At 64.7% G+C, this 57386-nt stretch carries 51 protein-coding genes (2 of these 51 cut by a window edge); 33 read left to right on the top strand and 18 right to left on the bottom strand.

Annotated elements, in window-relative coordinates:
- Both UNPA324_RS13745 and UNPA324_RS13740 read right to left on the bottom strand, forming a co-directional pair.
- Positions 1-375 carry the beginning of an acetyl-CoA acetyltransferase gene (locus tag UNPA324_RS13745; RefSeq protein ID WP_128917020.1) on the bottom strand. Its footprint begins 1134 nt before the window's first position, so 375 of the gene's 1509 nt are visible here — the first part of the coding sequence; it begins with the start codon at positions 373-375; its stop codon lies beyond the left edge, outside the window.
- A gap of 136 nt (positions 376-511) precedes the next feature.
- The gene (locus UNPA324_RS13740) at positions 512-1645 is read right to left on the bottom strand and encodes a nitronate monooxygenase (RefSeq protein ID WP_141934898.1); all 1134 of its coding nucleotides are present in this window, start codon (positions 1643-1645) and stop codon (positions 512-514) included.
- Between the two features lie 336 nt (positions 1646-1981).
- On the opposite strand from UNPA324_RS13740, the gene yghU reads away from it, so the two are divergent.
- Complete coding sequence (gene yghU / locus UNPA324_RS13735; protein WP_128917022.1) at positions 1982-2857, top strand: glutathione-dependent disulfide-bond oxidoreductase; 876 nt, start codon at positions 1982-1984, stop codon at positions 2855-2857.
- Between the two features lie 101 nt (positions 2858-2958).
- Here yghU and UNPA324_RS13730 read toward each other — a convergent pair whose 3' ends face one another.
- From UNPA324_RS13730 to UNPA324_RS13715, 4 genes are all read right to left on the bottom strand, one after another.
- Positions 2959-3576 (bottom strand): flavin reductase family protein, encoded by a 618-nt coding sequence (locus UNPA324_RS13730; RefSeq protein WP_128917023.1) that lies wholly within the window; start codon positions 3574-3576, stop codon positions 2959-2961.
- A gap of 133 nt (positions 3577-3709) precedes the next feature.
- Positions 3710-4987, bottom strand: coding sequence for an acyl-CoA dehydrogenase family protein (locus UNPA324_RS13725; protein ID WP_128917024.1), 1278 nt, complete (start codon positions 4985-4987; stop codon positions 3710-3712).
- A gap of 321 nt (positions 4988-5308) precedes the next feature.
- Positions 5309-5689 carry a VOC family protein gene (locus UNPA324_RS13720; protein WP_128917025.1) on the bottom strand — a complete coding sequence of 127 codons (381 nt, stop codon included), beginning with the start codon at positions 5687-5689 and terminating at the stop codon, positions 5309-5311.
- 132 nt (positions 5690-5821) lie between these two features.
- On the bottom strand, positions 5822-6601 hold the full coding sequence (locus UNPA324_RS13715; protein ID WP_128917026.1) for an SDR family NAD(P)-dependent oxidoreductase: 780 nt from the start codon (positions 6599-6601) through the stop codon (positions 5822-5824).
- A 181-nt stretch (positions 6602-6782) separates the two neighbouring features.
- Between UNPA324_RS13715 and UNPA324_RS13710 the strand changes: the two genes are divergently transcribed.
- The 3 genes from UNPA324_RS13710 to UNPA324_RS13700 are packed head-to-tail and all read left to right on the top strand — an operon-like array spanning position 6783 to position 8935.
- A complete protein-coding gene (locus UNPA324_RS13710) occupies positions 6783-7571 on the top strand; it encodes an enoyl-CoA hydratase/isomerase (protein ID WP_141934897.1) in 789 nt (262 codons plus the stop codon).
- Positions 7568-8554, top strand: coding sequence for a phosphotransferase family protein (locus UNPA324_RS13705; protein WP_128917027.1), 987 nt, complete (start codon positions 7568-7570; stop codon positions 8552-8554). Before UNPA324_RS13710 ends, UNPA324_RS13705 begins: the two co-directional genes overlap by 4 nt.
- 3 nt (positions 8555-8557) lie before the next feature.
- Positions 8558-8935, top strand: coding sequence for a DUF6285 domain-containing protein (locus UNPA324_RS13700; RefSeq protein ID WP_128917028.1), 378 nt, complete (start codon positions 8558-8560; stop codon positions 8933-8935).
- Between the two features lie 166 nt (positions 8936-9101).
- On the opposite strand, the gene UNPA324_RS13695 is transcribed toward UNPA324_RS13700, so the two are convergent.
- Positions 9102-9881, bottom strand: coding sequence for an enoyl-CoA hydratase-related protein (locus UNPA324_RS13695; protein WP_128917187.1), 780 nt, complete (start codon positions 9879-9881; stop codon positions 9102-9104).
- 213 nt (positions 9882-10094) lie between these two features.
- Here UNPA324_RS13695 and UNPA324_RS13690 point away from each other — a divergent pair, with 213 nt between their 5' ends.
- Positions 10095-11369, top strand: a complete 1275-nt coding sequence (locus UNPA324_RS13690; RefSeq protein WP_141934896.1) for an acyl-CoA dehydrogenase family protein — start codon at positions 10095-10097, stop codon at positions 11367-11369.
- 167 nt (positions 11370-11536) lie between these two features.
- Here UNPA324_RS13690 and UNPA324_RS13685 read toward each other — a convergent pair whose 3' ends face one another.
- Together UNPA324_RS13685 and UNPA324_RS13680 are read right to left on the bottom strand one after the other, a co-directional pair.
- A complete protein-coding gene (locus tag UNPA324_RS13685; protein ID WP_141934895.1) occupies positions 11537-13114 on the bottom strand; it encodes a fatty acid--CoA ligase in 1578 nt (525 codons plus the stop codon).
- A gap of 270 nt (positions 13115-13384) precedes the next feature.
- Positions 13385-14257, bottom strand: coding sequence for an SDR family oxidoreductase (locus tag UNPA324_RS13680; protein WP_141934894.1), 873 nt, complete (start codon positions 14255-14257; stop codon positions 13385-13387).
- 106 nt (positions 14258-14363) lie between these two features.
- On the opposite strand from UNPA324_RS13680, the gene UNPA324_RS13675 reads away from it, so the two are divergent.
- The 5 genes from UNPA324_RS13675 to UNPA324_RS13655 all read left to right on the top strand — a co-directional run bounded on the left by UNPA324_RS13675 (position 14364) and on the right by UNPA324_RS13655 (position 19301).
- Positions 14364-15173: a crotonase/enoyl-CoA hydratase family protein gene (locus UNPA324_RS13675; RefSeq protein ID WP_128917032.1), complete on the top strand. Its 810-nt coding sequence runs from the start codon at positions 14364-14366 to the stop codon at positions 15171-15173.
- Positions 15174-15281: 108 nt separating this feature from the next.
- Positions 15282-16826, top strand: coding sequence for an acyl-CoA synthetase (locus UNPA324_RS13670; protein ID WP_128917033.1), 1545 nt, complete (start codon positions 15282-15284; stop codon positions 16824-16826).
- Positions 16827-16901: 75 nt separating this feature from the next.
- The gene (locus UNPA324_RS13665) at positions 16902-17306 is read left to right on the top strand and encodes a YccF domain-containing protein (RefSeq protein ID WP_141934893.1); all 405 of its coding nucleotides are present in this window, start codon (positions 16902-16904) and stop codon (positions 17304-17306) included.
- Positions 17307-17495: 189 nt separating this feature from the next.
- Positions 17496-18548: a medium chain dehydrogenase/reductase family protein gene (locus UNPA324_RS13660; protein WP_141934892.1), complete on the top strand. Its 1053-nt coding sequence runs from the start codon at positions 17496-17498 to the stop codon at positions 18546-18548.
- 189 nt (positions 18549-18737) lie between these two features.
- Positions 18738-19301, top strand: a complete 564-nt coding sequence (locus UNPA324_RS13655; RefSeq protein WP_141934891.1) for a hemerythrin domain-containing protein — start codon at positions 18738-18740, stop codon at positions 19299-19301.
- A 338-nt stretch (positions 19302-19639) separates the two neighbouring features.
- Here the strand turns inward: UNPA324_RS13655 and UNPA324_RS13645 are convergent, their stop codons facing one another.
- Positions 19640-20554 carry a LysR substrate-binding domain-containing protein gene (locus UNPA324_RS13645; RefSeq protein ID WP_128917038.1) on the bottom strand — a complete coding sequence of 305 codons (915 nt, stop codon included), beginning with the start codon at positions 20552-20554 and terminating at the stop codon, positions 19640-19642.
- Positions 20555-20733: 179 nt separating this feature from the next.
- Between UNPA324_RS13645 and UNPA324_RS13640 the strand changes: the two genes are divergently transcribed.
- The 3 genes from UNPA324_RS13640 to ppc all read left to right on the top strand — a co-directional run bounded on the left by UNPA324_RS13640 (position 20734) and on the right by ppc (position 24810).
- The gene (locus UNPA324_RS13640; protein ID WP_181769390.1) at positions 20734-21087 is read left to right on the top strand and encodes a hypothetical protein; all 354 of its coding nucleotides are present in this window, start codon (positions 20734-20736) and stop codon (positions 21085-21087) included.
- A gap of 14 nt (positions 21088-21101) precedes the next feature.
- On the top strand, positions 21102-21626 hold the full coding sequence (locus UNPA324_RS13635; protein ID WP_128917039.1) for a DUF8737 domain-containing protein: 525 nt from the start codon (positions 21102-21104) through the stop codon (positions 21624-21626).
- A gap of 385 nt (positions 21627-22011) precedes the next feature.
- Positions 22012-24810: a phosphoenolpyruvate carboxylase gene (ppc, locus tag UNPA324_RS13630; RefSeq protein WP_141934889.1), complete on the top strand. Its 2799-nt coding sequence runs from the start codon at positions 22012-22014 to the stop codon at positions 24808-24810.
- Between the two features lie 131 nt (positions 24811-24941).
- On the opposite strand, the gene UNPA324_RS13625 is transcribed toward ppc, so the two are convergent.
- The 4 genes from UNPA324_RS13625 to UNPA324_RS13610 all read right to left on the bottom strand — a co-directional run bounded on the left by UNPA324_RS13625 (position 24942) and on the right by UNPA324_RS13610 (position 28769).
- Positions 24942-26054 (bottom strand): SMP-30/gluconolactonase/LRE family protein, encoded by a 1113-nt coding sequence (locus tag UNPA324_RS13625; protein ID WP_128917041.1) that lies wholly within the window; start codon positions 26052-26054, stop codon positions 24942-24944.
- Positions 26055-26170: 116 nt separating this feature from the next.
- Positions 26171-27085 (bottom strand): SDR family oxidoreductase, encoded by a 915-nt coding sequence (locus tag UNPA324_RS13620; protein ID WP_128917042.1) that lies wholly within the window; start codon positions 27083-27085, stop codon positions 26171-26173.
- A 126-nt stretch (positions 27086-27211) separates the two neighbouring features.
- Positions 27212-28351 (bottom strand): thiolase C-terminal domain-containing protein, encoded by a 1140-nt coding sequence (locus tag UNPA324_RS13615; RefSeq protein ID WP_128917043.1) that lies wholly within the window; start codon positions 28349-28351, stop codon positions 27212-27214.
- A 4-nt stretch (positions 28352-28355) separates the two neighbouring features.
- Positions 28356-28769, bottom strand: coding sequence for a Zn-ribbon domain-containing OB-fold protein (locus UNPA324_RS13610; RefSeq protein WP_128917044.1), 414 nt, complete (start codon positions 28767-28769; stop codon positions 28356-28358).
- Between the two features lie 178 nt (positions 28770-28947).
- On the opposite strand from UNPA324_RS13610, the gene UNPA324_RS13605 reads away from it, so the two are divergent.
- From UNPA324_RS13605 to alkB, 4 genes are all read left to right on the top strand, one after another.
- On the top strand, positions 28948-30297 hold the full coding sequence (locus tag UNPA324_RS13605; RefSeq protein WP_141934888.1) for an amidase: 1350 nt from the start codon (positions 28948-28950) through the stop codon (positions 30295-30297).
- The gene (locus tag UNPA324_RS13600) at positions 30290-30976 is read left to right on the top strand and encodes a DUF2848 domain-containing protein (RefSeq protein ID WP_141934887.1); all 687 of its coding nucleotides are present in this window, start codon (positions 30290-30292) and stop codon (positions 30974-30976) included. Before UNPA324_RS13605 ends, UNPA324_RS13600 begins: the two co-directional genes overlap by 8 nt.
- A gap of 157 nt (positions 30977-31133) precedes the next feature.
- Positions 31134-31877, top strand: coding sequence for a 2OG-Fe(II) oxygenase (locus UNPA324_RS13590; protein ID WP_141934885.1), 744 nt, complete (start codon positions 31134-31136; stop codon positions 31875-31877).
- A 9-nt stretch (positions 31878-31886) separates the two neighbouring features.
- On the top strand, positions 31887-32540 hold the full coding sequence (gene alkB, locus UNPA324_RS13585; RefSeq protein ID WP_141934884.1) for a DNA oxidative demethylase AlkB: 654 nt from the start codon (positions 31887-31889) through the stop codon (positions 32538-32540).
- A gap of 122 nt (positions 32541-32662) precedes the next feature.
- On the opposite strand, the gene UNPA324_RS13580 is transcribed toward alkB, so the two are convergent.
- From UNPA324_RS13580 to hpaH, 3 genes are all read right to left on the bottom strand, one after another.
- Positions 32663-34291, bottom strand: a complete 1629-nt coding sequence (locus UNPA324_RS13580; RefSeq protein WP_141934883.1) for a thiamine pyrophosphate-dependent enzyme — start codon at positions 34289-34291, stop codon at positions 32663-32665.
- An 85-nt stretch (positions 34292-34376) separates the two neighbouring features.
- Positions 34377-34775: a 5-carboxymethyl-2-hydroxymuconate Delta-isomerase gene (locus UNPA324_RS13575; RefSeq protein WP_128917051.1), complete on the bottom strand. Its 399-nt coding sequence runs from the start codon at positions 34773-34775 to the stop codon at positions 34377-34379.
- Positions 34776-34807: 32 nt separating this feature from the next.
- Positions 34808-35614 carry a 2-oxo-hept-4-ene-1,7-dioate hydratase gene (hpaH, locus tag UNPA324_RS13570; protein WP_141934882.1) on the bottom strand — a complete coding sequence of 269 codons (807 nt, stop codon included), beginning with the start codon at positions 35612-35614 and terminating at the stop codon, positions 34808-34810.
- 111 nt (positions 35615-35725) lie between these two features.
- Here hpaH and hpaR point away from each other — a divergent pair, with 111 nt between their 5' ends.
- From hpaR to UNPA324_RS13495, 14 genes are all read left to right on the top strand, one after another.
- A complete protein-coding gene (hpaR, locus tag UNPA324_RS13565) occupies positions 35726-36244 on the top strand; it encodes a homoprotocatechuate degradation operon regulator HpaR (RefSeq protein WP_128917053.1) in 519 nt (172 codons plus the stop codon).
- 115 nt (positions 36245-36359) lie between these two features.
- Entirely contained in the window at positions 36360-37136 is a 777-nt protein-coding gene (locus tag UNPA324_RS13560) for an HpcH/HpaI aldolase family protein (RefSeq protein WP_141934881.1), read from the top strand.
- Positions 37137-37308: 172 nt separating this feature from the next.
- Positions 37309-38832 carry a UxaA family hydrolase gene (locus UNPA324_RS13555; protein ID WP_128917055.1) on the top strand — a complete coding sequence of 508 codons (1524 nt, stop codon included), beginning with the start codon at positions 37309-37311 and terminating at the stop codon, positions 38830-38832.
- A 227-nt stretch (positions 38833-39059) separates the two neighbouring features.
- A complete protein-coding gene (locus UNPA324_RS13550; RefSeq protein WP_128917056.1) occupies positions 39060-39578 on the top strand; it encodes a PAS domain-containing protein in 519 nt (172 codons plus the stop codon).
- Entirely contained in the window at positions 39556-40860 is a 1305-nt protein-coding gene (locus tag UNPA324_RS13545) for a methyl-accepting chemotaxis protein (RefSeq protein ID WP_181769389.1), read from the top strand. Before UNPA324_RS13550 ends, UNPA324_RS13545 begins: the two co-directional genes overlap by 23 nt.
- A gap of 288 nt (positions 40861-41148) precedes the next feature.
- Positions 41149-44418, top strand: coding sequence for a transglutaminase family protein (locus UNPA324_RS13535; protein ID WP_141934879.1), 3270 nt, complete (start codon positions 41149-41151; stop codon positions 44416-44418).
- A gap of 27 nt (positions 44419-44445) precedes the next feature.
- Positions 44446-46995: a circularly permuted type 2 ATP-grasp protein gene (locus UNPA324_RS13530; protein ID WP_141934878.1), complete on the top strand. Its 2550-nt coding sequence runs from the start codon at positions 44446-44448 to the stop codon at positions 46993-46995.
- Complete coding sequence (locus UNPA324_RS13525; protein ID WP_141934877.1) at positions 46992-47870, top strand: transglutaminase family protein; 879 nt, start codon at positions 46992-46994, stop codon at positions 47868-47870. Before UNPA324_RS13530 ends, UNPA324_RS13525 begins: the two co-directional genes overlap by 4 nt.
- A 208-nt stretch (positions 47871-48078) precedes the next feature.
- A complete protein-coding gene (locus tag UNPA324_RS13520; RefSeq protein WP_128917061.1) occupies positions 48079-48906 on the top strand; it encodes an HD domain-containing protein in 828 nt (275 codons plus the stop codon).
- A 94-nt stretch (positions 48907-49000) separates the two neighbouring features.
- Complete coding sequence (locus UNPA324_RS13515) at positions 49001-49894, top strand: alpha/beta fold hydrolase (protein ID WP_128917062.1); 894 nt, start codon at positions 49001-49003, stop codon at positions 49892-49894.
- 116 nt (positions 49895-50010) lie between these two features.
- Positions 50011-50637: a GTP cyclohydrolase I FolE gene (gene folE / locus UNPA324_RS13510; protein WP_128917063.1), complete on the top strand. Its 627-nt coding sequence runs from the start codon at positions 50011-50013 to the stop codon at positions 50635-50637.
- A gap of 27 nt (positions 50638-50664) precedes the next feature.
- Complete coding sequence (locus tag UNPA324_RS13505) at positions 50665-52188, top strand: FAD-dependent oxidoreductase (protein ID WP_141934876.1); 1524 nt, start codon at positions 50665-50667, stop codon at positions 52186-52188.
- A 163-nt stretch (positions 52189-52351) separates the two neighbouring features.
- Positions 52352-53563: an ABC transporter substrate-binding protein gene (locus UNPA324_RS13500; RefSeq protein ID WP_128917065.1), complete on the top strand. Its 1212-nt coding sequence runs from the start codon at positions 52352-52354 to the stop codon at positions 53561-53563.
- 316 nt (positions 53564-53879) lie between these two features.
- On the top strand, positions 53880-55094 hold the full coding sequence (locus tag UNPA324_RS13495; RefSeq protein WP_128917066.1) for an acyl-CoA dehydrogenase family protein: 1215 nt from the start codon (positions 53880-53882) through the stop codon (positions 55092-55094).
- A 15-nt stretch (positions 55095-55109) separates the two neighbouring features.
- On the opposite strand, the gene UNPA324_RS13490 is transcribed toward UNPA324_RS13495, so the two are convergent.
- Positions 55110-56024 (bottom strand): LysR family transcriptional regulator, encoded by a 915-nt coding sequence (locus UNPA324_RS13490; RefSeq protein ID WP_141934875.1) that lies wholly within the window; start codon positions 56022-56024, stop codon positions 55110-55112.
- Between the two features lie 134 nt (positions 56025-56158).
- Here UNPA324_RS13490 and UNPA324_RS13485 point away from each other — a divergent pair, with 134 nt between their 5' ends.
- Positions 56159-56572 (top strand): (R)-mandelonitrile lyase, encoded by a 414-nt coding sequence (locus UNPA324_RS13485; RefSeq protein ID WP_128917068.1) that lies wholly within the window; start codon positions 56159-56161, stop codon positions 56570-56572.
- 2 nt (positions 56573-56574) lie between these two features.
- On the top strand, positions 56575-57386 hold the 5' portion of the coding sequence (locus tag UNPA324_RS13480) for a zinc-dependent alcohol dehydrogenase family protein (RefSeq protein ID WP_141934874.1). The gene runs 205 nt beyond the window's last position; only the first 812 of its 1017 coding nucleotides appear in the window; it begins with the start codon at positions 56575-56577; its stop codon lies beyond the right edge, outside the window.

Raw genomic sequence — 57386 nt, 5'->3', positions numbered from 1 at the left:
CGCGGTTGACTGCGCCTCGGCGCCGCAGATTGCTGCCACGGTGCACTCACCGCGCGCGATGCGCTTGGCGGCTTCGTGGATGTAGCGGATCGGGCTCTCGCCGCCGACCGGACCGTAATAGCAATGTGCGGGCGTGATGCCGAGGCGTTGCGCCAGAAGCTGCTCCGGATCGCGATAGCGCCAGCTCAGGAAGTTGACGACATCGAGCGACTGCACCTCGCCGAGCAGCTTTGCGCCGGCATCTTGCTCGGCGCGTCGCAGCGCCTGTTCGAGCAGATCCAGTGGTTCGAGGCCTTCGGCAATCTCCTTCGGGCGGTCGACGATCTCGCCGACGCCGACGATGACGGGGATGCGGTCAGGGGAAACGGTCGTCATTGTTCTTGCTTCTTCACTCTCTCAGATATTTCCGACCTCATCCTGAGGAGCCTGCGAAGCAGGCGTCTCGAAGGATGGGCCGCGGGCTCTCATGGTTCGAGACGGCGCTTGCGCGCCTCCTCACCATGAGGGTCTATCACTCCGCCACCAGCGCGTTCATGTGCTCGACGGCTTCGGCGAACTCTTCCTTGAACTCCTGCACCACGGCGCCGGCGGACTTTACGCTGTCGATCAGGCCTACGCCCTGACCGACGAAGTAGCTGACGAGATCGCGCGCCTTGGCGTTGCCGCCAGCGGCGGCGCGGTCGATCGAGTTGAAGGCATCGCGGCTGATGATGCTTTGCAGCGGCATCGGCAGTGCGCCCGGGCTGTCCGGCGCGCGGTCCCAGGCATCGGTCCAGACCGAGCGGAGCTGCCGCGCCGGCTTGCCGGTGCGGCCCTTGGAGCGCACCGCGTCGCGCGAAGAGGCCGCGATCATCTTCTCGCGGAAGATCTCGCTGGTCTCGGACTCGACGGTGGCGAGCCACACCGAGCCGGTCCAGGCCCCGGCCGCGCCCATCGCCATGCAGGCCGCCATCTGCCGGCCCGTCATGATGCCGCCGGCCGCCAGCACCGGCACGTCGCGGACCTTTTTGATCGCCTTGATCACCTCGGGCACCAGCACCATGGTCGAGACCTCGCCGCAATGGCCGCCGGCTTCGGTGCCTTGCACCACGAGGATGTCGACGCCGGCCGCGACCTGGCGCAGCGCGTGCTCCTTGGCGCCGACGAGCGCCGCGACCGGCACGCCGTACTTCTTGCCCATCTCGATCATCGCCTTGGGCGGCACGCCGAGCGCGTTGGCGATCAGGCGAATCGGATGATTGAAGGAGACCTCGAGCAGCTGCAGCGCGGTTTTTCCGTCGAACGGCTGCGGCTGATTGGCTGGAACCTCCGTAGTCGTCAGCTCGATGTCGTATTTCTTCAGGAGGTCGCGCGTGTAGGTGCGGTGCTGCTGCGGCACCCGCGCTTCGAGGCTCTTCCAGGTGACGTCCTTCTCGCCCGCCGTCGAGATGTTCTCGGGGATCAGCACGTCGATGCCGTAGGGCTTGCCGTCGACGTGATCGTCGATCCATTTCAGCTCGCGTTCGAGCGTATCTGGCGTGTGCACGGTCGCACCCAGCACGCCGAAGCCGCCGGCGCGGCTGACGGCGGCGACGACATCCCGGCAATGGCTGAAGGCCAGCAGCGGGAACTCGATTCCCAGCATGTCGCAGATCGGCGATTTCATGGTGCTCTCTCCCGGCGGCCTTCGCGTTCTCGTTGCTTTAACTGGCGACGCGAGACGATCGATGACATGCCGGATTCGGCAAGGCATCTTGTGTGTAGGCGTCGCGCTCTTCCTACTGCCTACGGCGCCGCCGTCATTCCGGGGCTCGCGTCAGCGAGAGCCGGAATCCATTTCTCTGAGCATTCCTGGCGGCCCGATGCCCCCGGACTGACCGCAGGGGAGCCTGCCACGACAAAACGTGAGGTTGCCCCGCCCAAAAATGCGTTGCGGCGCCCTTGTCATCGGCCGTTCCCGGGCTAATTAATGCAGACGCATCTTTCCGCCGGAGCCCCCCGCATGACCGACACCCCCGCCTACGTGCCGCCCAAAGTCTGGACCTGGAACAAGGAGAATGGCGGGCAGTTCGCCAGCATCAACCGCCCGATCGCCGGCCCCACCCACGACAAGGAGCTGCCCGTCGGCAAGCACCCGCTCCAGCTCTATTCGCTGGCGACCCCCAACGGGGTGAAGGTCACGGTGATGCTGGAGGAGTTGCTGGCGCTCGGCCACAAGGGCGCCGAATACGATGCCTGGCTGATCAGGATCGGCAACGGCGACCAGTTCGGCAGCGGCTTTGTCGACATCAACCCAAACTCGAAAATCCCAGCGCTGATGGACCGCTCGGGCCCGGAGCCGATCCGAGTGTTCGAATCCGGCTCGATCCTGTTCTATCTCGCCGAGAAGTTCGGTGCCTTCCTGCCGAAGGACGTCAAGACCCGCACCGAGGCGATGTCATGGCTGTTCTGGCAGATGGGCAGCGCGCCCTATCTCGGCGGCGGCTTCGGCCATTTTTACGCCTACGCCCCGTTCAAGATCGAGTACGCCATCGATCGCTTTGCAATGGAGACCAAGCGCCAGCTCGACGTGCTCGACCGGCGCCTTGCCGACAACGAATATCTCGCCGGCAAGGATTATACGATCGCTGACATGGCGGTGTGGCCCTGGTACGGCGCGCTCGCCAAGGGGCTGGTCTATGGCGCCGGCGAATTCCTGTCGGTGCAGGACTACAAGAACGTGCAGCGCTGGACCGACCAGATCGCGCAGCGCCCCGCCGTGAAGCGCGGCCGCATGGTCAACCGCGTCTCCGGCGATCCCGCCAGCCAGCTCCACGAGCGCCACGACGCCAGCGATTTCGAGACCAAGACGCAGGACAAGATCGAGGTCGTGACGTAGCGCGTAGGGTGGACTGGCTAGTGGGCTGCGCGATGCGCAGTCCGCTGGCGTAATCCACCATTTGTCCATACATTCGGCGGATTACGCTTCGCTAATCCGCCCTAGGATTTCGTCGCCCCCTCGGCCGCCGGAAACACCACGCGGTCATCGGTGCGGCAGTAGCGGTCGGCGAACATGCGGCCGATCGGGTGGTAGCGGTCCATATGCACCCGCATCGTCTCGTCGTCCCAGAGCTCGTCGCGAATGTGGAAGTGGATGCCTTCGCCCATGATCAGCCGGCGATCGTCGTTGACGTCGATCAGCTTCCAGAGCTTGCATTCCATCGCCCAGGGCGTGTCGGCGAGCCGCGGCACCGCGATCTCAGTCGAGGGCGCAAGCTTCAGCCCGAGATAATCAGGCTCGCCGATCTCGGGCGGAAAGTCGCCGCTGCTCGCGTGCATCGCCCGCGCCAGCGGCTCGTCGGCAAGGTTGACCACGAATTCGCCGGTGCGCTGGATGTTGAGGAAGGTGTCCTTGTCCTGTCCGTTTGGCTTGCGATTGGCCGCGAACATGCAGAGCGGCGGATCCTCGCAGAAGGCGTTGAAGAAGCTGAATGGCGCCGCGTTGACCACGCCCGTCGGCCCGAGCGAGGTCACCCAGGCGATCGGTCGCGGCAGGATGAAGGAGGTCAGCACCTTGTAGCGCTCGCGTGGCGTCAGGTCGCTGGCGGCGTAGTCCATGGTAGCTCCGAGGGAGGGGAGAGCTTCGTAGGGTGGGCAAAGCGAAGCGTGCCCACCACCTCTCGCGTTGGCCGTTATGGTGGGCACGGCGCGCGAAGAGCGCGCCTTTGCCCACCCTACGGCATCTCGTCGATCACGCCATGCTCAGCTCGTGCCGTCCCACCACCATCCAGTGCACCTCGTCCGGACCGTCGGCAAAGCGCAGATGGCGGACGTCCTGGTACATCTCGGCGAGCGGGGTCCAGTGCGAGATGCCGGTGGCGCCGTGCATTTGGATCGCCTGGTCGATGATCTTGCAGGCGCGCTCCGGCACCATGGCCTTGACCATGGAGACCCAGACGCGGGCCTCCTTGTTGCCGAGCACGTCCATCGCCTTGGCGGCCTTCAGCACCATCAGCCGCATCGCCTCGATCTCGCAGCGCGCCTGCGCGATGATCTGCATGTTGCCGCCGAGATGGGCGATCTTCTTGCCGAAGGCCTCACGGGTAAGGCCCCGCTGCACCATCAAATCGAGCGCCTTCTCGGCCTTGCCGATGGTACGCATGCAGTGATGGATGCGGCCCGGGCCGAGACGGAGCTGCGAGATCTCGAAGCCGCGGCCTTCGCCGAGCAGCATGTTCTCCTTCGGCACCCGCACATTGTTGAAGCGCATATGCATGTGGCCGCGCGGAGCGTGGTCCTGACCGAACACATACATGGGCCCGAGCACCTCGACGCCGGGCGTGTCGCGCGGCACCAGGATCTGCGACTGCTGCTTGCTCGGCGCGGCATCCGGATTGGTCTTCACCATCACGATCAGGATCTTGCAGCGGGGATCGCCGAGACCCGAGATGTAATATTTCTCGCCGTTGATGACCCATTCGTCGCCGACCAGCTTTGCGGTGGTCGAAATGTTCTTGGCGTCGGAGGAGGCGACGTTCGGCTCGGTCATGACATAGGCCGAGCGGATCTCGCCGTTGAGTAGCGGCTTCAGCCACTTCTCCTTCTGCTCCTTGGTGCCGACGCGCTCCAGCACCTCCATGTTGCCGGTGTCGGGCGCCGAGCAGTTCATGGTCTCGGAGGCCAGCGGGCTCTTGCCGAGCTCGGCCGCGATATAGGCGTAGTCGAGATTCTTCAGGCCCTGGCCGGTCTCGTCGTCGGGCAGGAAGAAGTTCCAGAGGCCTTCCTGCTTGGCCTTGTTCTTGGCCTTCTCCAGGACTTCGAGCTGCTTCGGCGTGAAGCTCCAGCGATCTTCCTTGGCCTCGCCGGCCTTGGCGAACTCGATCGACATCGGCTCGACGGTGTCGCGGATGAATTTCTTGACATGATCGTATAGCGGCCGGACCTGCTCCGACATTCTGAGATCGTTGAGCTCGTCGCCGGGATTGAGGGTGTAATTGGTGGTGCGGGGAATGTAGCTGTGTTTTGTCATTGTTCCTCCCGGGGACGCTGAGATCGTTCTGGCGGCAGAATAGTGCCAGTGCGGGCAAAGTGCGAGCGCGCATTTTTTCGCGCGAAGCCGTGCCATGCGATGGAATATCGCGAAGACGTTTGAAATGTTGTTTGAATGGGGCTGGGAGAACTCCCCCCAGTGTCGTCCCGGACAAGCGCAGCGAAGCGGAGCGCAGATCCGGGACCCATAACCACGGGAAGAAGTTCGACGACGACTCGAAGTTGCCAGCTCGCCCCACAACCACACTCTGTGGTTATGGGTCCCCGCGTTTGCGGGGACGACACCGGGTCCGAGGCTACGTTAGTTCGGCAGCCGATGCATCGCGCAGATCTTGTTGCCGTCGAGATCGCGCAAATATGCGAGATAGAGCTTGCCGCCGGGGCCCTGGCGAATGCCGGGCGGATCCTCGATCGGCTTCCCGCCGGCCGCGACACCCGCCGCGTGCCATTTGTCGACCTGCTCCGGGGAATTGGCGGCGAACCCGATCGTGCCGCCATTCGCGCAGGTCGCCGGTTCGCCGTTGATCGGCTTCGACACCGAAAACACGCCGGTCTTGGTGATGTAGAAGATGCGGTGGCCGTCGACCCTGGCCGGCCGGACCTCGAGCGTGCTCAGCAAATTGTCATAAAACGTCTTGGCTTTGTCGAGATCGTTGGTGCCGATCATGATGTGCGAGAACATTTGCCCATTCCCTTCTGCGCTGACAAAACGAGAAGCCGTAGGGTGGGCAAAGCGCAGCATGCCCACCACGACATTCGAAAAATGCTTATGGTGGGCGCGGCGCAAGGGCGCCTTTGCCCACCCTGCAAGAGATCAAAACGCCGTATAGCCGCCGTCGATCACGAACGTGTCCGCGGTGTGATAGGACGACGCCTTGCTCATCAGGTACACCGCGATGCCGCCGAAATCGGATGCCTCGCCGAAGCGTCGCTGCGGAATCCGCGGCATCACGTTGGCGACGAATTTGTCGTTGGCCATGATGCCTGCGGTCATGTCGCTCTTGATCCAGCCGGGCAGGATCGCGTTCGCGGTGACGCCGTGCCGCGCCAGCTCGACGCCGAGCGCGCGCACCAGCGCGTTGATCGCGGCCTTGGTCGCGGCATAATGCTCGTTGCGCGCGGTGCCGAAGATCGAGGCGAGGCTCGAGGTCGCAACCAGCCGGCCGAAGGGATCACCGGCATTGGCGCGCTCGGTCATGTGCTTGGCCGCGGCCTGGAAGGCGTGGAACACGCCGTCGAGATTGGTCGCGAACATCGTGCGCCATTCTTCCTCGGTGCGCTCGATGAACGAGCGCCGGCCGCCGCCGCCGATACCGGCGTTGGCGAAGCAGCCGTCGACCCGACCAAACATGTCGAGCGTCGCCTTCATCGCGGCATTGACCGAGGCCGGATCGGTGACGTCGCAGACGCGAGTGTCGACCTTGCCTGATAGCCCGGCCATGCTCGCGGCAGCAGCCTTGTTCTTGTCGGGATTGCGACCCCAGATCGAGACGTTGCAGCCCTGGCCGGCCAGCGCCTGCGCAATGCCGAGGCCAATGCCGCCATTGCCGCCGGTGATCACGGCGACGCGGCCGGTGAGGTCGAAAATGTTCATGGGGCGTTTCCTGTTCTTGGCAAGGCTTCTTCACACGCGGCCCATCAGCCGCTGCGCGCAAGATTGCTTGCTATGCTCTGATCACCATGGACAAGCCCGCGCCAAAAATCAAATATGCGCCCCGGTAAAACGAAATTCCGGTCTGCGAAACTGACTTAAGGCCGCAACTGACGAGGACACCATGCAGTTCAAACACGTCACGCTCGATTTCGATGGCTCAGTCGCAATTCTCAGGCTCGACCATCAGGAGGTGATGAACGCGGTCTCCGTGGACATGCTGGGCGGCCTCGCTGAGGCGCTCGATACGATCGAGGAGAAGAAGGACGAGGTGCGCTGCGTGGTGCTGACCGGCGCGGGCCGGGCCTTCTGCACGGGCGCGAATCTGCAAGGGCGCAACAACCAGTCGAAGAAGACCAAGGCCGGGTTGACGCTGGAGACCGGCTTTCATCCTTTCCTGCGCCGTATCCGCAATCTGCACTGCCCGATCGTCACGGCGGTCAACGGCCCGGCGGCCGGCGCCGGCATGAGCTTCGCGCTGCTCGGCGACATGATTTTGTGCGCGCGCTCCTCCTACTTCCTTCAGGCCTTCAGGCGTATCGGCCTCGTGCCGGATTGCGGCTCGACCTGGCTGTTGCCGCGCCTCGTCGGCCGAGCGCGTTCGATCGAATTGTCGTTGATGGGTGAGCGGCTGCCGGCCGAGAAGGCGCTGGAATGGGGCCTCGTCAACCGCGTCTATGACGACGGCGTGCTGATGGAGGAGGCGATGAAGCTCGCGCGCGACCTCGCCAGCGGCCCGACGGTCGCGCTGTCCCTGATCCGCAAGCTCTATTGGGACAGCCCCGAGAATTCCTTCGAGGATCAGCTCAACCACGAATTCCAGTGCCAGCTCCGCGCCGGCGACACCCAGGATTTCCGCGAGGGCGTCGGCGCGTTCCTGGAAAAGCGCCCCGCGCAGTTCAAAGGCAAATGATCGAGGCCGAGCTTTCACGCAGCGTCCAGCGCTGGTGCAAGGGCGCGACCGGCGTCACCGGCGCGGCCAAATTGTCGGGCGGCGCCAGTCAGGAAACCTGGCGTTTCGACATTACCCATCCCGATGGGCCTATCGGCGCGATCCTGCGGCGCTCGCCGAAGGGCTATGGCGCGGCGCCGACGCGCGCGGCCGGCCTTGCCGCCGAGGCGCAGCTGATGCAACTCGCCTTCGAGGCCGGCCTGCCATCGCCGCGCGTGATGCACGTGCTCGTGCCGGAGGACGACCTCGGCACCGGCTTCATCATGCAAAGGGTCGAGGGTGAGACCATCGCGCGCAAGATTCTTCGCGATGACGAATATGCGGCGGCGCGGCCGCATCTCGCGCGCCAGATCGGCGGCATTCTCGCTGGCCTGCATCGACTGCCAAAGGACAAGCTGCCCGAGTTGCGCAGCCGCGGCGCGAGCCAGGAGATCTCCGAGTTCGAACGCGACTATCGCAGCCTGAACTGGCCCAAGCCCGTGTTCGAGCTGGCGCTACGCTGGCTGCGTGATCACGATCCCGGCCCGTCGGCCGAGACGACCCTGGTGCACGGCGATTTCCGCAACGGCAATCTCATCATCGGTGCCGACGGTGTGCGGGCCGTGCTGGACTGGGAGCTCGCCCATCTCGGCGATCCCATGGAGGATCTCGGCTGGGTCTGTGTGAATTCATGGCGTTTCGGCGAGATCGACAAGCCCGTCGGCGGTTTTGGCACACGCGAGGAATTGTTCGCGGGCTATGAAGCTGCCGGCCGCAAGGTCGACCCCGCGCGCGTCGAATTCTGGGAAGTGATGGGGACGCTGCGCTGGGGCATCATGTGCGGCGGCATGATGCAGCGGTTCCGCGAGGGACCCGACCATTCCATGGAGCGCGCCATGATCGGCCGCCGCGCCAGCGAAACCGAGATCGATCTGTTGCGGCTGCTGGCGCCGCGCGGGAGCTGATACATGCAGGACGAGCCGACCCCGATCGAGCTGACCAAATCGGTCGCCGATTTCCTCCGCAACGACATCACGCCGCTGATCTCCGGCCACCAGGCCTTCAAGCTGCGCGTTGCCATCAACATCCTCGACCTCGTGACGCGGCAGCTGACGCGGGAGGAGGGGAGCGATGCTGCGGAAGTCGAGCGGTTGCGTGCGCTGCTCGGCGAGGACGGATCGGTCAAGGAGCTGAACCGCGCACTCGCCGAGCGCATCGCCAAAGGCGAGGTCGATCTCGCAACCCCAGGCCTCGCCGAGCATTTGTGGGCGACCACGATGGACAAGCTCGCCGTCGATCAGCCGAACTACGCGTCATACAGGCGCGAGCTGGGGCGGGGCGGGTAGGGAGGTTGTGCCTCGTCTTCACTGTCATCGCCCGCGAAAGCGGGCGATCCAGTATTCCAGAGACGACTGTGAGATGCAGAGAAGCTGCGGCGCATTGGATGCCCCGGTCGAGCCGGGGCACGACACCGATAATGTGGAGAGCGCTCGTCGTCGAGACGCGACAGACTCACTTCCCCACCCATTTCGGCGGCCGCTTCTCCGAGAACGCCTTCGGGCCCTCGATGTAATCCTGCGAGGCCGCCATCGCCTGCACGGCCGGATAATCGCGCTGCTCCGCGATCGCCTGTTCCAGCGACACGCCGAGCCCTCGCTGGATCGCCTGCTTGGACGCCCTGATCGACATCGGCGAGTTCTTGCTGATCATCTCCGCCCAGCGCAGCGCCGCGGCGAGCGCCTCGCCTTGCGGCACCACCTCGTTGACGAAGCCGAGCTCAAAGCCTTCCTTGGCGCTGACATGGCGCGCGGTGAGGATCATGCCCATGGCGCGCTTGAGGCCGATCTGTCGCGGCAGGCGGTGCAGGCCGCCGGCGAGCGCGGCAAGGCCCACGCGAGGCTCGGGCAGGGCGAAGGTCGCATTCTCCGAGGCGATGATGAGATCGCAGGCCAGTGCGATCTCGAAGCCGCCGCCCATGGCGACGCCGTTCACCGCGGCGATGATCGGCTTGTCGCAGTCGAAGCGCGCGGTGAGGCCGGCAAAGCCGCCCTTGTCCCAGCCGCGCTTGCCTCCGGCCGCCTGCCACTTCAGATCGTTGCCAGCGCAGAACGCCTTGTCGCCGCTGCCTGTGACGATCGCGATCCATTGCTCGGGATCTCCGGAAAAATTGTCAAACACCTTCTGCAGTTCGAAATGCGCATCGGTGTGCAGCGCGTTGTAGACCTCGGGCCGTGACAGCGTCACGATCGTGATCGGCCCCTTGCGTTCCACCTTGGAAAATTTCAGCTCCATCGCGCGCTCCCGCATTTTCTTCTGAAGGAATATCAGCGTCATACTAGCGCGCGTCGGCACTGGCGCACCATCGAATTGCGCCGGTGCGCCTTGCGCCTTCGTCACGCCTCGCCTTGCTTGACTTGGCCGCGCTCTTCTCACCTTAATCGTGCGAAGCAAAAGTGCGCCTAGCGCCTTAACGCAAAACGATAAAATCAATCCGGGAGAGAACCTATGGATTTCTCATTGCCTGCCGATCTCGTCGCCTATCTCGGAGAGCTCGATCGTTTCATCGCACGCCAGATCAAGCCGCTGGAAGAGGCCGGCGACAACAACCGCTTCTTCGACCACCGCCGCGAATGGGCGCGCACCGATTTCGAAAATGGCGGCCTGCCGCGGCACGAGTGGGAAGCGCTGCTGCGCAAGGCCAAGGATCTTGCGGACGCCGCCGGACATCTGCGCTTTCCGGTACCGAAGCAATATGGCGGCAAGGACGGCTCCAATCTCTGGATGGCTGTGATCCGCGAACATTTTGCTGCGAAGGGCCTCGGCCTGCACAACGATCTCCAGAATGAGCATTCGATCGTCGGCAATTTCCCCGTCGTCACCATGCTCGATCGTTATGGCCGCGACGACCAGAAGGCGATGATCGACGGCTCGATCAAGGGCAAGTACCGCATCACCTTCGGCTTGACCGAGCCGCATCACGGCTCGGATGCGACCCACATGGAGACGCGCGCGGTGCCGGCCGCGCGCGACAACGTCAAGGGCTGGATCATCAACGGCGAGAAGATGTGGACCACCGGCATGCACGTCGCCACGCATTGCGCGCTGTTCGCGCGCACCAGCGGCAATGACGGCGACGCCCGCGGCATCACCTGCTTCCTGGTGCCGGCCAAGAGCCATGGTGTCAAGGTCGAGGAATACATGTGGACCTTCAACATGCCGACCGATCATCCGCGCGTCAGCTTCACCGACGTGTTCGTGCCGGAGGATGCATTGTTCGGCGAAGTCGGACGTGGCCTGTCGCTCGCGCAGTGCTTCGTGCATCAGAACCGCATCCGCCAGGCGGCCAGCTCGCTCGGCGCCGCGGTCTATTGCATCAACGAGAGCGTCAAATACGCGCGCGAGCGAAAGCCGTTCGGCAAGGCGCTCGCCGAGAACCAGGCGATCCAGTTCCCGCTGGTCGAGCTCGCGACGCAGGCCGAGATGCTGCGCCTTCTGATCCGCAAGACCGCCTGGGAGATGGACCAGCTCACCGAAGAGCAGATCGAGCGCACGCTCTCGGACCGCGTCTCGATGTGCAATTACTGGGCAAACCGCCTCTGCTGCGAATCCGCCGACCGCGCCATGCAGGTTCATGGCGGCCTGGGCTATTCACGCCACAAGCCGTTCGAGCACATCTACCGCCACCATCGCCGCTATCGCATTACGGAGGGCAGCGAGGAGATCCAGATGCGGAAGGTGGCGGGGTTCCTGTTCGGCTATATGGGGCCGGGGAAGCATTAACTGTTGTTGCGCGTTATCTCTCCCTGAGTCGTCCCCGCGAACGCGGGGACCCATAACCCCAGGGAGGAGTTCGGGGCGAGCCGGTCACTCCGAATCTTCGCATAACCGCTCCCTGTGGTTATGGGTCCCGGGTTTGCGCTGCGCGCGCCCCGGGACGACAGCGTTGATCAATTCACCCGCCGATCCTTGCCGGCCCAATGCGGCTCCCGCAATTGCCGCCGCAGGATCTTGCCGCTCGGATTGCGCGGCAGCGCCGGCAGGAACTCCACGCTCTTCGGCGTCTTGTAGCCGGCGATGCGCGTGCGGGTGAAGTTGATGATGTCGGTGGCGGTCGCTTCCTTGCCGGGCTTCATCACCACGACGGCCTTCACCGCCTCGCCCCATTTGTCATCGGGCACGCCGATCACGGCGGCTTCCGCGACATCGGGATGATCGCACAACGCGCTCTCGACCTCGGCGGGGTAGATGTTCTCGCCGCCGGAGATGATCATGTCCTTGATGCGGTCGTGGATGTAGAGGTAGCCGTCCTCGTCCATGTAACCGGCATCGCCGGTACGCAGCCAGCCGTCGCCGCGCAATGTCGAAGCGCTCGCCTCCGGCAGATTCCAGTAGCCGGCCATGTTGGAGCCCGAGCGTGTCGCGATCTCGCCGACCTGCCGCGGCGGCAGTGGCTTGCCATCGACGTCCAAAATCGCGATCTCGACGCCCGGCAGCGCCTTGCCGGCCGAGCGCATCCGCTCCAACCCCTCGACGTGATCCTCCGGCGGCAGCGCGACGATGGTGCCGGTGGTCTCGGTCATGCCGTACAGCTGCACGAAGCCGCACTTGAAGACCTCGATGCATTCCTTCAGCAGCGCCGCCGGTATGGGCGAGGCGCCATACAGCATGTATTTCAGCCGCGAGAAATCGACCGTCTTCGCGCGCGGCTGCCGCACCACGAATTGCATCGCGGCCGGCACCATGAACAGTTTCGTGATGCCCGACTGCTCGAAGAGGTCCAAGACCTTGGTCGGGTCGAATTCGCGCGCGATCACGCCGCGGGCACCGTGATAGAGGCCCATCACGCCCCAGCCCGAGCCGCCGATGTGGAACACCGGCATCGCGACCAGCGATACGTCGTCGGTCGACCACCGGTTCCACTCCGGCTTGTCCTCGGAATTGCCTGACTGCACCAGGTTGAGGAAGTTGGCGTGGCTCAGCATCGCGCCCTTCGGCTTGCCCGTGGTGCCGGACGTGTAGAGCTGGATTGCGATGTCCTTGGCATCGATCGGCACCCTGGGATCATCGCCGCTCTGCGCGTCGCGCAAGGCCGTAAATTCCTGCCATTCCGGCGCACCGCCCTCGGTGGTGATGATGCTGCGTACGCCCGGCAGCTGGTCCTTGATCTGGCGGATGAGGGTGATGAACTCGGGTCCTACGAACAGCACGGGCGCCTTGCAATCTTCGACGATGAAGGCGACCTCGGGCCCGGCGAGCCGCCAATTCACTGGCGCGGTCACCACGCCGGCCTTCATCGCGCCCATCAGCAGCTCGAAATAGAGATCGCTGTTCTTGCCGAGATAGGCGATGCGATCGCCGTGTCTGACGCCCATCGCAAGAAGCGCGTTGGCGACCTTATTGGTCTTGACGTCGAATTCGGCAAAGCTGGTGAGGCGGCCCTCGAACTCGTAGGCGACGGCATTGCCGCGGCTCCTGGCGCGCTCGCGCACCATGTCGGCGAGGTTGGCCAGTTTCTGAGTGGACATGTTTCTCCCGTGGCGTCTTGTTTTTATGCCGCGGAGTTTGGCGTCATCCGCCAGTGAAGACAAGATGGGAGCCCCGCCGTCGTCCCGGACAAACGCGCCATAAGCGCGCGCCGATCCGGGACCCATAACCACAGGGAGCAGTTTTGCGAAGATTCGTGGTTACCAGGCCACGCCACGACTTCTCCCTGTGGTTATGGGTCCCCGCCTTCGCGGGGACGACAGTTGAGAGCGGGGTGAAAGCGTTAGCTCCTTACACTTCTCCCCCTCGCGTCACCCCCGCTTCGCGCGGTCCTTCTCGTTCTGCGCCATGATGCTCTCGCGCGCGGTCTTCCAGTCGTCATCGCTCCAATCGCGGAGCTGGTAGAAATTGCCGCCCATCGCGAGGGCCTGCGCGCCGTCCATGGCGATGGTCTCGCCGTTGATCCAGTCGCAGCCGCCGGAGATCAGGAACACCGCGAGGTTCTGCAATTCCTCCATGGTGCCGACGCGGCCCATCGGGTTCATCGCCTTGGTGCGCGCGCCGGCCTCGTCGCCGGGCTTGATGCGCTTGCTCATGCCCTCGGTCGGAATTTCGCCGGGCGCGATGGTGTTGAGGCGGATGCCGTAGCGGCCCCATTCGGCCGCGAGCGACATCGTCATGGCGTGGATCGCCGACTTGCTCATCGCCGACGGCACGACGTAAGGCGAGCCGTTGCGCACCCAGGTCGTGGTGATCGAGACGACGTTGCCGGGTTGCTTGTCCGCGATCCAGCGCTTGCCGACCGCATGGGTCACGTAGAACGTGCCGTGCATGACGATGTTGGCGACCGCATCGAAGCCGCGCGGCGACAGCTCCTCGGTGCGCGAGATGAAATTCCCGGCGGCGTTGTTGATGAGGTCGGTGAGACCGCCGTCGCGAAAGATGTTCTCCACCATCTCGTCGACCGCGAGCGCGTTACGGATGTCGACGCCGTGGCTGGTGACGCGGCCGCCATAGAGATTCATCAGCTCGGTCGCGGTCTCATCGCACACGATCTTGCGGCGGCCGCAGATGTGCACCTCGGCGCCGAGCTCGAGGAAGCGCGCCGCCATCGACTTGCCGAGACCGGTGCCGCCGCCGGTCACGAGAATGCGCCGGCCGGCCAGAAGATTTTCTTTGAACATGGTGGTTTCCCCCGTAGGGATTGTCAGTTAATTGGTCGATTGACTAAATCTGGCCGCCGGCGTCCTGTAAAGCGGCAACCGGTCAGGAACAGGGGAGAATTCGTCCATGGAAGAGCGCGTCTCGATCTCGATCTCGGAAGGCGTCGCCGACGTGCGCCTGGTGCGCGCCGACAAGATGAACGCGCTGGATCAGGCCATGTTCGAGGCGCTGGTCGCCGCCACCGAGCGGCTTTCGAAGGAGAAAGGCTTGCGCGCCGTTGTGTTGTCAGGAGAGGGCCGCGCCTTCTGCGCCGGGCTCGACATGGGACGTTTTGCCGCCATGAAGGAGAAGGGCGGCAACGGAATTCCGGGTGGCGAAAATCGCGATCTCACCAAGCGCACGCACGGCCAGGCGAACTTTGCGCAACAGGCGGTATGGGGCTGGCGCCAGCTTCCTGTGCCGGTGATCGCGGCCGTGCACGGCGTCGCCTTCGGCGGCGGCTTCCAGCTCTCGCTCGGCGCCGACATGCGGTTTCTCTCGGCGGACGCGCGGATGTCGATCATGGAGATCAAATGGGGCCTCGTCCCTGATATGGCGGGCACGCCGATCCTGGCGAGCCTCGTGCGCGACGACATCCTGCGCGATCTCACCTACACCGGCCGCATCTTCTCGGCGCAGGAGGCGATGACTTATGGTCTGGCCACCCGCATCTGCGACGACCCGCGCGCGGCTGCGCTGGACGTCGCGCGCGAGATCGCGGGAAAAAGCCCCGATGCGATCCGCGCCGCCAAGCGGATGCTGAACAATCTCTCGGTCGATCCGGGTCCAGCGCTGCTCGCCGAGTCGGTCGAGCAGCAGAAGCTGATCGGCAGCGCCAACCAGACCGAAGCGGTGCGCGCCAATCTGGAGAAGCGCGCGCCGAAGTTTGCGGATTGATTGTCGTTCCGGGGCGGTCCGCGGGACCGAACCCGGAACCTCGAGATTCCGGGTCTGGTCCTTCGGACCATCCCGGAACGACGATCACAACAACAAAGAAAAACAAAAATGAGCGAAACGTCTGACTTCCTCGGCATCGTCTCCGGCAACCGTCGCCGCACCCACACCGAAGTCGCAGCCCGCGCCGATCGCATCGCTTCCGGCCTCGCCAAGCTCGGCGTCAAGCCAGGCGATTGCGTCTGCATGCTGATGCGCAACGACATCGCCTTCCTGGAAGCCGCCTATGCCGCGATGCGGCTGGGTGCCTATGGCGTGCCGATCAACTGGCACTTCAAGCCGGAGGAGATCAACTACATCCTTGGCGACACCGGCACGTCGGTGCTGATCGGACATGCCGACATGCTGCACGCGCTGCGCGATGCGATCCCGAAGGGCGTCACCGTGCTCAGCGTGCCGACGCCGCCGGAGATCCTGTCCAATTACAAGATCGATCCGGATCATCTGACGACGCCGGACTTTGCGATCGACTTTGAACTGTGGCTCGCACGATTTCAGCCCTATGAAGGTCCGGTCGTGCCGCAGCCGATGAACATGATCTACACCTCTGGCACCACGGGCCATCCCAAGGGCGTGCGGCGCAACGCGCCGACGCCGGAGCAGCAGGCTGCCGGCGAGCGCATGCGCGCGATGATCTACGGCCTCAAGCCCGGCGCCCGCGCATTGCTGCCGGGCCCGCTCTATCACTCCGCGCCGAACTCGTTCGGCATCCGCGCCGGCAAGCTCGGCGGCGCATTGGTGCTAATGCCGCGGTTCGAGGCGGAAGAATTTCTGCAAGCGATCGAGCGCTACAAAATCGACACCATCTTCATGGTGCCGACCATGTTCATCCGCCTGATGAAGCTGCCGGAGAAGGTGCGCAGGAGGTACGACGTTTCCTCGCTGCGCCACGTCATCCACGCCGCCGCGCCGTGTCCGGCCGACGTCAAACGCGCCATGATCGAATGGTGGGGGCCGGTGATCTACGAATTCTACGGCTCGACCGAGTCCAGCGCCGTCACCTTCGCGACATCCGAAGACGCGCTGAAGAAGCCCGGCACGGTGGGAAAAATCTCGCCCGGCGCCGAGCTGCGCTTCCTCGGCGAGGACGGCCGTGTGCTGGGTGTGGGCGAGATCGGCGAGATCTATTCCCGCATGGCCGAGCTGGCCGATTTCACCTACCACAACAAGCCGGAGAAGCGCGCCGAGATCGACCGCGACGGCTTCATCACCTCCGGCGATGTCGGCTATATCGACGCGGACGGCTACGTCTTCATCTGCGATCGCAAGCGCGACATGGTGATATCAGGCGGCGTCAACATCTACCCGGCCGAGATCGAATCCGTGCTGCATGCCGTGCCCGGCGTGCATGATTGCGCGGTGTTCGGCATCCCCGACGCCGAATTCGGCGAGGCGCTGATGGCTGTGGTCGAGCCGCAAGCCGGCGTCACGCTCGATGAAGCCGACGTCCGCGCCGCGCTGAAGGCGCATCTGGCCGACTACAAGGTGCCCAAGCACATCGAGATCCGCATCGGCCTACCGCGCGAAGATTCCGGCAAGATCTTCAAGCGCCGCCTGCGCGATCCCTATTGGGAGCAGGCGGGGCGAAAAATTTGAGGGCTACCTTGCCGTCTTAGCAGAGACAGATTTCGATCCTATATAGGCGGGACCATTGAACCCTCGGATCATCCCATGGCCCCCGTTTCCATTCTCCTCAACATCCTCTGGATCCTCATCGGCGGCGCCTGGATGGCGTTCGGTTGGCTGATCGCCGCGGTCATCATGGCGATCACCATCTTTGGCCTGCCCTGGGCGCGGGCGGCCTTCAACATCGCCGTCTACACGCTGCTGCCGTTCGGCTCGCGGGCGGTCAGCCGCTACGAGGTGACCGGTGTTGAGGACATCGGCACCGGCCCGCTCGGGGTGATCGGCAACATCATCTGGTTCGTGCTGGCCGGCTGGTGGCTGGCGCTCGGACACCTTGTGACCGCACTGGTGCTCGCGATCACCATCATCGGCATTCCCTTCGCCTGGGCCCATCTCAAGCTCGCAGGGATCGCGCTCTGGCCGATCGGCAAGGTGATCGTGCCGGCCTAGGGCATGGACCCATCTACGTCGGCGGCCGGCGGCGGAGCCGGAAATCGCTCAGCCCGTGGGCCGAGAAAGGAAGCTGGGCTGACGCATTGATCCCTCTCAATGCCACGCCGGGCTTACGAGCCATGATTTAGCGTGATTGAGGACGGTCAGAGCGGCCGCGGAATGCCCCATAAGCAAGGAAGTCCGCTGATGGGAGAGCTGCGCAATCGGGTTGTTCAGGTCAGGTGCTTCGGCGATCCTGACGTCTTGGAGGTGGTCGCCGCTCCTCTTCCGACGGCTGGCCGCGGCGAGGTAAGAGTTCGCGTGCTTGCGTCGAGCATCGTGTACACCGATGTGGTGATCCGGCGGCACCTTTATCCGCAAACGATCACTCTCAAGCCGCCTTTTGTGCTGGGCTACGACGTCGTCGGGGAAATCGATCAGCTGGGACCGAACGTGGCGGACTTCAAGCCCGGCGACCGAGTGGCTGACATGACCGTGGTGGGCTCGAATGCCACCTACCGCACCCTCCGGGCCGAGAACGCGACCCGCGTGCCGCCAGGCGTGGATGCGGCCGAGGCGGCCGCCTTGATCCTCAGCTGGACGACCGCCTACCAACTCCTGCACCGCGCGGCCCACGTGAAGCCGGGGCAGCGCGTGCTCGTGCATGGTGCGGCTGGCGCGGTCGGCCAGGCGCTGCTCACGCTCGGCAGGATGGCGGGGCTTGAGCTGTGGGGCACGGCGCGTGGCGATCACGCGGCGTTGGTGCGCAAACTGGGCGGCACGCCGATCGATTACCAGCGCGAGGACTTCACGAAGATCGTGCCAGGTGGGTTCGATGTCGTGTTCGACGGAATCGGAGAGGACGGCTGTCGCCGCTCGTTGGCGGCACTCAAGCGGGGCGGCCTGCTCTGTGCCTACGGCTACACGGCGGGCGTACAGGCGCGCCGTAACCTGTTCAGCATCTTGACGTGGACGGCGCGCCTGTATGTGTTGGGGTGGTTGCCCGGCGGCAAGCGGGTCTACTTCTACTCGATCAATTTGATGCGGGCGCGACACCCGGCCTGGTTCCGGGAGGATCTGGCGCGGCTCTTCGAACTGTTGGCGGCTCGCGCCATTCGGCCACGCGTTGCCGAGCGAATCTCTTTCGCTGAAGTTGCTGAGGCGCACCGGCGCCTGGAAGCGGGCGGCCTGGAAGGAAAGATCGTGCTGTGCCCGGATCTTCCGTCGCGAGATCAACGAGAACGCGGGCTCACGGCGTAGATGTCGGAACCTGCTAAGGCGTCAGATCTATTCGATCTTGCCGCGGTCCGCGGCTGGTTCGACCCTTGAAAAAGCAGGATGCCGTTCCCGATAAGGCGGGGACCGCTCCCTTGATCTAGCGCAAGCAATTGAGACCGCTTTCGAGATAGCATTTGACGATTTACTTCAATGGTTCATTGGAGGCCCGCAATGATCATTGAGCGTCTATCTCGCGAACACCGCAACATTGAGACGTTGCTCGCTGTGCTTGAGCGTGAGCTTGAGATTTTCGATCGCGGGGACCACCCCGACTACGAGGTCATCCGCGCGATTGTCAGCTACTTCGAGCTCTATCCGGAGCTGTATCATCATCCCCAAGAAGAATTGGTCTTTGCCAAGCTAAAGCTTCGAGATCCAGCTGCGGCGGCAAGGGTCGGCGATCTGACGCTTGAGCACCAAAAAGGGGCGCAGCGTTTGCGCCGCGTCGTTCAGGCGATCGACGCCGTTCTGGCGGATCGGGAGATTCTTCGGCAAGATGTGGAGAACATCATTCACGATTTCATAGAGAGCGAGCGGCGTCACATCATGATCGAAGACCGCGACTTCTTCCCCGCCGCCCTCAAGGTTTTAACGCCTTCGGATTGGACTGAGATCGCTTCTGCCTCAACAAGTCATGAGGATCCGCTGTTTAGCGATGCTGCCGAAGAAATCTTCGACGCATTACGAGCGCGCATCGTGCAGATGGAGAAAGAGTCCGAAGTCGAACGGCATTAGAAGCGCGTTCGAGGCTGGCAGCTTGACCGCGACCCTTGCTGCCACTCCAGTTGGACAAGCCTGCTGCCTATGTTGCCGGACGGTGGCTGCTACAATTTGTCATCCGGTGCCCATTCAAGCGTTCCGTTCGTGACCCGAAGCGACGATCGATGTCGGCCGCCGGCGGCAGGGCTGTTGTCCGTCCGCCGGTTTAAAACCGCGCTCGTGCACTGACGCGGACCGTTCGGCCCTGGTCTGGCGAAATGTTGTTGTTGCCGTCGGCTGTCGCCCAATAGCTCTTGTTGAAGCTGTTCTCGACATTGAGCTGTGCGAACAGGGCGGCCGAATGACTGCAGGCATCAACGGCGCCGAGACTTGGCGTGATGGTCGATGAAAGCGCGCAGTTTCGGCAAGATCTGGCGCTTGCTCGGATAATAGAGAAAAAGGCCCGGCGTTGTCGTGGCAAAGCGTGTCAACACCGCCTGCAATCGACCCTCCGAGATATGAGCCTTAACAGGTGGGCCTGGCACCTGCGCGAGTCCCAAACCCTCCACTGCCGCTTCGATCAGTGTCGGATAATCGTGTGCGACGAGCGGACCCGAGACGACTGCCTCAATAGTCCTGTTGCCATCGAGAAACGACCACGGCACGACTGATCCGTTCGGCCGGCGCAGACGCAGGCAGGCATGGCCCCGTAAGTCATCGACAAGCTTCGGTCGTGTCCGCGTGCGCAGATAGTCGGGGCTCCCGACAACGACGAACGGAAAGGGCTGAGAGAGCCTGACCACAATCATGTCGGCATCGATGAACTGACCCATCCGGATGCCGGCGTCAAATCCTCCGGCGGCGAGATCAACTCGCTCCTCGCTTGCGGCGATCTCCACTTCGATCCCGGGATAAGCCTTGCAGAATGAGAGGATGACCGGCTGCAGGATCAGCGGAACGACCGCTCTGGGAACGGCGAGCCGCAAAAGCCCGACGGGACGTTGCCCGAGTTCACGCACGGCAGCCCCGGCCGCGACGAGCTCTTCAAAAGCTGGTCTGGCGCGGGACAGGAATTGCTCGCCGGCTTGCGTGAGGCCGACACTGCGCGTTGTGCGAACGAAAAGGACAACGCCCATGCGCGCCTCGAGCGCGCGCACCGCCTGGCTCATCGCCGATGGGGTGATGCCCAGCTCAGCGGCCGCCTTTCGAAAGCTGCGGTGCCGGGCAACGCTGAGGAATGCCTCCACACCATCGATCGCGCCCTGCTTCATTGTGAAGTTCTGCTTCATGGCTTGTCCACTTTATAGCGGATAGTGCAGCGAGCAAAGCTTTCTTAAGTTCAGTTGCAGAACGAGATGCACTGGCGGGTGACTTCGATGCCTGACGCCAGAGTCGGAGCTTGAGAACGATGACGCCAGTCCGGAACGCCGCCCTCACCATCACCTTCATTCTCATAGGAGCCCTTGCCATGACTGAAGCATCCATTGCCCAAACACAAAACGTATCGCCCGTAACAACTGGAGTGATGGTTATCCTGACGGCGAAGGGCAACGTCACACGCGAACAGGTCATGGCGGTGATGCCGGCTGAAGTCCGACAGACCGTGCAGCTCTACGTCGGTGGGAAAATCCGTGAATGGTTCTCGCGTGCCGATGGCCGCGGTGCCGTCTTCCTGCTCGACACCAGAGATGTCGCGGAAGCGCACGCGATCATGGACGATCTGCCGCTGGCCCGGCAAGGCCTCGTCGATCACGAGTACATCGCAGTCGGTCCGTTGCTGCCCCTTCGGTTGCTTCTGGCCGGTCCGGAACGCCCGCAATAGCGAGGAGGCAGAGAATGCCCGCCATCAATCTGCCATTTGTCCTGAGCGTCGTCGGCGCCTTCCTGACAAGTTCAGCGGTCGGTTACATCTATGTCTGGCCGTGGCTGCGTAGCTTGCCGCGAGTCGAGGCTTTGCGATCGCTCGCGGCTTTTCATGCGTTCAGATTCTTTGGAATGAATTTCCTGGTGACTGGATTTGTGTCGCCGGAATTGAACCCGGACTTCGCCAGTCAGGTCGGATGGGGCGATCTCATTGCCGCGGCTTTGGCCCTTTTCTCGATGGCGGCACTTTCCCGGGGATGGTCAATCGCCATTCCAGCCGTCTGGGTCTTCAATATCTGGGGCACGCTCGATCTTCTGAACGCATACTATATGGGAGCAACACAGCTCAAAGATCCCGGTCTGATGGGCGCAGGGATCTACGTCCCCGCGCTTTACGTCCCGTTGCTACTTGTCAGTCACGTTCTGATCTTTCTGCTTCTGTTTAAGGTCGGACCAGCGGAAGACCACTCAGCGACTCCCGCGCCGGCTCGCACCTAAGTCTCTTCGTATCCAGCCGGCGCCCGGCCTTCCCCGCGCCCTTTGTTTCGAGAGAGGGGCGAAACGGACAGCAAAACTCGGGCGGAAGACGCCGCGAGAAGGCGAAGACATGTCTATACGGATGGACGAGAATTTCTCCTGCCCCGGACGCAGCGCAACACTCCTTCAGCGATGCGCTGCAGAGCCGGGGCCCATGTTGCGGCGACGTGGTATGTGGCTTTCTGGGTCCCGGCTCTGCGCCGCAACGCTTTAGGGCGTTGCGGCGCGTCCGGGACACAAGCGGCCGCCGTGTGCACCGCTCCCAACTTCATCTTGCGCTGCGGCAGAAAAATATCGCACACTCGGTTGCCGGGCATCCAAGCGAGCTCGAACCAAGGAGCGAGCCATGTCCCTCCAGACCGTACCATCCGACAGCGCTGAGCAACGCGCCAACCGCCCTGAGGACGTCCAGGCCACGGAAGCGGAGGCGCGGCTGCGGGACGACATCCGCCTGCTCGGGCGTATTCTCGGCGACACCGTGCGCGATCAGGAGGGCGCCGACGTGTTCGACCTGGTCGAGCGCATCCGGCAGACCTCGATCCGGTTCCACCGCGACGAGGACCGGCTCGCCCGCCGCGAGCTCGAGCAGATCCTCGACAGCATGTCGACCTCCGAGACGGTGCGGATCGTCCGCGCCTTCAGCTATTTCTCTCATCTCGCCAACATCGCCGAGGACCAGAACAACATTCGCCAGATGCGCGCCCGCAGCGCGGGCAAGACCGGCGGCTCGGGCGTGCTGGCGGAAACGCTCGCCCACGCCAAGGCAGCGGGCATCGGCCCCGACGCGCTGCGCAGCTTCTTCAGGACGGCGCTAGTGAGCCCGGTCCTGACCGCGCATCCGACCGAGGTGCGCCGCAAGAGCACCATGGACCGCGAAATGGAGGTCGCGCACCTGCTCGACCGCCGCGAGCGCGTCGCGCTCACCGCCGAGGAGGCTGATGCCAGCGACGAGCAGCTTCGCCGCGAGGTGCTGACGCTGTGGCAGACCAATCTCTTGCGCCGGACCAAGCTCACCGTGCTCGACGAGGTCGCCAACGGCCTGTCGTTCTACGATTACACCTTCCTGCGCGAGGTGCCGCGCCTCGTCAACGCGCTGGAAGACCGGCTGGAGGAGGGCGGCGAGCAGGCGGCCGGCGACCTCGCTTCATTCCTGCGCATGGGCAGCTGGATCGGGGGCGACCGCGACGGCAATCCCTTCGTCACCGCCGACGTGATGCGCGGCACGCTGCGGCTGCAGTCGAGCCGGGTGATGCAGTTCTATCTGGAAGAGCTGCACGTGCTCGGCTCGGAATTGTCGATCGCGGCGCATCTCGCCGACGTCTCCGAGGAGCTGCGCAACCTGGCGGAACGCTCGCCGGACACCTCGCCGCACCGAAGCGGCGAGCCCTATCGTCTGGCCGTCTCCGGCATCTATGCGCGCCTGACCGCGACGGCCGAAAAGCTCGAGGTCGAGATCACGCGCCGGCCGGTCGGCAAGGGTGCGCCTTATGCGAGCGTGAAGGAGCTGCAGGCCGATCTCGACGTGCTGCACCGCTCGCTGATCTCCAACAACGCCCGAGTCATCGCCCGCGGCCGGCTGCGGCTGCTCCGGCGCGCGGTGGACTGTTTCGGCTTTCACCTCGCCCGGCTCGACATCCGCCAGAACTCCGCGGTGCACGAACGCACCATCGCCGAGCTGATGGATGCCGCCAACCCCGGCATGTCCTATCTCGCGCTCGGCGAGGAGGCCCGCATCTCGCTGCTGACGAACGAGCTGCGCTCGACGCGCGCGCTGGTGTCGCCCTTCGTCAAGTACAGCGACGAGACCATGGGCGAGCTCAACGTCTTCCATGCCGCAGCCGAAGCGCATGCGAAGTTCGGCTCGGACGCCATTCCCCAATGCATCATCTCGATGTGCAAGGGCATGTCCGACATGCTCGAGGTCGCGGTGCTCTTGAAGGAGGTCGGCCTCGTCCATCCCTCCGGGCGCAGCGCCATCAACATCGTGCCGCTGTTCGAGACCATCGAGGATCTGCAGGCCTCATCCGGCATCATGGACCGCATGCTGTCGCTGCACGATTACCGGCGTCTTGTCGACAGCCGCGGCAGCGTGCAGGAGGTCATGCTCGGCTATTCCGACTCGAACAAGGACGGCGGCTTCGTCACCTCGGGCTGGGAGCTCTACAAGGCCGAGATCAATCTCGTCGAGGTGTTCGAGCGCCATCACGTGCGGCTGCGCCTGTTCCACGGCCGCGGCGGCTCGGTCGGCCGCGGCGGCGGGCCGAGCTATGACGCGATCATCGCGCAGCCCGGCGGCGCAGTGAACGGCCAGATCCGCATCACCGAGCAGGGCGAGATCATCTCGTCGAAATATTCCAACGCCGAGGTCGGCCGCAACAATCTGGAGATCCTCGCCGCCGCTACGCTGGAGGCAAGCCTGCTGCATCCGCGCCAGAGCGCGCCGCGCCGAGAATACTTGACCGCGATGGACGAATTGTCGAACCTCGCCTTCAAAGCCTATCGCGGCCTCGTCTACGAGACCGAAGGGTTCGTCGAATACTTCTGGTCCTCGACCGTCATCAACGAGATCGCGACGCTGAACATCGGCAGCCGTCCGGCCTCCCGCAAGAAAACCCGCGCGATCGAGGATCTGCGCGCCATCCCCTGGGTGTTCTCCTGGGCGCAGTGCCGGTTGATGCTGCCGGGCTGGTACGGTTTTGGCAGCGCGGTCGAGCAATGGATCGCGGAGCACCCCGACAAAGGCATGCCGTTCCTGAAAGAGCTCTACAGGGAATGGCCGTTCTTCCGCATGCTGCTGTCGAACATGGACATGGTGCTCGCGAAGAGCTCGATCGCGATCGCCTCGCGCTATGCCGAGCTGGTGCCGGACGAAGCCTTGCGCGAAAAGATCTTCGGCCGCATCCGCCGCGAATGGCATTCCTGCATCGAGACGTTGCTCGACATCATGGGCCAGGACCGGTTGCTTCAGAGCAATCCGCTGCTGGAGCGCTCCGTGCGCCATCGCTTCCCCTATCTCGATCCGCTCAATCACGTGCAGGTCGAGCTCTTGAAGGAGCACCGCGCCCAGAACCCGGACGAGCAGGTGCTGCGCGGGATTCAGCTCACCATCAACGGCATCTCGGCGGGCTTGCGGAATACGGGGTAGGGCGTCGCTGTGGCCATACACTCCGCCGTCATGCCCGGGCTTGTCCCGGGCATCCACGTTCTTCATGCCACGCGAAGGCGTGGATGGCCGGGACAAGCCCGGCCATGACGCGTGGTGATGCAGTGGGCGCCTCAACAGAAATGCGCGCCCTGCGTCTCGACATAGACCGCATAGAGCGACTGGCTCGCGGTCATGAACAGGCGGTTGCGCTTCTTGCCGCCGAAGCAGACGTTGGCACAGGTCTCGGGCAACAGGATCTGGCCGATGCGCGCGCCGTCGTTAGGTGCGAATACCTGCACGCCGTCATAGCCGGGACCGACCCAGCCAGCGCCGACCCAGATGTTGCCCTCGGTGTCGACGCGGAGGCCATCCGGGAAGCCCGACTTGCCGTCGAGCGTCATGTCGATCAGCTTCTTCGGATTCGACAGCTTGGCCCCGTCGATGTCGTAGGACCACACCACGTTCTTGGCTTCAGGATAATGCGTGATGCCGGTGTCGCAGACATAAAGCTTCTTGTAGTCGTGGGAGAAGGCGATGCCGTTCGGCTTGAACGGCTCGTCGGCGACCTTGGCGAGCTGTCCCGATTGCGTGTCGAGACGATAGACGGCCTCCTTCTGGTGGGGCTGCAGCGAGCCGGTATTGGCGAGCTTGCCTTCATAGATGCTGATCGCGCCATAGCCGGGATCGGTGAACCAGATCGACTTGTCGTTGGGATGCGCGACCATGTCGTTCGGCCCGTTGAGCGGCTTGCCATTGGCCTGCTCGGCCAGCGCCGTCACCGAACCGTCGTGCTCGTAGCGGACGAGGCGGGTGCGCTCGGCGCTGATCTGGCGGCCCTCGGTGTCGAACGAGTTGCCGTTGGCCTCGTTCGACGGCTTGTGGAACTGCTCGGAGATATGGCCGTCATCGTCGAGATAGCGCAGCTGTCGGTTGGCGGGGATGTCGCTCCAGACGAGATATTGTCCCTGCGCGTTCCACGCCGGTCCTTCAGCCCACAGGCAGCCGGTGTAGAGCCGCTTGATCGCGGTGTTGCCGACCTTGGCCTTGAAGCGCTTGGGGTCGATAACGACGATGTCGGGGTCGGGATAGCGCTGCGGCTCGGCATTGGCGCCGAAGTCGCGGGCGTCGGCATTGGAGGCGAGCAGTGTCGACGCGGCGAGTGTCGCTGCGCCTTGGAGCAACGTGCGGCGGTCGAGGCCGCCGCCTGCAGTCGTGTCGTCGGAGTCGGTCAGTATTCTTGTCATGGTTTCCTCCCAAGATTGTGTTGGGAGGGCACCATTCGCCCGCAATCAGGCGTAAAGCGGGGCGATCTCTGGACAACATAGCCAGAGATCGCAGGGCAGGGATGCCGGAAATCCGTCTAGACGGGATCCCAGGTGAAGATGTCGGCAGAGCGGTCGAGCTTGTAGAACGAGCCCTTCAGCGCCGGCATGCCGTGTTCTGCGATCGACTGCGGCGTCCAGCCTTCGCTCCGCTGCACCGAGCGGATCGGCCTGTTCTGGCTGAACAGGAAGATCTCGTTCATGCGCACGCCGAAAATCTGTCCGGTGACGTCCTTGGCGGCATCGGAGATCAGATAGCCGCAGAGCGGCGCGATCTTCTCCGGGCCCATCTGCTTGATCTTCTCGACCCGCGCCTTTTCGGCTTCGGTCTCGGTCGGGATGGTGCCGATCATGCGCGTCCAGGCGAACGGCGAGACGCAGTTGGAGCGGACGTTGAAGCGGCCCATGTCGAGCGCAATGGACTTGGAGAGCCCGACGATGCCGAGCTTGGCGGCGGCGTAGTTGGCTTGTCCAAAGTTGCCGATCAGGCCGGAGGTCGAGGTGAAGTGCACGAAGGAGCCGCTCTCCTGCTCGCGGAAGATGCGCGCCGCGGCGTGGCTGACGTAGAACGAGCCCATCAGATGCACCTTGATGACGGCCTCGAACGCCTCCACGCTCATCTTGTGGAAGATCATGTCGCGCAAAATGCCGGCATTGTTGACGACGCCGTCGAGCCGGCCGAAATGATCGGTCGCGGTCTTCACGATCTTGCTGGCGGGGATCGCTTCCGCCACCGACTCGAAGTTCGCAACCGCGGTGCCGCCACGCTTCTTGATCTCCTCGACCACCTCCTCAGCCGGAGCCGCGTTCGCGCCGGCGCCGTCGGCGGCCCCACCGGGATCGTTGACGACGACCTTGGCGCCTTCCGCCGCACACAAGAGCGCGATCTCGCGCCCGATGCCGCGGCCTGCGCCGGTGACGATGATGACCTTGTCCTGCAGTGATTTGCTCATGGGTGCCTCCTGTTGTCTCTGTCATTCCGGGGCGTGCGCAGCACGAACCCGGAATCTCGAGGTTCCCCGGTGCGCAATTGCGCACCTGAGGTCTGGTCCTTCGGACCATCCCGGAACGACGAGAAATTACCTCTCGTTCGTAAACACGATCGTGCCGCTCGCGGCGAACATGCCGCCGACGCCGTGGCACACCGAAATCTTCGCGTTCGGCACCTGCGCCGGCGCGATGCCGCGCATCTGGCGCACGCTCTCCTGCAGCGCATACATGCCGTACATGCCCGAATGCATGTAGGAGAGGCCGCCGCCATTGGTGTTGAGCGGGAGCTTAGCCCCAGGCCGCGTGTTGCCGTCCGCGATGAACTTTCCGGTCTCCTCATGCGGCATGAAACCGAGATCGCCGAGGCCGAACAGCGGCAGATGCGCAAAGGCGTCGTAGATCATGAGATGATCGACGTCCTTGTGCGCGATGCCGGCTTCCTTGAAAGCCAGCGGCCCCGCGGTCTTGAACGCGCGCGAGGAGTTGAAGGTCTCCATCTGGCTGACCATCGGCGTCTCCACGCTCTCGCCGGTGCCCATGATGTAGACGGGCTTGCGCGGAAAGTCCTTGGCGCGGTCGGCCGAGGTCAGGATCAGCGCGCCACCGCCGTCGGTGACGAGGCAGCACTGCAACAGCCGGAACGGATAGGCGATCATGCGCGAGTTGAGGACGTCGGCGACGGTGATCGGGTCCTTCATCATCGCACGCGGATTCTTCGCCGCCCATTCCCGCTGCACCACCGCCACCGAAGCCAGCTGCTCGTGGGTGATGCCGTAGGTCTTCATGAAGCGCAGCACGGGGATCGGGAACATGCTGGGCGGGCCGTAGACGCCGAACGGCGCTTCGAATTGGCCTTGCAGGCTATCGGCGGGGATCGAGCGCGGCGCCTTGCCGATCATCGACTTGCCGCTCTCGGCATGCGTGATCAGCACGGTCTTGCAGAGACCGGCTTCGATCGCGGCCGCGGCATGACGGACGTGCAGCATGAACGAGCAGCCGCCGACCGAGGTGCCATCCACCCAGGTCGGCTTGATGCCGAGATAGTGGCAGACCTGCTGCGGCGTTTCGACCGCGGTGGCAAAGCCGTCGATGTCGGACAGCTTCAGCCCGGCATCGGCGATGGCATTGAGTGCGGCGTCCGCGTGCAGCTGGAGCTGCGAGGCGTTGGGGATGATTCCGAGCTCGGTGGTCTCGGCCGCGCCCACGACGGCAACCTGATTCCTGCGCATGGCCTTACCCCTTCGCCGGACGAAACACGGGGAGGGTGATCTTGTCGTCGAGCGCCTGGAAGGCGACCTCGAGCTTCATGTCGAGCTCGAGCGCCTCCGGCGTCTGCGGGCAGTCGATGATGTTGCTCATCATCCGCGGGCCTTCGGCCAGCTCAACCACGGCGATCGCGTAAGGCGGCGTGAAGCCTGGCGCGGCCGGCCGGTGGTTGATCACGTAGCTGTAGAGAAAGCCCTTGCCGCTCGCCTTGAAGACGCTGACCTTGCGCGAGGCGCAGGACGGGCAGAACGGGCGCGGCGGGAAGTAGACATGCGCGCAGGCGTCGCAGCGCTGCAGGCGCAATTCGCCGGCTTTGGTGCCGTCCCAGAAATGCTGGGTCTCCGGCGTCGGTTTCGGTCGCGCGCGCTGCGGTTCGGCCATATTGGCGGCTCCTCCCAAGAGACAGGCTTTGCGCCCGCCTGTTTCGATCTTGATGCGACAATCGACCATGGTGCGTCAACGGTCCAGCAATACGCATGCATGCCATCATGCGCACAATGCTTGTGTCGAACTGAGGCAGCGCTATAGATTGCGCGCGCCAATATTCCGTGAGACAGACATGCCCGATTTTCCGACACTGGCGAAACTCGCCGAGGACCTCGAAAGCGGCCGCACCACCGCCCGCAAGCTGGTCGAGGCGTGCATCGCCAGGATCGCCGATCCCTCAGGCGAAGGCCGGCGCACTTTCCTCCATGTCGACAAGGACGCCGCGCTCGCGGCGGCGGACGCGATGGACGGCCTGCGCAAGGTCAAGGCGGCGCCGTCGCGCTATGCCGGCATTCCCGTCTCGATCAAGGATCTCTTCGCCATCAAGGGCCAGGTGACGCGCGCCGGCTCCCGTGCCCTCGACGATTCCCCGCCGGCCGAGCAGGATGCGGCGACGGTGGCGCGGCTGCGCAAGGCCGGCTTCGTCGTGATCGGCCGCACCAACATGACCGAGTTCGCCTATTCCGGCATCGGTATCAATCCACACTACGGCACGCCGAAGGGGGCCTGGAACCGGGCCGAGGGGCACGTGCCCGGCGGTTCGTCCTCAGGCGCGGCGGTGTCCGTGCTCGACGGCATGGCACACGGTGCGCTCGGCACCGACACCGGCGGCTCCTGCCGGATTCCGGCGGCCTATAACGGCATCGTCGGCTACAAGCCGACGCAGCGGCGGGTGCCGCTCGACGGCTCGGTGCCGCTGTCGTTCTCGCTCGACAGCATCGGGCCCTTGGCGCGATCGGTCGGCTGCTGTGCCATTCTCGATGCCGTCCTCGCGAACGAGCCGATCGCCCTGCTGAAGCCACGCCCCGTGAAGGGCATGCGGCTGGCAGTGCCGACCACGATCGCGCTCGACGATCTCGACGCACCGGTCGCTGAGACCTTTGAACGCGCCTTGAAATCGCTCGCCGATCATGGCGCCATTATCGAGCGCATCGAGATGGCCGAATTCCACGACATCGGCCCGATGAATGCCAAGGGCGGCTTTGCCGCGTCCGAGAGCTATGCCTGGCATCGCTATCTCATCACGTCCAAGGGGGATGTCTACGACCCCCGCGTCTCCGTGCGGATCATGCGCGGCGAGGCGCAGAGCGCGGCCGACTACATCGATCTCCTCAACGAGCGCCGCTCGCTGATCGCCCGCGTCAATGCACGCATCGCGTCCTATGACGCGCTGGTGCTGCCGACCACGGCGAACACGCCGCCGAAGATCGCAGATCTCGCCGACGACAAGGCATTCACCACGCAGAACCTGCGCGCGCTGCGCAACTGCACCTTGATCAACATGATCGACGGCTGCGCCATCTCGCTCCCTGCGCATCGCCAGGGCGACGTTCCCGTCGGCCTGATGCTGGCAGGCGCGGGCGGCTCGGACCGCCGTATCTTCGAGCTTGCTGCCGGCATGGAGGCCGTCATTCGTGTTTGACCTCACTTTCACCGTCGACGCCCAGGGTACCAACACGCCGCTGACGCTGGCGATCGACCAGATGGTCATCGCCGGCTGGACCGGCCGGGATCCCGTCGCGCGCGACAAGCACATCAAAGAGCTGCAGGAGATGGGCATCGCCCCGCCGGCCTCGACGCCGATCTATTACCGCGCCTCGGCGCGGCGGCTGACGCAGGAAGACAGCATCGAATGCACCGGCGGCGATTCGAGCGGCGAGGTCGAGTTCGTCCTGATCGGCTGGCAGGGCCGCATCTTCGTCGGTTGCGGCTCCGACCACACCGACCGCAAGGTCGAGGCTTATAGCGTCACCGTATCCAAGCAGATGTGCGACAAGCCGATCGCCTCCACGCTGTGGAAGCTCGAGGACGTCATCGGCCATTGGGACAAGATGATCCTGCGCTCCTACGCCACGATCAAGGGCGAGCGCATGCTCTACCAGGAAGGCACGCTGGACGCGATGTTACCGGTCGCCGACCTCATCGCGCGTGGTTTCCCCGGCGGGAAGCTGCCCGACGGCTGCGCCATGTTCGGCGGCACCTTCGCCGCCAAAGGCGGCATCTGCCCCGCCGACCGCTTTGACTTCGAGCTTGAAGATCCGGTGCTGAAGCGGACGATCAGGCACGGCTATGACGTGGTGACGCTGCCAGTGCGGGGCTGAGCTCTCTCCGCGTCATTGCGAGGAGCCCTTGCGACGCAGCAATCCAGGCTGGTTCCGCCGAGGGATTCTGGATTGCTTCGCTGCGCTCGCAATGACGGGGAGATAATCGTCGGAAATCGGGTGGCGGCGCGAACGTCGGACTGCAAAGGTGGTTGTTATGACCATGACCGCACGAAAATCAGCCCAGCCCGCACTCGACCCCGCAAACCATGTCGACACCCTCGATTGGCCGCAGATCACCGCCGAACTCGGCTCCCAGGGCTGTGCCGTCCTGGAGAACCTCCTGACGCCGGAGCAGTGCCGCGCCATCGCCGCGCTCTACCCGGACGATACGCATTTCCGCAGCCGCATCGTCATGGGCCGCCACGGTTTCGGCCGCGGCGAATACAAGTATTTCGCCTATCCGCTGCCCGACCTGATCGCGCAATTGCGGCCGACGCTGTACGCACATCTTCAGGGCGTCGCCAATCGCTGGAACGAGGCGATGGGGATCGACATCCGCTATCCCGCCTCGCTTGCGGCATTCCTGAAACGCTGCCACGAGGCCGGACAGGCGCGGCCGACGCCGCTGCTGCTGCAATATGAGGCCGGCGACTACAATTGCCTGCATCAGGACCTCTATGGCGAGCACGTGTTTCCGATCCAGGTCGCGATCCTGCTGTCCGAGCCGGGTCGCGATTTCACCGGTGGCGAGTTCGTGCTGACCGAGCAGCGCCCGCGGATGCAGTCGCGGGCCGAGGTCGTGCCGCTGGCGCAGGGCGATGCGGTCGCCTTCGCCGTGCATCACCGCCCGGTGCAGGGGACACGCGGCACCTATCGCGTTAATCTCCGCCATGGTGTCAGCCGGATTCGTTCCGGCCAGCGCCACACGTTGGGTGTGATCTTTCATGATGCCAAATGAGTGCAACGATTGACGGCTGATCTGTTCGACAGCGTCGCCGAGGCGCAGCCGTCACGCGAGGAGATCGCCGACGGCGCCGTGCTGCTGCGCGGATTCGTCAAGCCGATCGAGGGTGAGCTGATCGACGCGGTGCGCGCCATCGTGGCGCAGTCGCCATTCCGGCGGATGACCACGCCCGGCGGCTATCAGATGTCGGTGGCGATGACCAATTGCGGCGAGCGCGGCTGGATCACCGATCACACCGGCTACCGCTACGATCCGATCGATCCGCGAACCGGTGCGCCATGGCCGGCGATGCCGGCCGTGCTGCGCGATCTCGCCCGCCGCGCGGCGGAGCAGGGCGGCTTCCAAAACTTCGCGCCCGATGCCTGCCTCGTCAATCGCTACGAGTCCGGCACGCGGTTGTCGCTGCATCAGGACAAGGACGAGCTGGACTATTCGGCGCCGATCGTCTCGGTCTCGCTCGGACTGCCCGCGACCTTCCTGTTCGGCGGCATGGCGCGCAACGACAAGCCGCGGCGTTTCCGGCTGGTGCACGGCGACGTCGCGGTCTGGGGCGGAGCCAGCAGGCTCGCCTATCACGGCGTCGCCCCGCTCGCCGACGGCGAGCACGCGCTGCTTGGGGCGAAGCGGATCAATCTGACGTTTCGCAGGACGCGGTGATCTATCTCCTCATCCTGAGGAGCGCGCTCTTGCGCGCGTCTCGAAGGATGAAGGCCGAGCTGCAGCAGCAGGGCCTTTCATGGTTCGAGACGGCGCTTCGCGCCTCCTCACCATGAGGGTCCTCACGGCTTCGGCGGGTGGATGAACGCCCACGGGCTGACTTCGGAATCCCTGGTCACTTCCACCGAAATCAGATACGGCCCGCCATGCGCGAGTGCCCTCTCCATCGCCGCCTTGAACTGATCCGGCGCGGTCACGCGCGCTGCGGCCACACCGAAGGACTCCGCGAGCTTGACGAAATCAGGATTGACGAGGTCGGACGCCACGACACGGCCGTCGAAACGTTCACGCTGGTCGCGGCGGACATTGCCGTAGGCATTGTTGTTGAACACCAGCGTCACAACCCCGATGTTGAACTGCACGGCGGTGGAGAGCTCCTGCACGCCGAACATGAAGCCGCCGTCGCCGGTGATCGCCACCACCGGCTTGTCAGGATTGGCCACCTTGGCGCCGAGCGCGGTCGGGAAGCCCGAGCCGAGCGTGCCCTGGTAGCCTGAGGTGATGAAGGTGCGGGGCTGGTAGATCGGAAAACCGTACCAGGAGGCGAAGCCGACTTGCGACAATTCATCGGTCACGATCGCATTCGCCGGCAGCACCTCGCGCAGGATGTTGAGATACGCCATCTGCGGCTGAATGCGCTGGATCTCCGCTTGCGCGGTCGCGGTGGCCTCGCGGATGTCCTCCCGCCGGCCACGGGTCCGCGCATAGCCGGCCTTCTTCACCGCCGTGACGAGATCGGCCGTTCCGGCTTTGGCATCGGCGACGATGGCGGCATCGACCACGACCCGGCGCATCTCGGTCGGGTCGATGTCGATCCGAATGGATTTCAGCCCCTTCGGCTGATAGGGCCAGCGGAAGCCCGATGCCGGCAGCTCTGCGCGGGTGCCGATGGCGATCATCAAATCGGTTGCCGGCCAAAGCTTGTAGGCCGCAGCCATGGTCAGGCCGAGCTCGTGCGCGTTGGAGACGATGCCGCGTCCGCTGCGGAAGGCGACGACGGGCGCATCGATCATCTCGGCGAGCTCGAGGATCTCCTCGCCGGCCTCGATCGCGCCGCTGCCGACGAAGATCATCGGCGCTTTGCTGTTCTTGATCAGCGCGGCCGCCTGTTTCACCAGATCGGGGTCGGGTGGCGGGGCCGGTAGGGACTCCAGCACCTGCGCTGAGGCCGTGTCCGCACGCTGGGTGAAGACGTCCCAGGGCATCTCGACCGAGGCGGGGCCGCGCCGTCCCGAATTCATCTCCTGGAAGGCGCGCGCCACGACCGTCGGCGCGTTGCCGGGATATTCGATCCGGTCGGCCCATTTCACATAGGTGCGAAGGGTGGCGAGCTGGTCGGGCATCTCGTGCAGATGGCCGCGGCCCTTGCCCAAGAATGACGTCGGCACCTGGCCGGTGACGCACAGCACCGGCTCGTTGCAGCCGAAGGCGGTGAGCAGCGCCGCGCTCGCATTGAGCACGCCGGGGCCGGGCACCACGCTGAACACGCCGGGCCTGCCGCTGGAGCGCGCATAGCCGAAGGCCATGTAGCCGCAGGCCTGTTCGTGCCGTGCACCGATCACCTTGAGCTGGGCCTGGTGGAAGGCGTCGAACAGGCCGTAGACCTGCGCGCCGGGCAGGCCGAACACGGTGTCGACGCCGTGGGCGACCAGGCCGCTTACGATTGCTTCGCCGCCGGTGAGGGTGGTCATTGCATTCATCCACTTCAATTGGGTTGAGGAATCCTCGACAATGCCATTTTGGCAGAACTCGGACGCCCGCGGCTTCGAAAAAACATCAGCCCGCTTGTGCTTCCGCTTTCAGGGCGTCGTGGATGTTGTTGCGCTTCCAGCTGGTGTCCTTGTCGTTGATCTGCATGTCGAATGACAACGCGAACTTGCTGGCGGCAAAGACGGGATCGAGATGGCGGGAGAGCGCCTGGAAGACGTGCTCGCCGGCCTGCTGCCGCGTCTTGAGGTCGCGGCCCTCGCCGATGCGCAGCACCATGTCGAGAAAGCCGTAGTCCTGCCTGGCGTCGGCGACCGCATAATACTCGCAGCGGATGGCGCGCACGCGGATGCCGCCGAGTGGGAAGATGCCGGTCTCGCTAGCTGCCTTGCGCACCACTTCGCACACCAGCTTCATATCGAGACGGCCGTCGAGATTGGCCGAATATTCGATGGTGAAATGCGGCATCGCGGTTTCACTCCCTGTGTCGTCTTATTGCTTTACGCGAAGTAGCAGCTGACCGAGCCGTAGGCGCCATAGTCGGCCTGAATTGTGTCGCCCTTGCGGGTCTCGATCGGACGGATGAAGGAGCCCGCCAGCACGACCTGACCCGGTTCGAGCGCCAGCCCGAGCGGCGCGATCTTGTTGGCGAGCCAGGCGACCGCGGTCGCGGGATGATTGAGCACGCCGGCGGCAAGGCCGGTTTCCTCGAGCTGACCGTTCTTGAAACACAGCGCGCCGATCCAGCGCAGGTCTGCGTCGAGCGGGCGGATCGGCCGTCCCCCGAGCACGATGCCGGCATTCGCCGCATTGTCGGCGATGGTGTCGAAAATCTTTCGCGTCGCGTTCGTCTTGGGATCGACGCGCTCGATCCGTGTGTCCAGAATCTCCAGCGCCGGCACGACGAAGTCGGTGGCATTGAGCACGTCGAACATCGTGCAGTCCGGGCCTGAGAGGTGCTTGCTCATGACAAAGGCGAGCTCGGCTTCGACCCGCGTCGCGATGAAGCGCTCGGTCGGAATGATCCCGCCATCGGCAAAGAACATGTCGTCGAGCAGCACGCCGGAATCCGGCTCGTCGATATTGAGCGCGTTCTGCATCGCCTTCGAGGTCAGGCCGATCTTGTGGCCTTTGACGAGGCGCCCCTCCGCGATCTTGATGTCGACCCAGGCCTTCTGAATCGCGTAGGCGTCGGCGATGGTGATATCAGGGAAATCCTGTGAGAGCTGCCGGATCTGCGTGCGGGTCTTCTCCGCCTGGTGCAGACGCCTTGCGCAAGCTTGGATATCGTCGCGAGAAAGCGCCATTTGCGATCTTACAAATTGAGGTGCCGGGAGATGCTTAACATGTTAAATGAATGCGTCAAACCCCATTCCGGTTTGCTGCACCGCAAACTTCCTGCGGTTTGAAAGGGCACCATGGTGAAGAAACCGGCTGATCCAGCGAATGGAAGCGCGCCTGCCGCGCGGCAGGTGCCGATGCGCGATTTTTCGCGCTCGCTGCCGATGTCGCTGCTGCGGGCCCGCGAAGCGGTGATGCGGCAGTTTCGTCCCTCGCTACGCCAGCACGGCTTGACCGAGCAGCAATGGCGCATCCTGCGCGCGCTGGCGGCGATCGACGCGGTCGAGGTCACGGAACTCGCGCGTACGGCGTTCCTGCTCGGACCGAGTTTGTCGCGTATCCTGCGCGATCTCGAAGCGCGCAATCTGATCGAGCGCAAGACCGCGAAAGCGGACCAGCGCCGCAGCATGGTCTCGATCTCGAAAGAGGGGGTGAAGCTGATGGCCGCCGTGGCGCCGAATTCGGAGGCGATCTATGCCGAGATCACGCGGCGCTTTGGCGCACGCAAGCTCGCCGAATTGCAGGAGATGCTCGGCGCGCTGGAACAGAGCCTTGCCGGGCTCGGAAGCGCGGATGATACCCTCGCGGAGGGATGAACCCAGATATGCGTGCGTGCGCGGCGAGAGCCATGGACATTCACGCTTTTTTTCGCTCAAAGTGCGGCCCAACCCGATCCGCGGCGAGTGAGAGCAACAGGGAAGGAAAGGCAACGTGGCGAACAAAGTCAAAGAGATCTGGAAGTCGGGCAAGGCCGTGGTCAACGCATGGCTTGCGATTCCCTCCGGCTTCTCGGCCGAGATGATCGCGCAATGCGGCTTCGACAGCGTCACCGTCGACATGCAGCATGGCGTGCAGGATTATCTGTCGATGGTCCAGTGCTTCCAGGCCATGGACAAGCATCCGATCACCCCGATGGTCCGCGTGCCCTGGAACGAGCCGGGCATCATCGGCAAGGTGCTCGATGGCGGCGCCTATGGCGTGATCTGCCCGATGGTCAACACCCCGCAGGAAGCCAGGAACCTGGTCTCCTATTCCAAATATCCGCCGCAGGGCGTGCGCTCCAACGGCCCGATCCGCGCCGGCATGTACGGCACCGCCGGCTCCTATCAGAAGACGGCGAATGCCGATACCATTCTGCTGCCGATGATGGAGACCAAAACTGCGGTCGAGAACATGGAAGCGATCCTCGATGTCGAGGGCATCGACGGCGTCTATATCGGCCCGTCCGATCTCGGCTTCTCCTACGGCCTCGAGCCCAAGCTTGACCGCAGCGAGCCCGAGATCCTCGCGATCTACGAGAAGATCATCAGGGAATGCGGCAAGCGCGACCTCAACCCCGGCATCCATTGCAGCGGCGCCGAAGGCGCAGCGCGCGCCATCAACATGGGCTTCAAGCTGGTGACGCTCTCGAACGAAGTCGGCCTGATGACGACCTACGCCAAGATGCAGGTCAATGCGACCCGCAAGGATTCGGGCGGCAAGGCTTAACCTCTCTTACTGTGTCCCGGACGCGCCGCAGCACGAAGTGATGCAGCGCAGAGCCGGGACCCAGAAGCCAACGCCGCACACGACGTAACACCGGGCCCCGGATCAGCAGCGCATCGTTTCACGCTGCGCTGCGTCCGGGGCACGATACTTTGAAGACCCAAGGAGACCTGCCATGACCATCAGCCCCGTCATCCGCCTGCATCCCGATGATGGCGTGCTGATCGCGCGCGCCAGCCTGCCGCCGGGGACAATGGTGGCCGATGGCGTGACGACGGTCGAGCGCATTCCCTCCGGCCACAAGGTCGCGATCAAGCCGATCGCATTGGGCGAGCCGGTCAAGCGTTACGGCCAGATCATCGGCTTTGCCACGCAAGCCATCGCGCCGGGCCAGCACGTGCACGTGCAGAATTGCGGCATGGGCGATTTCGCCAAGGACTACGCCTATTGCGCCGACGTCAAGCCGACGCCGAATTTCGACCTGCCGGCAACGTTCGAAGGCATCCGCCGCCCGGACGGCCGCGTCGCCACGCGCAACTATATCGGCATCCTCACCTCGGTGAACTGCAGCGCACATGTCGCGAGTCTCGTCGCCGACGTCTTCAAGAAGAATCCCTTCACCGGCGACAATCCGCTCGCCGACTTCCCCAATGTCGACGGCGTGGTCGCGCTGACCCACAAGACCGGCTGCGGCATGACGCAGAACGAGCCGCTCGCGCTGCTCCGCCGCACCCTCGGCGGCTATGCGCGGCACGTCAATTTCTCTCACGTCATCGTGCTTGGTCTTGGCTGCGAGGTGAACCAGATCGGCGGTCTGATGGAAGAGCAGAAGCTCGCCGGCCGCCTGCGCGCGATGGATATCCAGGAGGTCGGCGGCACCCGCAAGACGGTCGAAGCCGGCATCGCCTTCGTGCGCGAGGCGCTGGCCGACGCCAACAAGGTCAAGCGCGAAACCGTGCCGGCGAGCGAGCTTACCGTGGCCCTGCAATGCGGCGGCTCGGACGGCTATTCCGGCGTGTCGGCGAATCCCGCGTTAGGAGCCGCCAGCGATCTCATCGTCCGCCACGGCGGCACCGTGATCCTGTCGGAGACGCCGGAGACCTACGGCGCCGAGCATCTGCTCACCCGCCGCGCCGTGAGCCGCGAGGTCGGCGAGAAGCTGGTCGACCTCATGCGCTGGTGGGATGAATACACGACGCGCGAAGGCGCCGAGATGAACGCCAATCCGAGCCCCGGCAACAAGGCCGGCGGCCTCACCACCATTCTGGAGAAGTCGCTCGGCGCGATGGCCAAGGCCGGCACCACCAACCTCGTCGAGGTGCTGCGCTACGCCGAGCCCATCACCAAGAAGGGTTTCGTCTTCATGGACACGCCCGGCTACGATCCGGTCGCCGCGACCGGCCAGGTCGCCGGCGGCGCCAATCTCGTCTGCTTCACCACAGGCCGCGGCAGCGTGTTCGGCTGCAAGCCGGCGCCTTCGATCAAGCTCGCGACCAACACGCCGATGTACAAGCGCATGGAAGAGGACATGGACGTCAATTGCGGCACCATCCTCGAAGGTGAGGAGAGTGTCGAGCAATGCGGCCAGCGCATTTTCGATCTTGTCCTCAAGACGGCTTCGGGGCAGCCGACCAAGAGCGAGAGTTTTGATTTCGGCGGCGCCGAATTCGCGCCCTGGGTGCTGGGTGCGACGATGTAGTCGGGCCTGGGTCCGGCGCAATCGCAACGCAGTCGCAATTGAATCAAGCGATAGGCAACGCGTGTGGTTGCGCGAGATGCAACGATTGCTCGCTAAGTAATGATACGGAGGCACGCGTCTCCGTCCCGAGGTTCCCAAACTTACATCTGATTAACATTGTTGCCGTAGACAGGGGGTGATGCGGCTCCACAGCGTGGTGGGGCCGGCCTTTGTTCAGGGATCAAACGATGCAAGCGATACGTCCTACTGGGGTGGAAAATCTCCTCGGTGAGGAGGAGCTGATCGTATCGAAGACAGATCTCAAAGGCCGCATCACCTACGCCAATGACGTCTTCCTCCGCATGGCGAAATATCCCTGGAAGGAGCTGATGGGCGCGCCCCACAGCCTGATCCGCCATCCGGGCATGCCGCGCTGCGTCTTCAAGCTGCTGTGGGATACGCTCGAGGCCAAGCAGGAAATCTTCGCCTACGTCGTCAACCTCGCCGGGGATGGCAGCCATTATTGGGTGTTCGCCCATGTCACCCCGACGCTCGACGATCGCGGCAACATCATCGGCTATCATTCCAATCGACGCAGGCCCGATCCGGCGCCGGTCGAGAAAATCAAACCGATCTACAAGGCGCTCTGCGCGGAAGAGGCGCGCCACGCCAATGCCAAGGAGGGCATGCGTGCGAGCTTCGACATGATGGTCGGTCTGCTCAAGCAAAACGGTGTCGGTTACGATGAATTTGTGCTCTCTCTCTAAGGCGCAGGGGGCGACCGCAGTGGCGTGCCTTCTCGCCAGCGTCGCGTTCGTCGTCTCGTTGCTCGGCTGGAGCGGAATCATCGGTGCAGCGCCGCTCGGTGCGGCGATCCTGCTGCTCGGCTACGGCCTCTGGTGCCAGCATCGCGCGGCGGTGGCCGTCGATGAGGTTGCCGATGTCTGCCGCAAGGCGGCGCGCGGCGATCTTGAAGCGCGGATCCTGAGCGAGCGCCAGGCCGGGCGGATCGGCGCCATCCAGAAGTCGGTCAACGACATGCTCGACATCACTGACGCCTTCGTCCGCGAGGCTTCGGCATCGATGGACTATGCCAGCCGCGGCAAGTATTTCCGCAAGATCCTCGCGCGCGGATTGCCCGGATCGTTCCGCCGCTCGGCCACCGTGATCAATGCCGGCACCGACGGCCTCGGCCGCCGCGTGGTCGAGATCGCGGGCCTTGCAAAGCAGTTCGGCACGCATCTCGACGAGGTTGCCGGCAGCCTCATGAGCGCGGCGACCGATCTGGAATCCGACGCCGGCCAGATGGCCGCGGCAGCGGAGATGACCAATCGCCAGACCTCCGGCATGCGCAGCGCGTCCGATCAGGCCTCGAGCAACGTTGCGACGGTGGCGAGCGCGGCGGAACAGCTCGCATCCTCGATCGCGGAGATCGGCCGCCAGGTGGCCGGCTCGACCACGAGCACCGGACGCGCCGTCGACGAAGCCAATCGTGCCGGCAACGAAATTCGCTCCCTCGCCGATGCCGCGCTGCGGATCGGCGACGTCGTCAAGCTGATCAGCGAGATCGCCTCGCAGACCAATCTCCTCGCGCTCAACGCCACGATCGAGGCGGCGCGGGCCGGCGAGGCCGGGCGCGGTTTCGCGGTGGTGGCCTCCGAGGTCAAGAGCCTCGCCAACCAGACCGCGAAGGCGACCGAGGAGATCAGCGCCAAGGTCGGCGAGATGCAGCAATCGACGACTAATTCGGTCGCGGCGGTCGAGGTGATCGCGCAGACCATCGCCGAGATCGACGGCATCACCGCGAGCATTGCAGCCTCGATCGAGCAGCAGGGCTCCGCGACGCGCGAGATCGCCCGCAACGTCCACGAGGCCTCCGCCGGCACCTCGCAGGTGTCCTCCAACGTGTCGGGCATCAGCGAAGCCGCCGCCGACACCGGGCGCGTCGCCAGCCGCGTCAACAGCGCCTCCGAGCGCGTCCACGGCGAAGTCGAGACGCTCCGCCGCGAGGTGACGCAGTTTTTGCAGCGGCTGACCTCGGCGGCGTAACGGCCGCGTCCCCCACCGCTGTCGTCCCGACAAGCGCGCCCTAAAGCGCGCGCCGATCCGGGACCTACCACCCCAGGCAGAATTGTGGGGTGGGCAAAGGCGCACTTGCGCGGTGCCCACCATCGATCCACACCGCAACAGAAGCGGTGGGCACGCTTCGCTTTGCCCACTCTACGATACTGTCCGTGTAGCCCGGATACTTCCTAGGCACGCGCTGCCCGTTGTTAGTGCTTGATCGCACCCACATCAGGTGTTCTGCTCAAAAAAGCTGCTGGAGCACCGCACCCCGTGTCGATCTACGTCGCATTGCATCATGTCACGCACTACAAATACGACCGCCCGATCGACCTCGGTCCGCAGACCATCCGCCTGCGCCCGGCGCCGCATACGCGCACGCCGATCCTGAGCTATTCGCTCAAGGTCTCGCCATCCAACCATTTCGTGAACTGGCAGCAGGATCCGCAGGGCAACTGGCTCGCCCGCTACGTCTTCCCGGAGAAGACGACCGAGTTGAAGATCGAGGTCGACTTCACCGCGCAGATGACGGTGGTCAATCCGTTCGACTTCTTCGTCGAGCCCTACGCCGACAGTTTTCCGTTCGAGTATCCGAAAGATCTCAAGACCGAGCTCGCACCGTATCTCGAGACGATCGGGCCGGACCGCTTGTTCGCGCAATATCTCGATACGATCCCGCAGGACGCTCCGAACACCGTCAACTTCCTGGTCGAGCTCAATCGCGAGCTGCAGAAGAAGATCCGCTACATCATCCGGATGGAGCCGGGCGTGCAGACCCCGGAGGAGACGCTCGCCTCGGGAGCCGGATCATGCCGCGACTCCGCCTGGCTCCTGATCCAGACCTTCCGTCATCTCGGGCTCGCCGCGCGCTTCGTTTCCGGCTATCTCGTCCAGATTCGTCCCGACATCGATCCGATCGAGGGACCGCCGGAAGTGGAGAACGACTTCACCGACCTGCACGCCTGGGCCGAGGTCTATCTGCCCGGCGCCGGCTGGATCGGCTTCGATGCGACCTCGGGCATGCTCGCGGGCGAAGGCCACATCCCGGTTGCCGCCACGCCGCATTATCGCTCGGCCGCGCCAATTTCGGGCGGCGCCGGCTTTGCCGAGGTCGAGTTCGCCTTCGACATGAGCGTGAAGCGCATCCGCGAGGCGCCGCGTATCACAAAGCCGTTCTCCGACGAATCCTGGGCGCGGCTCAACGATCTCGGCGAGCAGGTCGATGGCGATCTCGCGAGCGCGGACGTGCGGCTCACCATGGGCGGTGAGCCCACTTTCGTCTCGGTCGACGATCTCGAAGCGGCGGAGTGGAATACAGAAGCCGTCGGCCCGACCAAGCGCGCGCTTGGCGACGATCTGATCCGCCGCCTGCGCGATCGTTTCGCGCCGGGCGGTCTGCTGCATTACGGCCAGGGCAAATGGTATCCCGGCGAGAGCCTGCCGCGCTGGGCCTTTGGCCTGTACTGGCGCAAGGACGGCGTGCCGATCTGGAAGAATGCCGACCTGATCGCCAGCATCGAAAATCCGCGTCGCGTCGAGGCGAAGGATGCCGAGACCTTTATGGAGGCCACCGCGGCACGGCTCGGGCTCGATCCCGGTTACATCATGCCAGCCTATGAGGACACGGCCCACTGGCTTCAGAAGGAGGCTGAGCTTCCCGTCAACGTCGATCCCTCCGATTCCAAACTGTCCGATCCCGAGGCGCGCGCGCGCATGGCGCGCGTGTTCGACGAGGGGCTGAATACGCCGCGCGGCTTCGTGCTGCCGGTGCAGCGCTGGAACGCGCCGCCGCGCTGGCGCAGCGAGCGCTGGCAACTCCGGCGCAATCATCTGTTCCTGATGCCGGGCGATTCACCATTGGGCTTGCGCTTGCCGATCGGCTCGCTCGGCCACGTCCCGCCCAATCAATATCCCTACATCGTCGAGCAGGACCCGATGGAGCCGCGCGGCAAGCTGCCGGTGTTCACGCCCCCGGCGCGTCCGGAATCGCCGCGGCGGGTCGCGCCCGAGCAGCTCAATACGGCCGTGCCGGTGCGCACCGCGATGTCGGTGGAGGTTCGTGACGGCGTGCTCTGCGCCTTCATGCCGCCGGTCGAGCGCATCGAGGACTATCTCGAGCTGGTCGCGGCCCTCGAAGCAACGGCCGGGGAGATGCAGCGCCAGGTTCATGTCGAAGGCTATCCGCCGCCGTTCGATCCGCGCATCGAGGTGATCAAGGTGACGCCCGACCCTGGTGTCATCGAGATCAACATCCAGCCGGCGAAGAACTGGCGCGAGGCGGTCGACATCACCTGTGGCCTCTATGAGGACGCCGCGAAAGTTCGCCTCGGCGCCAACCGCTTCCTGGTCGACGGCCGCCACACCGGCACCGGGGGCGGCAATCACGTCGTGGTCGGCGGCTCGAGCCCGCAGGACTCGCCGTTCCTGCGCCGGCCCGATCTCTTGAAGAGTCTCGTGCTGTATTGGCAGCGGCATCCGTCGTTGTCCTATTTCTTCTCCGGCCTGTTCATCGGCCCGACCAGCCAGGCGCCGCGCATCGACGAAGCCCGGCACGACAGCATCTACGAACTCGAGGTCGCGCTCTCGCACGTGCCGCCTCCGGGCACCCAGACGCCGCCATGGCTGGTCGATCGCCTGTTCCGACATCTGCTCGTCGACATCACCGGCAACACCCACCGCGCCGAGATCTGCATCGACAAGCTCTATTCACCGGAGGGACCGACCGGTCGGCTCGGCCTTGTCGAATTCCGCGCGCTCGAAATGCCGCCCGACCCGCGCATGTCACTGGCGCAGCAGCTCTTGATCCGGGCGCTGATCGCAAAATTCTGGCGCGAGCCGCAACACGGCAAGTTCGTGCGCTGGGGCACCGCGCTGCATGATCGCTTCATGCTGCCGCATTTCATCTGGGGCGATTTTTTAGACGTGCTCGGCGAGCTCAAGCAGTTCGGTTACCCGTTCGAGCCGGAATGGTATCTGGCCCAGCTCGAATTCCGCTTCCCCGCCTTCGGCCGCGTCCATCATGGCGGGGTCACGCTGGAACTGCGCCAGGCGCTGGAGCCCTGGCATGTGCTGGGTGAGGAGGGCTCGGCCGGCGGCACCGTGCGCTATGTCGATTCATCGGTCGAGCGGCTCCAGGTCAAGGCGGAGGGGTTCGTCGAGGGCCGCCACATCGTCACCTGCAACGGCCGCCGCCTGCCCATGACCTCGACCGGCCGCTCGGCCGAGGCTGTCGCAGGCGTCCGCTTCAAGGCCTGGCAACCGGCCTCCGGCCTGCACCCGACCATCCCCGTCCACGCGCCCCTGACCTTCGACCTGATCGACAGCTGGAACGGCCGCTCGCTCGGCGGCTGCGTCTACCACGTCGCCCATCCGGGCGGGCGCAGCTACGACACCAAGCCGGTCAACACCTATGAGGCCGAGGCGCGGCGGCTGGCGCGCTTCCAGGACCACGGCCATACGCCGGGGCCGGTCCAGCCGCCCCCCGAGGAACGCACAAATGAGTTCCCGCTGACCCTCGACTTGCGTACCCCGCTCCTGCAATGAGTATGATGGTGGGGCAGGGAGAGGCGCATGGCCGAGGGCGCAGCCGAAGAGGACGACAAGGCGGGTAGGGCGCCAAATCAACGTGATGGTCAACGTGAGAGCCAGCGTGAAGGCCAGCGCCGCTTCGCGCAATGGGTCCGCGACTACCGCCGCCTGCCTGGTATCCCCGACGAATTCCTGGGCCCCGACGGCGCCCCGCGCGCGGTCTGGAGCCGCTTTTTCGACGCCTTCGGCGCGCTCGCGCCCGACGAGATCGAGCGGCGATTTGGCATGGCCGACCGCCACCTCCGCGAGGCCGGCGTCACCTACCGGGCGCCCGGCGACAGCGCCGACCGGCCGTGGTCGATCAGCCACCTGCCGCTTTTGATCGACGAGGCCGACTGGCAGCAGCTCTGCGCCGGCATCACCCAGCGCGCCGAGCTGCTCGAGCGCGTGCTGGCCGACATCTATGGCGAGGGACGGCTGGTCGCCGAGGGCGCGTTGCCTGCGGCCGCGATCGCCGGCAGTCCCGAATATCTCCGTCCCGTCTGCGGCGTGCCGCCCCCGGGCGGGCGCTATCTGTCGCTCTACGCCCTCGACGTCGGCCGCGGGCCTGACGGCCGCTGGTGGGTGCTCGGCGACCGCACCCAGGCGCCGTCGGGCGCGGGCTATGCGCTGGAGAACCGCCTGGTGCTCTCGCGCGCCTTCTCCGATCTCTACAAGTCGATGAACGTGCCGCGCGTCGCGCCGTTCTTCGAAGCCTTTCGCGACAGTCTTCGCGCACGGGCCGATCGCGACGAGCCGCGCATTGGCGTGCTCACCCCCGGCAGCTTCAGTGAGACCTATTTCGAGCACGCCACGCTGGCGCGCTATCTCGGCTTCCTCTTGGTCGAGGGCGACGATCTCGCGGTCAGCGACAACCGCATCCACATCCGCACCGTTGCCGGCCTCAAGCGGTTAGATGTGCTGCTGCGCCGGGTCGATTCCAATTCGCTCGATCCGCTCGAGCTCGATGCGTCCTCCCATCTCGGCGTGCCCGGCCTGATCGATGTGCTGCGCAAGGACGGCGTCGTCGTCGCCAACATGCCGGGCTCCGGCGTGCTGGAGGCGCGGGCGCTGCTCGGCTTCCTGCCGGCGCTCAGCCGCCGCCTGCTCGGCGAGGAGCTGAAGATGCCGCATATCGCGACCTGGTGGTGCGGCCAGCGCAGCGCGCGCGAGGAGGTGCTGGCGCGGCTCGACGAGGTCGCGATCGAAGGCGCCTACCAGCGCGGCGTGCCCGGTTTCGACCGCGCCGGGCCCGTGCTCGCGAGCGAGCTGGATGCGAGCGACCGCCGGCGCCTGATCGATGCCATCGCCGCGCGCGGCATGGATTATGTCGGCCAGGAGGTGGTGCGGCTCTCGACCATGCCGGTGTGGGAGCACGGCCAGATCACGCCGCGTCCGTTCGTGCTGCGCGTGTTCGCCGCCGCAACACCTGATGGCTGGGCCATCATGCCGGGCGGCTTCTGCCGCATCGCCGAACAGGCCGATGCGCGCGCGGTGTCGATGGGCGACGGTGCGCGTGCCGCCGACGTCTGGGTCGTTTCCGACAAGCAGGTCTCGGCCGCGACCTTGCTGCCGGCGATCGACAAGGTCCGCATCCGCCGCATCGCCGGCGTGCTGCCGAGCCGGGCCGCCGACAATCTGTTCTGGCTCGGCCGCTATCTCGAACGCGCCGAGGCGACGCTGCGCCTCGTACGCGCGCTGGGCTCGCCAAGCGGACCCAACAAGGGCACGGCAGCCTCGCTGCAATCGGCCGAACGCATCCAGCGCCTTTTAGTGGCCTGGGGCGCGGTCACGCAAACCTCGCGCGCGGCCCCCGGGCGCATCGTGGCCGAAGCGCTGCAGAGCCCTGATCGTTTCGGCTCGGCCCTGTCGCTGGTGCGCGCGGCGCAGCGCACGGCGACGTCCCTGCGTGAGCGGCTGTCGCCCGATGCCTGGCAGGTCATCACCGAGATGGCCGAACGCCTTGCCTATGAGGTCGAGGACGACGACAGCGTGCTGAGCGCGGCCGAGCTGACCTTGCAGGAGCTGGCGAGCTTCGCAGGGTTGGCGCAAGAGAACATGAACCGCGCCGCCGGCTGGCGCTTCCTCGACATCGGCCGCCGCGTCGAGCGCGCCGTCAACACCACGCGCTTCACGCGCCAATTCGGCTATGACGAGGCCGGCGACGAGGATCTCGACATCCTGCTGACCCTGGTGGATTGCCAGATCACCTACCGCTCGCGTTATCTGCTGGCGCCGATCCTGGCGCCGGTGCGCGACCTCGCGGTGCTCGACGGCTACAATCCGCGTTCGGTGGCGTTCCAGGTGACGACGCTGAACGAGCACATCGCTGCGCTGCCGAGCCTGAGGGAGCACGGCCTGATCGAGAAGCCGCAGCGGCTCGCGGTGGCGATGCAGGCGATGCTTGCGACCGCGGAAGCCGAGAAGCTCGAGGTCAAGACGCTGTTTGCGCTGGAGCAGGACCTGCTCAGCCTCGCGGATGCGATCGGGCAACACTATTTCCCGCATGGCCCAAATGCCGCCCGGCCGGAAAAGCTGACGGGGCTGGCGTGATCTACGACATCCGTCACGTCACCACCTACGAATACGAGAATCCGGTCAGCTTCGCCCGCTGCACGCTGCGGCTGGAGCCCCGGAGCGGCGCCGGCCAGGAATTGATCTCGCACAGTGTCGAGATCCGCCCGCGGCCTGCCGAGCGCAATGCGCGGCGCGACTTCTTCGGCACGCTGACCGAGAGCGTGGTGATCGAGGCCGCGCATCGCAATCTGCGGATCGATTCACGTTCGCGTGTATCCGTCTCGCGGCAGCCGCCGGCGCGCGATGCCGCGAGTCCCGCCTGGGAGAGCATTCGCGACATTGCCTTCGAGGCGACGAGCCTCGGGCCGTCCTCGCCGGTCGGCTATGTCTTCGCGAGCCCGCTGGTGCCGGTGCTGCGTCCGGTCAGCGCTTATGCGGCGGAAAGCTTTGCACCCGGCGCGGGCATCCTCAACGGTGCGGTCGATCTGATGCATCGCATCCGCGCCGAGTTTCGCTACGATCCCAAGGCGACCGTGATCTCGACGCCGCTCGGCGAGGTCTTCGATAAACGCCACGGCGTCTGCCAGGATTTTGCCCATGTGATGATCGCGGGGCTGCGCGGGCTTGGTCTGCCGGCGGCCTATGTTAGCGGCTACCTTCGCACCATTCCACCGCCCGGTCAGCCACGCCTACAGGGCGCCGACGCCACCCACGCCTGGGTATCGCTGTGGTGCGGGGCGGAGCTGGGCTGGGTCGATTTCGATCCGACCAACGATCTTGTGGTTGCTAACAACCATATCGTGCTCGCGGTCGGGCGCGACTTTTCCGACGTCTCGCCGATCGACGGCATCATCGTCGGCTCACCCAAGCAGAAGCTCGGCGTCGCCGTCGACGTGCTGCTGGTGGAATGATTGCGCACTGCCGGCGCCGACAGCCGCAGGCTGCATCGAGGAATCACCGCAACCACGATATCGCAGGGCACAACCGCAACATATTTCCGTATTTCTGTTCCAGGGTTTGGTCAGGCGGCCCAAGATGGGCTATGCTGGTCCTTGCATCGAGAACAACAGAGACGTCGGGAGATGGCATGGGACACCAGCGGCGGACGGGGCTGCATCCATGATGACCTTACCGAGACTGGCGGCTGAATCCCTCGAGGACTTCCTCGGTAAGTTCATGCGCCGCCGGTACGATGAGACTTCTGCCAGTATCGTCGAGAGCGCGACCCGCACCGCCATGGAATGCATCGGCAACAGCGATGCGCTCTACCACAATATCGAGCATACGATGCTGGTGACGCTGGCAGCCCAGGCCATCCTCCGTGGCCGAAGCCTTCATACCCATCTGTCGGCTGAGGATTACGTCCATGTCCTGATCGCCTGCCTCGCCCACGACATCGGTTATGTCCGCGGGCTGTTCGAGGAGGACGATTCCGACGGCTTCGTAATCGACGCGGCCGACACCAAGATCTCATTGCCGCGCGGTGCATCGGATGCGAGCCTGATGATGTATCACGTCGATCGCTCGAAGCTTTATGTGACGCGGCGGTTGCGGCATATTCCCGGACTCGATCCGGAGCGCGTTGCCCGCGCCATCGAGGGCACGCGCTTTCCGGCCCGCCAGGGCCAGGAATACGACGATGAGGCCTCGATCCTGCGTGCGGCTGACTTCATCGGCCAGCTCGGCGACCCCAACTATCTGCGTAAGGCCAACGCGCTTTATTACGAATTCGAGGAAGTCGGCATGAATCGCCAGCTCGGCTATGATTCACCGGCCGATATCGTGAACCGCTATCCACAGTTCTATTGGAATAGTGTCGCACCGCACATCCAGACCGAGATCGGCTATCTCAACAAGACTGAGATCGGCCGGCAATGGATTGCCAATCTCTACAGCAACGTGTTCCGCGCCGAGCGCGACATCTCGCTGTCGGGACCGCAGAAATAGCTGCGCCCCCGGTGCCGTAGCCCGGATGAGCGTCGCCACATCCCGGATGTCGCTTCGCTCATCCGGGCTACGATCCCACCTCCGTGAGCAAACCATGCAACAAAAAACCGTCACCACGGATATCCTCGACATCGCCTATCGCGAATACGGCGCGCCCGACGGCTGGCCCTGCATCATGGGCCACGGCTTTCCCTACGACGTGAACGCCTATGCCGAGACCGCGCCGATCCTTGCACAAGCCGGTGCGCGGGTGTTGGTGCCCTGGCTGCGCGGCTACGGGCCGACGCGTTTCCGCAGCGCGTCGACGTTGCGCTCCGGCGAGCAGGCCGCGCTCGGGGCCGATCTCTTGGCCTTCATGGATGCGCTTGGTATCGAGCGCGCGATCGTCGGCGGCTACGATTGGGGCGGGCGTGCGGCCTGCGTGGTCGCAGCGCTCCATCCCGAGCGCGTGATCGGCCTCGTCTCCGGCAATTCCTACAACATCCAGAATATCGCCCGCGCCATGGAGCCGGCCTCGCCGCCGGAGGAGGCGGCGCTCTGGTATCAATACCTCTTCCACAACGAGCGCGGCCGCCGCGCGCTGGAGCGCAACCGGCGCGGCTTCGCCCGCCAGCTCTGGGCGATGTGGTCGCCGAAATGGGCGTTCGACGACGCAACGTTCGGGAAAAGCGCCGTGTCCTTCGACAATCCTGATTTCGTCGATGTCGTGATCCATTCCTATCGCCACCGCTACGCGCTGGTCGCGGGCGATCCTGCCTATGCGGGAATCGAGGCGAAGCTCGCCAGTCAGCCACAGATCCGCGTCCCGACGATCGCGATCGACGGCGACAGCGACGGCGTCAATCCCGGCACCGCCCATCACGCCCGCAAGTTCGAGGGCTTGTTCGAGCGGCGCGTCCTCACCGATGCCGGACATAATTTGCCGCAGGAGCGGCCGGCCGAATGGGCCCAGGCCGTGCTCGACGTCCGGAAAGCGGCTGCGTCATAGCCAGCCTGACCTCCGCCCTTCCAAATTTCCCTGATCTGCGGGAACCTTTTCCGATTGCAGCCGTCCAAGCTGTGGGGCCGCTTCCATGTGCGGGCTCGTTGCAGGGGAGAATCTCGATGAAGTCACAAGTGCGTAAGCTGGAACGTGTCGCGGTGGCGCAGGCGCCGGTCGAACGACCTGACAGGGCGGAGGTCGAGCAGGCGATCCGGACCATGATCCGGTGGGCCGGCGATGATCCCGCGCGCGACGGTCTGCGCGAGACACCTGATCGCATTGCGCGGGCCTTCGAGGAGTATTTTTCCGGATACGCGCAGGATCCGACCGAAATCCTGCAAAAGACCTTCGAGGAGATCGAAGGCTATGACGAGATGATCGTGCTGCGTGGCGTTCGCTTCGAGAGCCATTGCGAGCACCACATGGCGCCGATCGTCGGCCGCGCCTGGGTCGCCTATATTCCGCAGGGGCGCGTCGTCGGCATCAGCAAGCTTGCGCGCGTGGTGGACATTTACGCGAAACGGCTCCAGATCCAGGAGAAGATGACCGCCCAGATCGCCAATACCATCAACGACGTGCTCAAGCCCGAAGGCGTCGGCGTCATCATCAAGGCGACGCATCATTGCATGACCACGCGCGGTGCGCACAAGCCCGGGACCGATCTCGTCACCAGCCGCATGCTGGGCGTGTTTCGCGACAATGCGCTGACGCGCCAGGAACTGTTGGGGCTCGCCAATTCGGACGATTGACTCGCGCTAGCTCGAGGAGACGGCGCCATGACCGAGAACAACAAGCCGAGCGGACCTGACCTGACCAAAGGCGTTTCGCTGACCGCGTTCAAGGACGGCAAATTGCTCGGTCACGTCGGGGAGGAGGACGTCCTGCTGGTGCAAGCCGGCAGCGAGATCTTTGCAATCGAACCGGCCTGCAGCCATTATCACGGTCCGCTCGCCGAGGGCCTGGTGGTGGGCGATACCATCCGCTGTCCCTGGCATCATGCCTGTTTCTCCTTGCGCACGGGCGAAGCCACCCGCCCGCCGGCGTTGAACGCGCTGGCGGTCTGGGAGGTTGCGCGCGATCGGGACAACATCATCGTTCGGCGCAAGCGTGAGGCACTGACGCCGCCGGCTGCCCATCGCGGCGCGCCGACGCCGGAAAAATTCGTCATCGTCGGCGGCGGCGCCGCCGGCTTCTCCGCCGCCGAGACGCTCCGGCGCGAGGGCTTTGCCGGCGCCATCACCATGCTCAGCAACGACGGCGCGATGCCGGTCGACCGGCCGAACCTCTCCAAGGATTACCTCGCGGGCAACGCCCCGGAGGACTGGTTGCCGCTGCGCGGTGAGGACTATTATCAGAACGCAGGCATCGATCTCAGGCTCAACACCGACGTCGCCGCCATCGATGCGAAGACGCGCAGCGTCACGCTCGGCAATGGCGACAGGCTCCCGTTCGACCGGCTGCTGCTCGCGACCGGCGCCGAGCCGGTCAAGTTGCAGATTCCGGGCGCGGACCAGCCGCATGTTCACACCTTGCGCTCCGTCGCCGACAGCCGCGCCATTATCAAGGCGGCGGGGAGTGCGAGGCGCGCGCTGGTGATCGGCGCCAGCTTCATCGGCCTCGAGGTCGCGGCTTCCTTGCGGGCGCGCAAGATCGAGGTGCACGTGGTCGCGCCGGAAGAGCGGCCGATGCAGAAGGTGCTCGGCGCCGAGATGGGCGACTTCGTCCGGTCACTGCATGAGGAGAACGGCGTCGTCTTCCACTTGAAGGATACGGTGGACAATCTCGATGGCATGCGCGCCACGTTGAAGAGCGGCGCCGTCATCGAGGCGGACCTCGTCGTCGTCGGCATCGGCGTCAAGCCGCGCCTCGCGCTAGCCGAGCATGCGGGACTGGCGGCCGATCGTGGCGTCAGCGTGAGCGAATATCTGGAGACCAGCGTCGCAGGCATCTTCGCGGCCGGCGACATCGCGCGCTGGCCGGATCCGCACTCCCGGCAGACCATCCGCGTCGAGCACTGGGTGGTGGCGGAGCGGCAGGGGCAGACGGCGGCGCGCAACATGCTCGGCAGGCGCGAGCGCTTCGACGCGGTGCCGTTCTTCTGGAGCCAGCACTACGACGTGCCCATCAACTATGTCGGCCACGCCGAGCACTTCGACGACATCACGATCGACGGCAGTATCTCCGGAAGAGACTGTCTGCTGAAGTACCGCAAGGGCGGCCGCGTGCTGGCGGTGGCTTCAATTTATCGCGATCTCGACAATCTCAAGGCCGAATTGGAGATGGAGCGGTCGCATGCCTGACGCTGCGAGCCGGTCGGAGCAGCGGTGTGAGGCACGCCGGGCTATCAGCAACTCGACGCAAGACCAGCTATCGGAACTCCGCTGATCTGGCGCGCTGACAAGAAGCAGCGCGCCGCGCGTTCACTCCACGACGTCGCGCGGCGACAATCATCGGGGAGAAACCATGAAAGCCGCTCTGGTCCTGGCCGCAGCTTTGGCTGCCGCCTGCTTGTCGACGCCTGTCTCCGCGCAAAAATCCTATGGTCCGGGTGTCAGCGACACCGAGATCAAGATCGGCAACACCATGCCCTATAGCGGGCCGGCTTCGCCGCTCAGCATCACCGGGCGGGTGATCTCGGCCTATTTCGACGAGATCAACGAGAAGGGCGGCGTCAATGGCCGCAAGCTCAATCTGATCTCGCTGGACGACGCGTTCTCGCCGCCCAAGACCATGGAAGCCGCCCGGCGCCTCGTCGAAGGCGATGGCGTCGCCTTCATCTTCGCCACCATGGGCACGGCGCCGAGCTCGGCAATCGCGAAATATCTCAACAGCAACAAGGTGCCGCAGCTCTTCTTGATCAGCTCGGCCTCGAAGTGGAACGATCCCGCCAACATGCCCTGGTCGATGGCGCTGCCCTGGGCGCCGAACTACACCAGTGAGGCCGCGATCGACGTCGCCTATGCCCGCGCCAAGAACCCGAATGCGCGCTTTGCGGTACTCTATCAGAACGACGATGCCGGCAAGGAATATCTTCGCGGTGTGAAGGAGGCGCTCGGGGCCGATGCCGACAAGGCGATCGCGATGGCCTCGAGCTTCGAGGTCGCCGATCCCACCGTCGATTCCCAGGTGCTGACGCTGGCGAACACCAAGGCCGACGTCTTCATGATCTATTCGGTGACGCCGCGCGCCTGCGCGCAGGCGATCCGTAAGGCCCATGAGGTCGGCTGGCAGCCGACGCGCTTCCTCGCCTCCGGCTGCGCCAACAAGGCCACCGTGATGGTGCCGGCGGGCCTCGAGGCCGGCAAGGGCGTGCTGTCGCTCGGCGCGCTGAAGCCGTTCGTCGAGACGCCAAAGGACGATCCGGCGATGACGGCCTATATCGACTTCATGAAGAAGCGCCTCCCCAATGCCGACGTCAACAACGTCGCCGGCCTCTACGGCTACACCGTCGCCGAGGCGCTGGTGGTGCTGCTGAAGCAATGTAAGGACAATCTGACGCGCGAGAACATCATGGCGCAGGCGGCGAACCTGAAGAACGTGCCGCTGTCGCTCTTGATGCCCGGCATCACCCTCAACACCACGCCGCAGGATTTCCGCCCGATCAAGGACGGCTACATGCTGCAGTTCGACGGCAACGATTGGGTGGTTGCGAGCGAGCTTTTGAAGGGGACGTGAGGGGCTGTAATCGCGGTCGAGAGGCGCCATTTGCGGCGCATTCTTCGAGACGCCCGCTTCGCGGGCTCCTCAGGATGAGGGCGGAGTGCGCGGCGGCAATTTCAACATGCGCCGATGTCGCTTAGCCTCACCTGAGGAGACCGCGAAGCGGTCGTCTCGAAGGGCGAGGCGTGCGCTCCACGCTAGTAATCGTAGGGTGGGCAAAGGCGTCCTCGCGCCGTGCCCACCACCTCTCTCGGTCGGAAAAATGGGTGGGCACGCTTCGCGTTGCCCACCCTACGACAGCGGCGCACGATGAAGCGAACAGGAGATCACCATGGACTTTCAACACTCCGCCCGTTCGCTGGAATTGCAGGAGCGCGTCCGCCAGTTCATGCGGACGCATGTCGAGCCGGTCGAGGAGCTCTATTACGAGCAGGTGAAGCCGGAAGCTTCGCGCTACAAGACGCCGCCCGTGCTGCAGGACCTGAAGAAGATGGCGCGCGAGCAGGGGCTCTGGAATCTGTTTCTCTCCGGCGAGCACGGACCGGGTCTGACCAATCTCGAATACGCGCCCGTGAAGGAGATCATGGGCCGCATCCTCTGGGCGCCCGAAGTCTTCAACTGCTCGGCGCCCGATGTCGGCAACATGGAGGTGCTGGCGAATTACGGCACCAAGGCGCAGCAGGAGCGCTGGCTGAAGCCGCTGCTGGAGGGGCGTATCCGCTCCGGCTTCTCGATGACCGAGCCGCAGGTCGCCTCCAGCGACGCCACCAACATTCAGTGCGCCATCAAGCGCGATGGCAACGATTACGTCATCAACGGCCGCAAATGGTTCACGTCAGGCGCGATGAACGAGGATTGCGAGATCCTGATCGTGATGGGCAAGACCGCGCCCGACGATCCCGACCGTCATCGCCAGCAATCCATGATCCTGGTGCCGAAAAATACGCCCGGCGTCCGCATCGTCCGCGACATGCTGACCTACGGCTACGATGATGCCCCGGTCGGCCACCCTGAAATCGTCTACGACAACGTCCGCGTGCCCGCCGAAAACATCCTGCTCGGCGAGGGCCGCGGCTTCGAGATCGCGCAAGGCCGGCTCGGTCCCGGCCGCATCCACCATTGCATGCGGCTGATCGGCTGCGCCCAGCGCGCGCTCGAGTTGATGTGCCAGCGCGCGGTGTCGCGTGTCGCCTTCGGCAAGCCGCTCGCTGGGCAAGGCTCGGTGCGCGAGGACATCGCACACTCGTTCTGCGAGGTCGCGCAGGCGCGCCTGTTGACGCTGCAGGCCGCCGACAAGATGGACCGCGAGGGCAACAAGGCCGCGCGCGACCTGATCGCCGCCGCCAAGATCGTGGTACCCAGCATGGCCGCCCGCGTCATCGACCGCGCCATCCAGATCCACGGCGCCGCTGGCGTCTCGCAGGATACCTTCCTTGCCCGCGCCTACGTCTACGCCCGCTTCATCCGCATCGGCGACGGCCCGGACCAGGTGCATCTGGCCGCTCTGGGCAAGGAGCTGATCAGGCGCGGCGGGGTGCTGGGGTAAGGCACTGCCGACGCCTCACGCCTGGCCGTGTCTTCTTTGCGCCTCGTGATGACGTAGGGCCTCGACGATCACCTTGAACGCCGCCGAGTTCTGCCGGGACGTCGGGTAATAGAGGTAGTAGCCGTCGAACTTCGGCGACCATTCGTCGAGCACGATGACGAGCTCGCCGGACCGGACTTGGCGCGTCACGATGTCTTCAGGGAGATAGGCGATGCCGAAGCCTTTCACGGCAGCGTCGATCATCGCGCGCGAGTCGTTGAAGGTCAGCTGCCCCTCGACGCGCACCCTGAGGTCAGGACCGCCCTTGGCGAATTCCCAGACGTAATGGCCTCCAGCCGCCGCGCGGCGCTTGATGCAGACGTGCTTCAGCAGGTCTTGCGGGTGCTTCGGTTTCGGATGCTCTTTGAGATAGGTGGGCGAGGCGACCGCCACGAGCCGCCAGTCCGGGCCGATGCGCACTGCGATCATGTCCTTCTCGACGCTCTCGCCGAGGCGGACGCCTGCATCGAAGCCGTCCTCGACGATGTTGCGGAAGGCCGTGTCGAGGCTGAATTCGACCTTGATGTCGGGATAGGCCTTCAGGACCGGCGCGAGCTTCGGCCAGACGGCTTTTTCAAGGGCATGGTCCGAGAGTGTGATCCGGATGGTGCCGGACGGCTTGTCGCGCAGGGACATCAATGCGGCGATGTCGCGCTCGATCTCCTCGATACGGGGGGCAACCGATTGTAGCAGCCGCTCGCCAGCCTCGGTCAGCCCGACGCTTCGCGTGGTGCGGGTCAAGAGCCGCAGGCCCATCTGCGATTCGAGGCGCTTGATCGTATGGCTGAGCGTCGACTGCACGATGCCGAGTTTCGCGGCGGCCCTCGTGAAGCTGCGCTCGCGGGCGACGGCCACGAACGCCAGCAGATCGTTGAAATCCTGGTTTGCCACGGCTTCGATTATTCATGGCCGTTATCGATTAATGCAAGCGAATTGTAGTGGCTAATCGAATACCGGCCGCGGGCCTATGTGAGGTCGCGGATGCCGCCGGCACGCGTTGGACAGACAACATCAAGGAGGCACAGATGCAAATTCGGCAAGCGGGCTCCCAACCCTCCGCGAGAGCCCCAGGCGAGTATTTCACTGGGACTGTCCGGATCGATCCCCTGTTTCCGGCCGTCGAGCCGTCACGCGTCGCCGGCAATCACGTCACTTTCGAGCCTGGCGCGCGCACGGCCTGGCACACGCATCCGTTCGGCCAGACGCTCATCGTCACCTCCGGCTTCGGCCGTGTGCAACGTTGGGGCGGTCCGATCGAGGAGATCCGTCCGGGCGATGTGGTGTCGTTCGAACCCGGTGAGAAGCACTGGCACGGTGCGTCCCCAAAGGCGGCCATGAGCCATATCGCGATCCAGGAGGCGCTCAACGGCAATCCGGTCGAATGGCTGGAAAGGGTGACGGACGAGCAGTACGGCGATCACGCCGGCAAAGGAGAATGACGATGAAGGCAACCGTGCTCCATGGACCCGGAGATGTCCGCTATGAAACGGTCGACGATCCCAAGCTGATCAAGCCGACCGACGCCATCATCAAGCTGTCGGCGACCTGCATCTGCGGCTCCGACCTCTGGCCCTATCGCGGCCTCCAGCCGAACGAAGGCCCCGCGCACATGGGCCACGAATATTGCGGCGTCGTCGTCGAGGTTGGCAGCGCGGTGCGGAGCATCAAGCCCGGCCAGTTCGTGGTCGGCTCGTTCTGCCTGTCGGACAACACCTGTCCGCATTGCAAGTTCGGTTTCCAGTCCTCGTGTGAGCAGCGCGAGTTCATGTCGGGCGCGCAGGCGCCCTACGCGCGTGTCCCCCTTGCCGACGGCACGCTGGTCGCGACCCGCGAAATGCCGGGAAGCGATCTGATCCCGCATCTGCTCGCAACCTCCGACGTGCTCGGCACCGGGTGGTACGCGGCCGACGCTGCCAACGTGAAGCAAGGCGCGACGGTCGCGGTGGTCGGTGACGGTGCGGTCGGCCTGATGGGCGTGCTCGCGGCGAGAGAGATGGGCGCGGAGCGCATCATTGCCATGAGCCGCCACGCGACGCGGCAGGTGCTCGCCAAGCAGTTTGGTGCGACCGATATCGTGGTCGAGCGCGGCGCGGAGGGCATCGCGCGCGTCAAGGAGCTGACGCGCGGCGTCGGCGCGGACTCGGTGCTCGAATGCGTCGGCACGCAGGAAGCCATGTCGCAGGCTCTGGAATGCGCGCGCCCGGGCGGCACCATCGGCTATGTCGGCGTTCCCCATGGCGTGACCTTCGACGG

It is taken from the genome of Bradyrhizobium sp. UNPA324 (genome assembly GCF_006658635.1).
In the GTDB taxonomy this organism is placed as follows: domain Bacteria; phylum Pseudomonadota; class Alphaproteobacteria; order Rhizobiales; family Xanthobacteraceae; genus Bradyrhizobium; species Bradyrhizobium nanningense.
This window is presented reverse-complemented; position numbering and strand designations above follow the sequence as displayed.

Bases quoted from the DNA above. Each gene is read 5' to 3' on its own strand.
- UNPA324_RS13685 (WP_141934895.1), bottom strand. From the start codon at position 13,114: ATGTCCACTCAGAAACTGGCCAACCTCGCCGACATGGTGCGCGAGCGC.
- UNPA324_RS13680 (WP_141934894.1), bottom strand. From the start codon at position 14,257: ATGTTCAAAGAAAATCTTCTGGCCGGCCGGCGCATTCTCGTGACCGGC.
- UNPA324_RS13700 (WP_128917028.1), top strand. From the start codon at position 8,558: ATGCAGGACGAGCCGACCCCGATCGAGCTGACCAAATCGGTCGCCGAT.
- UNPA324_RS13635 (WP_128917039.1), top strand. From the start codon at position 21,102: ATGCCCGCCATCAATCTGCCATTTGTCCTGAGCGTCGTCGGCGCCTTC.
- UNPA324_RS13710 (WP_141934897.1), top strand. From the start codon at position 6,783: ATGCAGTTCAAACACGTCACGCTCGATTTCGATGGCTCAGTCGCAATT.
- UNPA324_RS13645 (WP_128917038.1), bottom strand. From the start codon at position 20,554: ATGAAGCAGAACTTCACAATGAAGCAGGGCGCGATCGATGGTGTGGAG.
- UNPA324_RS13500 (WP_128917065.1), top strand. From the start codon at position 52,352: ATGAAAGCCGCTCTGGTCCTGGCCGCAGCTTTGGCTGCCGCCTGCTTG.
- UNPA324_RS13520 (WP_128917061.1), top strand. From the start codon at position 48,079: ATGATGACCTTACCGAGACTGGCGGCTGAATCCCTCGAGGACTTCCTC.
- UNPA324_RS13740 (WP_141934898.1), bottom strand. From the start codon at position 1,645: ATGAAATCGCCGATCTGCGACATGCTGGGAATCGAGTTCCCGCTGCTG.
- UNPA324_RS13575 (WP_128917051.1), bottom strand. From the start codon at position 34,775: ATGCCGCATTTCACCATCGAATATTCGGCCAATCTCGACGGCCGTCTC.
- ppc (WP_141934889.1), top strand. From the start codon at position 22,012: ATGTCCCTCCAGACCGTACCATCCGACAGCGCTGAGCAACGCGCCAAC.
- UNPA324_RS13725 (WP_128917024.1), bottom strand. From the start codon at position 4,987: ATGACAAAACACAGCTACATTCCCCGCACCACCAATTACACCCTCAAT.
- folE (WP_128917063.1), top strand. From the start codon at position 50,011: ATGAAGTCACAAGTGCGTAAGCTGGAACGTGTCGCGGTGGCGCAGGCG.
- UNPA324_RS13690 (WP_141934896.1), top strand. From the start codon at position 10,095: ATGGATTTCTCATTGCCTGCCGATCTCGTCGCCTATCTCGGAGAGCTC.
- UNPA324_RS13605 (WP_141934888.1), top strand. From the start codon at position 28,948: ATGCCCGATTTTCCGACACTGGCGAAACTCGCCGAGGACCTCGAAAGC.
- UNPA324_RS13550 (WP_128917056.1), top strand. From the start codon at position 39,060: ATGCAAGCGATACGTCCTACTGGGGTGGAAAATCTCCTCGGTGAGGAG.
- hpaR (WP_128917053.1), top strand. From the start codon at position 35,726: ATGGTGAAGAAACCGGCTGATCCAGCGAATGGAAGCGCGCCTGCCGCG.
- UNPA324_RS13640 (WP_181769390.1), top strand. From the start codon at position 20,734: ATGACTGAAGCATCCATTGCCCAAACACAAAACGTATCGCCCGTAACA.
- UNPA324_RS13720 (WP_128917025.1), bottom strand. From the start codon at position 5,689: ATGTTCTCGCACATCATGATCGGCACCAACGATCTCGACAAAGCCAAG.
- UNPA324_RS13620 (WP_128917042.1), bottom strand. From the start codon at position 27,085: ATGAGCAAATCACTGCAGGACAAGGTCATCATCGTCACCGGCGCAGGC.
- UNPA324_RS13625 (WP_128917041.1), bottom strand. From the start codon at position 26,054: ATGACAAGAATACTGACCGACTCCGACGACACGACTGCAGGCGGCGGC.
- UNPA324_RS13590 (WP_141934885.1), top strand. From the start codon at position 31,134: ATGACCATGACCGCACGAAAATCAGCCCAGCCCGCACTCGACCCCGCA.
- UNPA324_RS13730 (WP_128917023.1), bottom strand. From the start codon at position 3,576: ATGGACTACGCCGCCAGCGACCTGACGCCACGCGAGCGCTACAAGGTG.
- UNPA324_RS13555 (WP_128917055.1), top strand. From the start codon at position 37,309: ATGACCATCAGCCCCGTCATCCGCCTGCATCCCGATGATGGCGTGCTG.
- UNPA324_RS13695 (WP_128917187.1), bottom strand. From the start codon at position 9,881: ATGGAGCTGAAATTTTCCAAGGTGGAACGCAAGGGGCCGATCACGATC.
- UNPA324_RS13675 (WP_128917032.1), top strand. From the start codon at position 14,364: ATGGAAGAGCGCGTCTCGATCTCGATCTCGGAAGGCGTCGCCGACGTG.
- UNPA324_RS13670 (WP_128917033.1), top strand. From the start codon at position 15,282: ATGAGCGAAACGTCTGACTTCCTCGGCATCGTCTCCGGCAACCGTCGC.
- UNPA324_RS13615 (WP_128917043.1), bottom strand. From the start codon at position 28,351: ATGCGCAGGAATCAGGTTGCCGTCGTGGGCGCGGCCGAGACCACCGAG.
- UNPA324_RS13495 (WP_128917066.1), top strand. From the start codon at position 53,880: ATGGACTTTCAACACTCCGCCCGTTCGCTGGAATTGCAGGAGCGCGTC.
- UNPA324_RS13580 (WP_141934883.1), bottom strand. From the start codon at position 34,291: ATGACCACCCTCACCGGCGGCGAAGCAATCGTAAGCGGCCTGGTCGCC.
- UNPA324_RS13660 (WP_141934892.1), top strand. From the start codon at position 17,496: ATGGGAGAGCTGCGCAATCGGGTTGTTCAGGTCAGGTGCTTCGGCGAT.
- UNPA324_RS13545 (WP_181769389.1), top strand. From the start codon at position 39,556: ATGAATTTGTGCTCTCTCTCTAAGGCGCAGGGGGCGACCGCAGTGGCG.
- hpaH (WP_141934882.1), bottom strand. From the start codon at position 35,614: ATGGCGCTTTCTCGCGACGATATCCAAGCTTGCGCAAGGCGTCTGCAC.
- UNPA324_RS13655 (WP_141934891.1), top strand. From the start codon at position 18,738: ATGATCATTGAGCGTCTATCTCGCGAACACCGCAACATTGAGACGTTG.
- UNPA324_RS13715 (WP_128917026.1), bottom strand. From the start codon at position 6,601: ATGAACATTTTCGACCTCACCGGCCGCGTCGCCGTGATCACCGGCGGC.
- UNPA324_RS13665 (WP_141934893.1), top strand. From the start codon at position 16,902: ATGGCCCCCGTTTCCATTCTCCTCAACATCCTCTGGATCCTCATCGGC.
- UNPA324_RS13705 (WP_128917027.1), top strand. From the start codon at position 7,568: ATGATCGAGGCCGAGCTTTCACGCAGCGTCCAGCGCTGGTGCAAGGGC.
- yghU (WP_128917022.1), top strand. From the start codon at position 1,982: ATGACCGACACCCCCGCCTACGTGCCGCCCAAAGTCTGGACCTGGAAC.
- UNPA324_RS13505 (WP_141934876.1), top strand. From the start codon at position 50,665: ATGACCGAGAACAACAAGCCGAGCGGACCTGACCTGACCAAAGGCGTT.
- UNPA324_RS13610 (WP_128917044.1), bottom strand. From the start codon at position 28,769: ATGGCCGAACCGCAGCGCGCGCGACCGAAACCGACGCCGGAGACCCAG.
- UNPA324_RS13530 (WP_141934878.1), top strand. From the start codon at position 44,446: ATGGCCGAGGGCGCAGCCGAAGAGGACGACAAGGCGGGTAGGGCGCCA.
- UNPA324_RS13485 (WP_128917068.1), top strand. From the start codon at position 56,159: ATGCAAATTCGGCAAGCGGGCTCCCAACCCTCCGCGAGAGCCCCAGGC.
- UNPA324_RS13515 (WP_128917062.1), top strand. From the start codon at position 49,001: ATGCAACAAAAAACCGTCACCACGGATATCCTCGACATCGCCTATCGC.